Annotated in this window: 49 protein-coding genes (2 of these 49 only partly in view); 23 read left to right on the forward strand and 26 right to left on the reverse strand. The window is 62.5% G+C overall.

Annotated elements, in window-relative coordinates; all coding sequences use genetic code 11:
* Positions 1 to 174 carry the 3' end of an Hsp60 family chaperonin gene (locus QMG80_RS06925; protein WP_085772146.1) on the forward strand. Its footprint begins 1,506 nt before the window's first position, so the window shows 174 of its 1,680 coding nt (coding positions 1,507-1,680); the start codon falls outside the window, past its left edge; it ends in the stop codon at positions 172 to 174.
* 214 nt (positions 175 to 388) lie between these two features.
* Here QMG80_RS06925 and mmoC read toward each other — a convergent pair whose 3' ends face one another.
* The 7 genes from mmoC to QMG80_RS06960 all read right to left on the reverse strand — a co-directional run bounded on the left by mmoC (position 389) and on the right by QMG80_RS06960 (position 7,722).
* The gene (mmoC, locus tag QMG80_RS06930) at positions 389 to 1,423 is read right to left on the reverse strand and encodes an aromatic/alkene monooxygenase hydroxylase FAD-binding subunit MmoC (RefSeq protein WP_085772147.1); all 1,035 of its coding nucleotides are present in this window, start codon (positions 1,421 to 1,423) and stop codon (positions 389 to 391) included.
* A gap of 21 nt (positions 1,424 to 1,444) precedes the next feature.
* Positions 1,445 to 1,792: a soluble methane monooxygenase-binding protein MmoD gene (gene mmoD / locus QMG80_RS06935; protein WP_085773728.1), complete on the reverse strand. Its 348-nt coding sequence runs from the start codon at positions 1,790 to 1,792 to the stop codon at positions 1,445 to 1,447.
* Positions 1,793 to 1,860: 68 nt separating this feature from the next.
* On the reverse strand, positions 1,861 to 2,376 hold the full coding sequence (mmoZ, locus tag QMG80_RS06940) for an aromatic/alkene monooxygenase hydroxylase subunit gamma (RefSeq protein WP_085772148.1): 516 nt from the start codon (positions 2,374 to 2,376) through the stop codon (positions 1,861 to 1,863).
* 28 nt (positions 2,377 to 2,404) lie between these two features.
* Positions 2,405 to 2,821: a methane monooxygenase regulator MmoB gene (gene mmoB, locus QMG80_RS06945; protein ID WP_085772149.1), complete on the reverse strand. Its 417-nt coding sequence runs from the start codon at positions 2,819 to 2,821 to the stop codon at positions 2,405 to 2,407.
* A gap of 12 nt (positions 2,822 to 2,833) precedes the next feature.
* Entirely contained in the window at positions 2,834 to 4,018 is a 1,185-nt protein-coding gene (gene mmoY / locus QMG80_RS06950) for an aromatic/alkene monooxygenase hydroxylase subunit beta (protein WP_085773729.1), read from the reverse strand.
* Positions 4,019 to 4,158: 140 nt separating this feature from the next.
* Positions 4,159 to 5,742 (reverse strand): aromatic/alkene monooxygenase hydroxylase subunit alpha, encoded by a 1,584-nt coding sequence (gene mmoX / locus QMG80_RS06955; protein ID WP_085772150.1) that lies wholly within the window; start codon positions 5,740 to 5,742, stop codon positions 4,159 to 4,161.
* Positions 5,743 to 6,378: 636 nt separating this feature from the next.
* The gene (locus tag QMG80_RS06960; protein WP_085772151.1) at positions 6,379 to 7,722 is read right to left on the reverse strand and encodes an FAD-binding oxidoreductase; all 1,344 of its coding nucleotides are present in this window, start codon (positions 7,720 to 7,722) and stop codon (positions 6,379 to 6,381) included.
* 361 nt (positions 7,723 to 8,083) lie between these two features.
* On the opposite strand from QMG80_RS06960, the gene QMG80_RS06965 reads away from it, so the two are divergent.
* A complete protein-coding gene (locus tag QMG80_RS06965) occupies positions 8,084 to 9,712 on the forward strand; it encodes an arylsulfotransferase family protein (protein ID WP_102938103.1) in 1,629 nt (542 codons plus the stop codon).
* A 255-nt stretch (positions 9,713 to 9,967) separates the two neighbouring features.
* A complete protein-coding gene (locus QMG80_RS06970) occupies positions 9,968 to 10,957 on the forward strand; it encodes an outer membrane protein (RefSeq protein WP_085773730.1) in 990 nt (329 codons plus the stop codon).
* 176 nt (positions 10,958 to 11,133) lie between these two features.
* Here the strand turns inward: QMG80_RS06970 and QMG80_RS06975 are convergent, their stop codons facing one another.
* Genes QMG80_RS06975 through QMG80_RS06990 form a run of 4 tightly spaced genes read right to left on the reverse strand, consistent with a single transcriptional unit; the run spans position 11,134 to position 14,835 of the window.
* A complete protein-coding gene (locus tag QMG80_RS06975) occupies positions 11,134 to 11,859 on the reverse strand; it encodes an Imm52 family immunity protein (protein WP_158658773.1) in 726 nt (241 codons plus the stop codon).
* Positions 11,860 to 11,893: 34 nt separating this feature from the next.
* Positions 11,894 to 12,616, reverse strand: a complete 723-nt coding sequence (locus tag QMG80_RS06980; RefSeq protein ID WP_158658774.1) for an Imm52 family immunity protein — start codon at positions 12,614 to 12,616, stop codon at positions 11,894 to 11,896.
* Between the two features lie 10 nt (positions 12,617 to 12,626).
* On the reverse strand, positions 12,627 to 13,373 hold the full coding sequence (locus tag QMG80_RS06985; protein ID WP_158658775.1) for an Imm52 family immunity protein: 747 nt from the start codon (positions 13,371 to 13,373) through the stop codon (positions 12,627 to 12,629).
* Between the two features lie 10 nt (positions 13,374 to 13,383).
* Complete coding sequence (locus QMG80_RS06990; RefSeq protein ID WP_158658776.1) at positions 13,384 to 14,835, reverse strand: hypothetical protein; 1,452 nt, start codon at positions 14,833 to 14,835, stop codon at positions 13,384 to 13,386.
* Between the two features lie 134 nt (positions 14,836 to 14,969).
* Between QMG80_RS06990 and QMG80_RS06995 the strand changes: the two genes are divergently transcribed.
* Positions 14,970 to 15,908 (forward strand): DUF3800 domain-containing protein, encoded by a 939-nt coding sequence (locus QMG80_RS06995; protein ID WP_085772156.1) that lies wholly within the window; start codon positions 14,970 to 14,972, stop codon positions 15,906 to 15,908.
* 193 nt (positions 15,909 to 16,101) lie between these two features.
* Here QMG80_RS06995 and QMG80_RS07000 read toward each other — a convergent pair whose 3' ends face one another.
* Complete coding sequence (locus tag QMG80_RS07000; protein WP_085772157.1) at positions 16,102 to 17,049, reverse strand: IS1595 family transposase; 948 nt, start codon at positions 17,047 to 17,049, stop codon at positions 16,102 to 16,104.
* Between the two features lie 180 nt (positions 17,050 to 17,229).
* On the reverse strand, positions 17,230 to 17,967 hold the full coding sequence (locus QMG80_RS07005; RefSeq protein ID WP_085772158.1) for a type 1 glutamine amidotransferase: 738 nt from the start codon (positions 17,965 to 17,967) through the stop codon (positions 17,230 to 17,232).
* Positions 17,968 to 18,998: 1,031 nt separating this feature from the next.
* Here QMG80_RS07005 and QMG80_RS07010 point away from each other — a divergent pair.
* Positions 18,999 to 19,337, forward strand: a complete 339-nt coding sequence (locus QMG80_RS07010) for a Rieske 2Fe-2S domain-containing protein (protein WP_085773731.1) — start codon at positions 18,999 to 19,001, stop codon at positions 19,335 to 19,337.
* Here the strand turns inward: QMG80_RS07010 and QMG80_RS07015 are convergent.
* The 3 genes from QMG80_RS07015 to QMG80_RS07025 all read right to left on the reverse strand — a co-directional run bounded on the left by QMG80_RS07015 (position 19,334) and on the right by QMG80_RS07025 (position 24,873).
* Positions 19,334 to 20,023, reverse strand: coding sequence for an arylesterase (locus QMG80_RS07015; protein ID WP_085772161.1), 690 nt, complete (start codon positions 20,021 to 20,023; stop codon positions 19,334 to 19,336). The genes QMG80_RS07010 and QMG80_RS07015 overlap by 4 nt on opposite strands.
* 151 nt (positions 20,024 to 20,174) lie before the next feature.
* A complete protein-coding gene (locus tag QMG80_RS07020; RefSeq protein ID WP_085772162.1) occupies positions 20,175 to 24,224 on the reverse strand; it encodes a Pls/PosA family non-ribosomal peptide synthetase in 4,050 nt (1,349 codons plus the stop codon).
* Positions 24,225 to 24,336: 112 nt separating this feature from the next.
* The gene (locus QMG80_RS07025; protein WP_085772163.1) at positions 24,337 to 24,873 is read right to left on the reverse strand and encodes a SixA phosphatase family protein; all 537 of its coding nucleotides are present in this window, start codon (positions 24,871 to 24,873) and stop codon (positions 24,337 to 24,339) included.
* Between the two features lie 110 nt (positions 24,874 to 24,983).
* Here QMG80_RS07025 and QMG80_RS07030 point away from each other — a divergent pair, with 110 nt between their 5' ends.
* From QMG80_RS07030 to QMG80_RS07040, 3 genes are all read left to right on the forward strand, one after another.
* On the forward strand, positions 24,984 to 26,639 hold the full coding sequence (locus QMG80_RS07030; protein ID WP_085772164.1) for an aq_1923 C-terminal domain: 1,656 nt from the start codon (positions 24,984 to 24,986) through the stop codon (positions 26,637 to 26,639).
* Positions 26,640 to 26,858: 219 nt separating this feature from the next.
* Positions 26,859 to 27,977, forward strand: a complete 1,119-nt coding sequence (gene dnaN / locus QMG80_RS07035; protein WP_085772166.1) for a DNA polymerase III subunit beta — start codon at positions 26,859 to 26,861, stop codon at positions 27,975 to 27,977.
* Between the two features lie 176 nt (positions 27,978 to 28,153).
* Positions 28,154 to 28,414, forward strand: coding sequence for a SemiSWEET family sugar transporter (locus tag QMG80_RS07040; RefSeq protein ID WP_085772167.1), 261 nt, complete (start codon positions 28,154 to 28,156; stop codon positions 28,412 to 28,414).
* A gap of 41 nt (positions 28,415 to 28,455) precedes the next feature.
* On the opposite strand, the gene QMG80_RS07045 is transcribed toward QMG80_RS07040, so the two are convergent.
* Entirely contained in the window at positions 28,456 to 29,154 is a 699-nt protein-coding gene (locus QMG80_RS07045) for a hypothetical protein (RefSeq protein WP_085772168.1), read from the reverse strand.
* 259 nt (positions 29,155 to 29,413) lie between these two features.
* Here QMG80_RS07045 and QMG80_RS07050 point away from each other — a divergent pair, with 259 nt between their 5' ends.
* From QMG80_RS07050 to QMG80_RS07060, 3 genes are all read left to right on the forward strand, one after another.
* Positions 29,414 to 30,448 (forward strand): OmpA family protein, encoded by a 1,035-nt coding sequence (locus QMG80_RS07050; RefSeq protein WP_085772169.1) that lies wholly within the window; start codon positions 29,414 to 29,416, stop codon positions 30,446 to 30,448.
* Positions 30,449 to 30,546: 98 nt separating this feature from the next.
* Positions 30,547 to 31,695 (forward strand): DNA cytosine methyltransferase, encoded by a 1,149-nt coding sequence (locus QMG80_RS07055; RefSeq protein ID WP_245299925.1) that lies wholly within the window; start codon positions 30,547 to 30,549, stop codon positions 31,693 to 31,695.
* Positions 31,692 to 32,099, forward strand: coding sequence for a very short patch repair endonuclease (locus tag QMG80_RS07060; RefSeq protein WP_085772171.1), 408 nt, complete (start codon positions 31,692 to 31,694; stop codon positions 32,097 to 32,099). The genes QMG80_RS07055 and QMG80_RS07060 overlap by 4 nt, the downstream gene beginning before the upstream one ends.
* A gap of 897 nt (positions 32,100 to 32,996) precedes the next feature.
* Here QMG80_RS07060 and QMG80_RS07065 read toward each other — a convergent pair.
* Both QMG80_RS07065 and QMG80_RS07070 read right to left on the reverse strand, forming a co-directional pair.
* A complete protein-coding gene (locus QMG80_RS07065; protein WP_085772172.1) occupies positions 32,997 to 33,329 on the reverse strand; it encodes a hypothetical protein in 333 nt (110 codons plus the stop codon).
* Between the two features lie 134 nt (positions 33,330 to 33,463).
* Positions 33,464 to 34,339 carry an NAD(P)-dependent oxidoreductase gene (locus tag QMG80_RS07070; RefSeq protein ID WP_085772173.1) on the reverse strand — a complete coding sequence of 292 codons (876 nt, stop codon included), beginning with the start codon at positions 34,337 to 34,339 and terminating at the stop codon, positions 33,464 to 33,466.
* Positions 34,340 to 34,719: 380 nt separating this feature from the next.
* On the opposite strand from QMG80_RS07070, the gene QMG80_RS07075 reads away from it, so the two are divergent.
* Positions 34,720 to 36,234 (forward strand): Do family serine endopeptidase, encoded by a 1,515-nt coding sequence (locus QMG80_RS07075; protein WP_085772174.1) that lies wholly within the window; start codon positions 34,720 to 34,722, stop codon positions 36,232 to 36,234.
* Between the two features lie 343 nt (positions 36,235 to 36,577).
* Entirely contained in the window at positions 36,578 to 38,767 is a 2,190-nt protein-coding gene (locus tag QMG80_RS07080) for a multicopper oxidase domain-containing protein (RefSeq protein WP_085772175.1), read from the forward strand.
* 242 nt (positions 38,768 to 39,009) lie between these two features.
* Here the strand turns inward: QMG80_RS07080 and irrA are convergent, their stop codons facing one another.
* Positions 39,010 to 39,477, reverse strand: a complete 468-nt coding sequence (irrA, locus tag QMG80_RS07085) for an iron response transcriptional regulator IrrA (protein WP_085773732.1) — start codon at positions 39,475 to 39,477, stop codon at positions 39,010 to 39,012.
* Positions 39,478 to 39,648: 171 nt separating this feature from the next.
* Between irrA and QMG80_RS07090 the strand changes: the two genes are divergently transcribed.
* From QMG80_RS07090 to QMG80_RS07105, 4 genes are all read left to right on the forward strand, one after another.
* Positions 39,649 to 40,851, forward strand: coding sequence for a lytic murein transglycosylase (locus QMG80_RS07090; protein WP_085772176.1), 1,203 nt, complete (start codon positions 39,649 to 39,651; stop codon positions 40,849 to 40,851).
* A gap of 222 nt (positions 40,852 to 41,073) precedes the next feature.
* Entirely contained in the window at positions 41,074 to 41,589 is a 516-nt protein-coding gene (locus QMG80_RS07095; RefSeq protein WP_085772177.1) for a hypothetical protein, read from the forward strand.
* A gap of 565 nt (positions 41,590 to 42,154) precedes the next feature.
* Entirely contained in the window at positions 42,155 to 42,739 is a 585-nt protein-coding gene (locus QMG80_RS07100) for a methylated-DNA--[protein]-cysteine S-methyltransferase (RefSeq protein WP_425351433.1), read from the forward strand.
* A gap of 137 nt (positions 42,740 to 42,876) precedes the next feature.
* Complete coding sequence (locus QMG80_RS07105) at positions 42,877 to 43,107, forward strand: hypothetical protein (RefSeq protein ID WP_085772179.1); 231 nt, start codon at positions 42,877 to 42,879, stop codon at positions 43,105 to 43,107.
* Between the two features lie 294 nt (positions 43,108 to 43,401).
* Here the strand turns inward: QMG80_RS07105 and QMG80_RS07110 are convergent, their stop codons facing one another.
* Positions 43,402 to 43,590 (reverse strand): hypothetical protein, encoded by a 189-nt coding sequence (locus QMG80_RS07110; protein ID WP_085772181.1) that lies wholly within the window; start codon positions 43,588 to 43,590, stop codon positions 43,402 to 43,404.
* A gap of 537 nt (positions 43,591 to 44,127) precedes the next feature.
* On the opposite strand from QMG80_RS07110, the gene QMG80_RS07115 reads away from it, so the two are divergent.
* The 3 genes from QMG80_RS07115 to hpnA all read left to right on the forward strand — a co-directional run bounded on the left by QMG80_RS07115 (position 44,128) and on the right by hpnA (position 47,033).
* The gene (locus QMG80_RS07115; RefSeq protein ID WP_085772182.1) at positions 44,128 to 45,123 is read left to right on the forward strand and encodes an MlaA family lipoprotein; all 996 of its coding nucleotides are present in this window, start codon (positions 44,128 to 44,130) and stop codon (positions 45,121 to 45,123) included.
* A 90-nt stretch (positions 45,124 to 45,213) separates the two neighbouring features.
* A complete protein-coding gene (locus QMG80_RS07120; protein WP_085772183.1) occupies positions 45,214 to 45,843 on the forward strand; it encodes an ABC transporter substrate-binding protein in 630 nt (209 codons plus the stop codon).
* Positions 45,844 to 45,923: 80 nt separating this feature from the next.
* Positions 45,924 to 47,033: a hopanoid-associated sugar epimerase gene (gene hpnA / locus QMG80_RS07125; RefSeq protein WP_085772184.1), complete on the forward strand. Its 1,110-nt coding sequence runs from the start codon at positions 45,924 to 45,926 to the stop codon at positions 47,031 to 47,033.
* Between the two features lie 71 nt (positions 47,034 to 47,104).
* Here hpnA and QMG80_RS07130 read toward each other — a convergent pair whose 3' ends face one another.
* The 5 genes from QMG80_RS07130 to hpnN all read right to left on the reverse strand — a co-directional run bounded on the left by QMG80_RS07130 (position 47,105) and on the right by hpnN (position 54,562).
* Positions 47,105 to 48,112: a lysylphosphatidylglycerol synthase domain-containing protein gene (locus tag QMG80_RS07130; protein ID WP_085772185.1), complete on the reverse strand. Its 1,008-nt coding sequence runs from the start codon at positions 48,110 to 48,112 to the stop codon at positions 47,105 to 47,107.
* Entirely contained in the window at positions 48,109 to 48,945 is an 837-nt protein-coding gene (gene hpnK, locus QMG80_RS07135; protein WP_085772186.1) for a hopanoid biosynthesis-associated protein HpnK, read from the reverse strand. Before hpnK ends, QMG80_RS07130 begins: the two co-directional genes overlap by 4 nt.
* Before the next feature lie 16 nt (positions 48,946 to 48,961).
* A complete protein-coding gene (gene hpnJ, locus QMG80_RS07140) occupies positions 48,962 to 50,383 on the reverse strand; it encodes a hopanoid biosynthesis associated radical SAM protein HpnJ (RefSeq protein WP_085773733.1) in 1,422 nt (473 codons plus the stop codon).
* Between the two features lie 10 nt (positions 50,384 to 50,393).
* On the reverse strand, positions 50,394 to 51,542 hold the full coding sequence (gene hpnI, locus QMG80_RS07145) for a bacteriohopanetetrol glucosamine biosynthesis glycosyltransferase HpnI (RefSeq protein WP_085773734.1): 1,149 nt from the start codon (positions 51,540 to 51,542) through the stop codon (positions 50,394 to 50,396).
* Between the two features lie 368 nt (positions 51,543 to 51,910).
* Positions 51,911 to 54,562 carry a hopanoid transporter HpnN gene (gene hpnN / locus QMG80_RS07150; RefSeq protein ID WP_085772187.1) on the reverse strand — a complete coding sequence of 884 codons (2,652 nt, stop codon included), beginning with the start codon at positions 54,560 to 54,562 and terminating at the stop codon, positions 51,911 to 51,913.
* A 199-nt stretch (positions 54,563 to 54,761) separates the two neighbouring features.
* On the opposite strand from hpnN, the gene QMG80_RS07155 reads away from it, so the two are divergent.
* From QMG80_RS07155 to mtoX, 3 genes are all read left to right on the forward strand, one after another.
* Entirely contained in the window at positions 54,762 to 55,238 is a 477-nt protein-coding gene (locus QMG80_RS07155; protein ID WP_158658777.1) for a hypothetical protein, read from the forward strand.
* Positions 55,239 to 55,585: 347 nt separating this feature from the next.
* Positions 55,586 to 56,179 (forward strand): TetR/AcrR family transcriptional regulator, encoded by a 594-nt coding sequence (locus QMG80_RS07160; protein ID WP_085772189.1) that lies wholly within the window; start codon positions 55,586 to 55,588, stop codon positions 56,177 to 56,179.
* 80 nt (positions 56,180 to 56,259) lie between these two features.
* Positions 56,260 to 57,069: the 5' portion of a methanethiol oxidase gene (mtoX, locus tag QMG80_RS07165; RefSeq protein ID WP_085772190.1), read on the forward strand. Its footprint extends 495 nt past the window's final position; 810 of the gene's 1,305 nt are visible here — the first part of the coding sequence; its start codon is at positions 56,260 to 56,262; the stop codon falls past the right edge of the window.

Here is a 57,069-nt window from a genome sequence, read left to right on the forward strand (position 1 = left end):
GCGGGTGTGATCGACCCGGTGCGCGTCACCCGTCTCGCCCTGCAAAACGCGGTTGGAACCGCGTCGTCGCTGATGACGGTGGAATGCGCGGTGATGGGTCTCGCGCCGGCAGATCCGAGCTTCGGCTTCAATCCGCACGAGGCTGCGGCGACGAGAGAAGATCCACGCGCTTGAAACCCTGCCCCCGACGCCGTCAGCGTGGCGTCGGGGGCAGGAGCTCCGCCCAAGCGGCAAAAAGTCCGCCCTTGGGGGAGAACCAGGGCGGACAGTTCGCGCGCACCGGGGGAGAGGCCGGGACGTGCAAAAGGCGAGACGCGACGCCGTCGCGTTTCAGAAGTGACCCCTCAGGAGCGCGTCCCGATCGCATGGAATCACGCGATCTCTTGATCTAGCCGCTGGCGAGGAACTTCTCCTGATAGACTTGCTCCCTTGGCACGCCGGCTTCAGCCGCCGCGGCGAATGCGGCGTCGATCATGCCGGGCGGCCCGCACAGATAGATGTCCGGTTCGTCCTCATGGGACTTGAGCTCCTCGCGTAGCAAATCGATGACGGTTCCCCGAGCGACGCCGTTGCGCTCGGCGCCTTCGACGACTGCGATACGCACGTCGAGGTTGGGCATCTGTCCGCGCAGCGACTCGAGCTCTTCGAGATAGAAGAGTTCCTCCGCGCGGTTCACGCCGAAGAACAGCTTCGCTGGACGCATGTCGCCCTCATTCTTCATGTGGCGGATCATCGACAGCACCGGCGACAGGCCCGTGCCGCCGCCCACGAAGAATCGCGAGCGCGGGCCGTTCTCATGCAAGCCGAATGAGCCTGCCGGCCCACGAAGGTTCAAACGCATTCCTACTCTGGCCTCGTTGGTCAGGAACTTCGAGAAGGTCCCGTCGGGAAGAATGCGGATGAAGAATTCCAACACGCCGTCGCCCGAGACCGAAGCCATCGAATAGGATCGCTTGATATGCGTGCCCGGAATCTCGATGTCGACGAATTGTCCCGGAGCAAAGCTCAGCGAGATTGGCGCGCTGCCGTCGGCGGTCAACACCTGGATGAGGAGCCGCGCTACATTGGAGGAAACCTTCTCGCAGGCCTTGATCTCGCCGATCCAATTGGTTTGGACCGCCTCGAAGGAGATGCGATCATAGGTGTAGGGAACGACAATGTGCAGATCGCTGCGCGGAAAGCAGCGGCACAGCAGGACATAACCGTCCTCCTCCTCGTCGGGAGGCAGCGCCTGGACGCTCGCATTGATAAGCTCATAATCGCCGTCAGTGCACTCGCCCTTGCACGTCGCGCAGCCGCCTGCGCGGCATGACGCCAAGAGAATGACGCTCTGTCTCAGCCCTGCCGAGATGACGTCCTCGCTGGGGCCGCATTCGAACGAGCAGGTTTCTCCGTCTTCGGTTTCGATCGTAACCTGGTACATTTGCGGATAGCCTCACTTCCTTCAGCAGTCGCCGGCGCCCGCGCCCCTGGCAAGCGGAGCGCCGAGACCCGATTCACGCAGCAACTGGCGGATTTCTTCGGTTTTGTCGCCGGGAGCGAAGCTCGTGCTGTCCTGCTGGCGGAAGTAGGACAGAACATGGGCGACTGCCTCGCGCGCCGAGCTTTCAGACAGGGAGCAGCCCTCCTGCGCGAATTCGCCGTCGCGATGGATTTCCCAATGCCACATGTATTCCAGGTCTTTGCCATAGGCGAGATAACGCGCGTCCTCATGCAAGAGGACCGCTTCAGTCTCGCGCGCTGGCTCAGGGTTCCTGGCGGCTGCGCCGCCGTTTATCGATGTCCCATGCATGAAATCCTCCCGGATCAAGAGAGAGCCCGGGCGTTTCCGCCCGGGCGCCGTCAGCGGTCAGGGAGCTTTCAGCTCGCGACCTGCAGGTGGAGAACCTTGACGCCGCGCTCCCTGCGCAATCCCTCGAGCGGGGTGGCGTAGTAGTCGGTGTTTCGCAGCTCCATCAGAACGGTGCCGAGCGCCGCGTCCGTCCGCAGGAAGACGTTCACCGGCAGGACCGGCGGCTTATAGAGCTGCCGGAACTCGGCGTGGATCCGTTCGGCTTCGTACTTTGTCCTCGCGGCCTTGATCTTGGCGATCCAGGTCGCTGACACGGTGGCGGCGTCCTCGCCGGTCGTCGCCTTGGTGACGAGATCGGCGGGCTTGAGTTGAGCGACCTTCAGCTGAGAGAGCTTCTCCTCGATCTTGCGCTCGATGAACTGATAGTCGACGTCGAGGGCGTAGCTCTTGCGCCAAGGAGAGGTGTAATTGATGCGAAATTCCTGGATGAATTTCGTCGCCTGATCCACGGTCGTCAGCTTGGCGATCCTCGCCTCCCATTCCGAGCGCGTGGCGTTGTCGTGGATTCTTTCACCTTTTGCCATTTGTGGCGTTCCTTTCTTCAGGCCGACATCAAATGTCGGTCAGGGCGCGATCGAGGCCCATGAGTTCGGAGGTGATGGTGAACTTCGTCCCCAGCGTGTAGGCGCGGCCCACCGTGGACGATACGTTCACCAGCAGATCGTAAACCGAGAAGGGCTTGCCGAGCAGATCGGAGGCCTCGGCGGCGTCGATCTCGATCGCGCCATCGGCTTTGATCCACCAGAAGCCGACCTTGTCCTCGACGACGATCGAGGGATTCTTCTTTTTGCCGTCGCCGAGGATGAGATCCTCGACGATGGCGTCGATCTCGTCCGACTTCATCAAAACGAGCACGACGGCGTTGGACTCGTGAACGACCTGGTTCTCTTCCGCGAAGAACTCGTCGGCGAAGGCTTTGCCGGTCTTCTGCATGATCCCGGCGTTATAGGCGTTAGCTGATTCTGACATGTGCTGAACCCTTCAGTTCTTGTAGCCGGCGAGCACTGCGTCGACCTTTTGGTCAACGTCGACCTTGTAGCCAATCTTATCGGCGTAATCGGTCTTCCAATCGCCGAAGACGCGATGCAGCGCCTCGCTGACGCCCGCGCGATCGGTGGCGCCGGAGACCTTCTCGACCTTGGCGTAGAGCCCAACGAAATCCTTGAGCGCGGTAACCGACTTCGCCAGATAATGGTCGGTCCACAGGGTGAGAAACGCGCGGTTGTGCGCGCCGAACTCGGGATCGTTGGCGAGCGAATAGACGAACAGGTCGTCGATGGCGCCGCGCGTGATTTGGTAGTAGGTTTGCGACTGTGCGGTGAAGAAAGGCGTCAACGTGTCGCCATAGACGGTCGCCAGACGCTGGAAGAATTCACGCCGAGCGAATTGGCCGAAGGTCGCGTCATAGACCGCATGCGCCGACCAAAGGATTTCGTTCCAGTCCTGGATGCCCTGCCAGATCTCCTCCACCGCTGAGCGCGCGCCGGCGTAGATCGGATCGGTTGTCCAAATCTTCTTGGGAATGTCGGTGGACGCGTCGAAGCCCGGAACGAGCTTGGCGATGAACAGACGTTCCATCTGGATCATCTGCGCATTGTCCACCTTGTCGAGACCGGCGAAAGTCGCCGACTGACGGATCACGTCGGACAGGCAGTCGCGTCCGACCGATGAATGCGCGTTGAAGAGCCCATATTCGTTATAGAGGAGCGCGCCGAAATATTTATTGAGGATTTCATCGCGCCAGTAGGGCGAGATCGTGCGGATCGAGCCCTCTGCGGCATAGGCCTCGAGGAAACGCTGCGTGTAGCGCGCCTCTTCCGACTTGTCCTTCACATAGGGCGCGTGCCAGCGACGAGCCGGGTCGCGATGACGGAACCAGTCGGTCGTGCGCAGCTCGGTCGACTCATTGCCCCAGGACGGACGGCCGCCGTGGAATTTTTGCGTCCAGTCGCCCCAGTCGAGCCCGCCCGCAATCCAGTCGGGATTGGGCTGAGCATAGACGGAAAGCTGTTCATATTCAGAGAGACGCTTCCAGCGCGGCTGAATGAAGTAATGATACTTGCGCTGCGTGTCGAGAGGATGATCGGGAATGGCCTTGGCGATGATCGCGGCGCGTTCCGGATCGGTGAGACCCCGCTTGGTGACGGGGGCCGTCTGAACAGTCATGTTTTCCTCCTTCGAGGCTTTCGTGCTTCGTGATTGACCCGCCGCATGCGGGCTATTGCGCTTTTGCGCATGCGCCGAGGCGCAGAACGCCGGGCGCGAGCGCCCGACGAACACTTTCGTTCTGCTTCAATCGAAACTGGTCAGCTGAACTTGGCGAGTGGATTGTGGAAGACGCAGCCGATGCGCTTGATGTCGTCGAGCGTCCACAGATTATCGCCGCGCGTGTGCGGTTGAGCGATCAGCGTCTTGCCGTCCGAGCGCACGCCGTGGCCTTCCGCGATCACGTCGGAGAGCTCGCGGCCCTCATACTGTTCGAACAGGCTGTGGCACTCATAGCGCTCCGGCTCAGAGAGCCACATACGCTCGCCCCAGTCGTCCGTCAGCGAGTGCTTCTGGCCGTTGTGCTCGTGCACGCGCAGCGAGCCCGAGCCCTTGGCAAGCGTCGGAATGAACGGCACCTGCGATACGCGGTCGACATAGACCTCGTGGCCGTTCTGGATCAGCCAGGCGTAAGGCATGAAGCCAGACTTCGGATCCTCGTAGCCGAGCCTCTTCCACTCGTTGTAGATCTTGCCGTAGTGATCCGCCCATCCCGGATAGTTCGCCTCGAACCACTCCTGGTCCTGCTCGTCGGGCAGAGCCAAACGTGCGAAGCCGAGCGGCCAAAGCGCATAGGCGGCGAGCGCCAGATCGTGATGCGCCCAATAGGCGTCGCGTTTGGCGTCCTTGAGCGAACGCGGGCTTTCCACGCCGTACTTGCCGAGACGGCCGATCCAGATTCCACCCCAATCCTCGTAGACCCAACGGTTCCAGGTCTTCACCCATGGCTCGACCTTGAACTTGGAGCCGTATTCGAACAGATAGCCGAGCGCCGGCGTGAAGTATTTCTGTTGCGTCCAGAAGGCGTTGTTCAAGTCGGTGTTCAGATACTTCGCCGAAGCCGGGTCATGCGCGATCGAGACGATCGTCTGATAGCCATTGGCCATGTGACGCAGCTCGTCCGTCTCGACGGAGAGGAACACGGTCGGCGTGATCTCGTCGCCGTTGGCCGCGGCCCATTCCGTCACCGCCACGATGAGCGGATTGGTGAAGCAGGCCTCGCCCACGAGCTGCAGATTGATCGAGCACTCGACAGCGTCGCCGGAGATGAAGCCGTCTGCAAAGACGCGCTTCATGCCCTTCCACAGCGGGCCGATCGCGCGGGTGCGGCGGGCGTCGTTATGGCCGGCCGGATCGTGATAATGCTTGGAGTAGTAGTGGTTAATGAAGGCGCATTGATGCGTGTGTCGGATCTCGTCCAGCACCTGCGCCAGATAGCCGTTCTTCTGCTCGGCGGCGGTCGCCGAATCCCACAGCATCGCGGAGGCCGCAATGGCGTTGTATTCGCCGACCTCGAGGAAGTTCGAGATGATCTTCATCGTCTCGCCCCAGCGCGGATGCACCTTATTGCCGGCGCCGAGACGGGTTAGACCATCGAGCAGCGTGCCGAACTGCCGCTCGTCCTTGGCGGCCTCCATGCGCGCATATTCCTTGGCGATGACCTTGAATTGCTCCTTGGTCTCATTCGCCATGTGATATTTCGTGGCGTATTTGGTGCGATTGTTTTTGAAGTCCCAATTGAAGCTCTGAAGCCACTTGTGGACCTCTTGGGGCTCGACGCCAACCGGCGCCCGGTTGACTTTCAGAGAGTCAGTCGCCGCGTTTGTGGCGAGGCTGATGGCCATCTCGTTTCCTCCTGCTGCAATGTTCGATGTGCAAGGCGTGGCGCGCGCCGCGTCAAAGCGACGGCGAGCACGCCATTGTTTTCTTGCGCTCTCGAGAGACGTTTCGTTTTTTGTTGTCGTTGGAACGGAACAGTCGCTGCAGTGCGCGAGCATGTAGTCAGCAAGGCCGGCGCCAGAGATAAAAGGTTCTGAAAAAGGAATTAAACCTAGATAGACTCTGAGAAGGAGTGAAGGCTCCGATAGGTGGGCGCGTTCATTCTTTATACAGGCGTATAATTACTGTACAGACACCTGCGCTTGCGGCCGCCCGGGTCGGCGCGGGGCGAGAAACGCCAGGCCTCGCACGCCGCGACCATCATGGTGGCGCAGAGCGGTCGCGCTCTTTGGCCGAGTGCGGGTCTATGCCGGCTGACGAGCTGAATTTGTAAATCGGCCGGGGGCGCCGCTGTCGTCGCTCGTCTTGAGCGGCGCGAGGGCGATCGGCGGCGCCCTGGGCCTTTGATCTGGATCAACGCGCTGTCGCAGACCACAGCGGACGGCGCTGCGCCCACCGGCGAAGCCCGCCTTAGTCTGCCTCGGAAGAGCACCGGACCAATCCAGCCGCCTGCGGCTTCAAGGCCCCTTCAGAGGATATCCCTACGGCCGACCAAGCCAGGAAACGAATATTCCTTGGGGATCGTACCTTGTCCGGAGCGCATCGAGACGGCGAAGGTTCTCGTCCGACACGAACCGAACCGGCCTATTGATAAGGTTTTCATCGGCGAGCTGCGTCCCCGTAGACAAAGGCTCTAGCTGGCGCAGGCGCTCAGTCGTCCAGCCCACGAATTTCGCGTCGTCGGCCGGATTATCCCATGCGGTGTAAAGGGAGAAATGAAAGTCGTCCTCCAACGAATAGGCCATATTCGCCTGCCGCGGGGGCTCGTGGTCATAGCCCCAATTCATCCACTCCATGAACGTGGGCGCAGGAGGGAAGGAGCCTACAATCTGTTGCAGCCCCGGCAGCAGGTCGTCAAAGGTAGCGTGGGTCCATATGTTGTCGGCAACATAGCGTTTGGTCGCATCGAAGTGACGATCGGTGCCGAGAGCGGTGAGTTCTACCGTCGTTGTCGGGCGATTGACTTCTGCGACAACGGCCCGCTTCCGAGCCGGACAAGCCTCGAACAGAGACAGTGTTGCGCGGGCTTCTTCCTCGCCTCCCGCAAAGGCTGTGGCGGACAGGATAGTGATCGGTCCAGCCGTGCTTGCCGAGTCGTCGCGCAATAGCATCATATGGATTTCGGCTGGGGTGGCGCGGCCGATCTCATGCGCCCAGCGATAAAGCTCCTCGAACACCTCGGCAGGATAGACGTAGGTGTTGTTCATGGTCACTAAAGAACGAGGATACACTTTAATATGGAAGCGAGTGACGACGGCGAAGAAACCAGGCCCTGCGCCGCGCGCAGCCCAGAAAAGATCGGCGTTTTGCTTTTCGTCGGCGTAGCAGACCTCGCCCTCGGCGGTCACTAGCTCGACGCCGATCACACTCATACAAGCGGGCCCGTATTCACGTCCGTTCCAGCCAAAGCCGCCCTGAAGCAGATAGCCGCCGAGGCAAACATTTGTGCAGTGACCCGTCGGAAACCAAAGGCCTTGCGCCATCAGGATCTTGTCGAGCTCTGATCCCTTCAGGCCAGGTTGGGCGCTCCCCGTCATCGCCTCGCGGTCGATCGAGAAGTCACGCAATCGAGAAATATCCAGCAAAACGACATTGTCGCGCAAAAATGTGCCAGCCCAGCTGTGGCCGCCCGAGCGAACAGACAGCTGCAAGCCTCGATCTCGAGCCAAGTGTATTGCCGCAACTACATCATTTACATCTATAGCCTGCACGATGACCGCAGGAAATCGATTGGGTAGTCCCGCATGCCACAGTGTCTCTCGGCGGGTCTGCTCGTACCGTTCGTCGCCGCGCCAGACTAGCCGTGTCGGAAAGCTGATCGACATGCGCCTTCTTTCTCGAGAGAGCCGCTTCGCCAATGCACGCAACGGCGGTGCAGCTCACGCGCTTCATCGCCAAATCTCAGTCGACTTCCCGCGCGGTTGCGGGACATTGATCGTGTGGATGGCAGTTTTCCGTAGAAAATGGCTTAGCTCTAGTCAAGCGCGCGACGCCGCCGCAGCGCGGCGGGCCGCTGCAATCATGGCCTTGCTTCCGTCGATGGCGAAGGGCGCTCGGGACGGCTGCGCCTTGTCAAATGCGGCAAAAATGCGTACGTACCGCACAGATTCGGGCCGGGCTTGGCGGGGCGAGGATCGGCGGCCGGCTCGTCCCGGTCCACAAACGCTCCGATTATAGGGGGAGCAGATGATTCGAAGCCGGCTTTCTCGGGGAATAGGCCTTCTTTTTTTCTTAACGCTTGTCCTTGCAATTCCTTTCAGCTCCCTGGCCGTAGCCGCCACTTGCGGAACGACGCCCTATCCCACAACGTTTCAAACGCCAGCTCCAATTACGCAATCGCCGCAGGTTTGGAGCTTTCAAAGTGCGCCGCAACTGCATCCCATGAAAGTGCAGGTCAACAAAAATGATCCTAGCACGTATTCTGGGCTAATCTTTCTTGGTCCCTACGCCTATTCTGACAATGCCGAATATGGACAGCCAGGATCGCTCATTTTGGATAATAGCGGGAATCCGGTTTGGTTTCGTCCGTTGAGCAGCCCAAATCTGATGAATACAGATTTTCGAGTGCAGCAATTCAACGGCAGGCCTGTGTTGACGTTTTGGCAGGGCACCCTCGCGACCCCGCCGGCTTACACCAATGTTCCGGCAGGCTCCTCCGAGCCGGGCTCCTGTTATTATATCCTGGATAACACTTACAATGTCATTAGGACAGTAACCGCTCAGAAAGGTTACACATCCGATGTCCATGAATTCCTGCTCACTCCAAACAATACGGCGTTGCTTCTCTCGACCCTGGCCGTCCCCATGGATCTCACCGCTTACGGGGGGCCAAAAAATGGATATGTGCAGGATTTCGCCATTCAGGAGATTGATCCCAGCACGAATCAGCTCCTGTTTTTTTGGAGCGCCCTTCAACATATTCCGCTGAGCGATTCCTATGAGCCGGCTTCTAGCGCGACCTCCAGCGGCAATATCTGGGATGCCTATCATCTGAACTCTGTTGGGCTCACGGACAGCGCCAACGACATTTTGGTGTCCGGACGCAATACTTTTACAATCTATAGGGTTAACAAGCCAACTGGAAATATACTTTGGCGGCTGGGCGGCAAGCAAAACAATTTCGTGATCGTCGGCGCCGATGCGCAATTCTCTTGGCAACACGACGCGCGTTTCCACCTAGGCTCGGGCGGCCAAAACAATGTCGTCAGCATGTTCGACGATAATTGTTGTGAATCCCAAACAGTCCCGCCGGGAACCCCCGCTTCCCACGGGTTGTTCCTAAATATCAATTCCTCGACCATGACCGCAAGCTTGCAGCGCCAATTTTATCTCAGCTCCAGCTTGCATGTGGCCTCACAAGGGAGTGTGCAGACGTTGCCTAACAGCAATGTGTTTATAGGCTGGGGACAGTCCGCATACTACAGCGAGTTTGCGCCCCTCGGAAACACAGCGGACAATCCTTCCGTGAATCTCCTTTATTATGCGCAAATGCCTGATGATAATTACAGTTATCGCGCCTATCATGACAATTGGGTCGGAACTCCTTCCTATCCGCCAAGCGCCGTCGCCATATCGAGCAGCGGACAGACGACGGTCTACGCGTCTTGGAACGGCTCGACCGAAACCCGCACTTGGCAAGTGTTTAATTTTGTTGGCTTGCTGGTCCCTCCGGTGCTTATCAAAACTGCAACCAAAACCGGATTTGAAACCGCCATTCCCGTGACCGCCACCACCCCCTATTTTCAAGTAAAAGCCTTGAACGGCCAGGGTCAGGTCATTGGAACATCCAGCGTGATCACGCTGATCCGTAGGTGAGCTTTCAACGGCCCCATGTCTCCCGATCCCATGAGAGGGTAATCTTCGATGATGTTGCGGCTGCCCGGACACCGTCCCGGCAACCGCGACGCCCTCATGGGATCTGGCTATGGCGCCTGTTGCCGGAAAGACACGTTCACCAAAAAAGCGCAGTTTTGAGCCCCTAAACGGTTGATTAATGGCGCAGAAGCGTTGACGCCGGGCCGCGCAGCCAGTGTATGGTTAACAAGGCGGCCGTCCCTTAAGGACATGCAAATGAAGAAGTTGTCTCTTTCTGTCGCAACGCTCTATTGCGCGCTGGAGGTGTCGGCCTTCGCGGCCGACCTCCCTTACAAGAAGGAAGCGCCAATCGTCCCGCCGCTTCCCCCGACGTGGACGGGCTTCTATGCCGGTCTGAACGCCGGCGGCGCATGGGGCGCCAGCAACAGCGTCACGGTGAATGCGGGTCCGATTATTCCCAATCCGATCGCCGCGAATGTTTACACCGTAAACGGCGTTACGCTTCCGTTGGGCGTAGATCTTCTGACGAGTTCCGCCGCCGCCCTCAGCGCCAACGGAGTATTGCCCGGCGCCTCCAAGGGTGGGTTCCTCGGCGGTGGGCAATTCGGCTATAATTACCAATTTTACAACAGCTTCGTTGTCGGTGTTGAGGCGGATATTCAAGGGCTTGCGTCAAGTCGCTCTACGCTTAACGGGGTTGGCATGGGAGCCGACCCAACGCCGGATCTCGGCCCGTTTCTTTCGCCTTTCGTGACGACCACTCAAGTGCGCGCGTCTCTTGATTACCTCGGCACGGTGCGTGGTCGAATCGGCTATCTCTTCACACCGACGTTGCTTGCTTATGCAACGGGTGGTTTGGGTTACGGTGGAGCAAACCTGGGCGCCAGCTTTTTCACGGCGAATACTGGCCCGGGCGTGGATCTTGTGTTCCCCACCGCTTCCAGTTTTGCGGGGCCGGGCTTCGGCTCGAGCCATGTTTCCAACACGCTTGTGGGTTGGACGGTGGGCGGCGGCGTCGAATGGATGTTCCTGCCGAACTGGAGCGCCAAGATCGAATATCTCTATTATGATCTCGGGACGGTTACGACGCCTGTTACTGTCGTCGCGGGCTTCACCGACGGCGGGAATCTGAGCTGGGCCTATGGGGCGAATGCGAGGGCGCGCTTCAACGGCAACATCATCCGCGCGGGCGTGAACTATCACGTCAACTGGGGCGTTCCGGCCCCGGTGCTCGCCAAATATTGATCGGAAACGATCAAAGGACCTCTGCTCATCTCTCGTGCAGGGCTCGGCGGCGCGGAAATCGGGGAGGGTTTTGGCGAGAGCGACGGTCAGCTTGCGCTTGACCGTGGCGAACGAGTTGCCGACGTGACGTTCGGAACTCCAGCAAGGCTCGCCGTAACCGCTGGCCGCACGGCCTGTCACGAGCGCGACGGCCAAGGAAGGCGGTCGAGCGGCGCCATGGCGGCGGCGATATCGCGGGCGACCGACATATGCTTCGGGTTGTCGACATCGAAGGTTTCGGTCGTGGCCGACATCAGCAGCCCGCCGTCGGGCAAAGGCTCGACGAGCGCGCTGGCCGGCGGCTCGATCTGGCGGGCCAGCCAGGGGCAGAGATATTGGATCCACGGCGCTCGAAAATGCGTGTCGCGATCTTTTTCCAGCCGCATGAGCGCGCGGGAATAGGCGCCCGCCTTGACCGGCTCCCAGGCGTCGACGATCGCGAGCATGGCCGCGCGGAAGATCCTATGGGTGACTATGTCCGGATCCGGTGTCGCGCCTCCGAAGCTGGAGGTATCAAACATCGCATCATTCGGGAAAGCGGTTCTGACCGAGGATCCGGCATGGCACCACAGCCTGAGGGTGCGGGACGGGGGCAGGTCGCGCGTGTAGCCTCCGCAACAGTAGCCCCATCCCGGCTCCGGCTCTCCCCAGTCGTCGCGACTGACGCCCGTCTCGACAATTTCCGCGTAGCGGTCACGAACCGTTTCGAGGTCAATCGGGCCTGTCCTCCCGCAGGTCCAAAGCGCGAAGAGTGGATCGAAGGCCGTGAGGGTGTCGAATGTTCGCAGACATCGTGCGGCGATGGCCTCGGGGGTCTCAGGACGCGCTTCCCACACCGCACGGATGTAAAAACCCTCGCTCATGACCGAGTCCTCACGCTGTTGCAGTATGACCGCGTCACGAGCGCGACGGCCAAGGGAGGCGGTCGAGCGGCGCCATGGCGGCGGCGATATCGCGGGCGACCGACATATGCTTCGGGTTGTCGACATCGAAGGTTTCGGTCGTGGCCGACATCAGCAGCCCGCCGTCGGGCAAAGGCTCGACGAGCGCGCTGGCCGGCGGCTCGATCTGGCGGGCCAGCCAGGGGCAGAGATATTGGATCCATGGCATTGGAAAAAACGTGTCGCGTTCATCCTGGTCCCTGAGCGCGGAGGAATAGGCGCCCGCCTTGACCGGCTCCCAGGCGTCGACGATCGCGAGCATGGCCGCGCGGAAGATCCTGTGGCTGACCACGTCCGGGTCTGGGGTCGCGCCTCCGAAGCTCGAGGTCTTAAACATCGCGTCATTCGGGAAAGCGGCTCTGATCGAGGATCCGGCATGGCACCACAGCCTGAGGGTGCGGGACGGGGGCAGGTCGCGCGTATAGCCTCCGCACCAATAGCCCCATTCTGGCTCCGGCTCCCCCCAGTCGTCGCGCCACACGCCCGCCTTGACAATCTCTGCATAGCGGTCACGAACCGTTTCGAGGTCAATCGGGCCTGTCCTCCCGCAGGTCCAGAGCGCGAAGAGTGGATCGAAGGCCGTGAGGGTGTCGAATGTTCGCAGACATCGCGCGGCGAGGGCCTCGGGGGTCTCAGGACGCGCTTCCCACACTGCGCGGATGTAAAATCCCTCGCTCATGACCGAGTCCTCACGCTGTTGCAGTAGGACCGCGTCGGGGGAGCGACGGCCAAGGGAGGCGGTCGAGCGGCGCCATGGCGGCGGCGATATCGCGGGCGACCGACATATGCTTCGGGTTGTCGACATCGAAGGTTTCGGTCGTGGCCGACATCAGCAGCCCGCCGTCGGGCAAAGGCTCGACGAGCGCGCTGGCCGGCGGCTCGATCTGGCGGGCCAGCCAGGGGCAGAGATATTGGATCCATGGCATTGGAAAAAACGTGTCGCGTTCATCCTGGTCCCTGAGCGCGGAGGAATAGGCGCCCGCCTTGACCGGCTCCCAGGCGTCGACGATCGCGAGCATGGCCGCGCGGAAGATCCTGTGGCTGACCACGTCCGGGTCTGGGGTCGCGCCTCCGAAGCTCGAGGTCTTAAACATCGCGTCATTCGGGAAAGCGGCTCTGATCGAGGATCCGGCATGGCACCACAGCCTGAGGGTGCGGGACGGGGGCAGGTCGCGCGTGTAGCCTCCGCACCAATAGCCCCATTCTGGCTCCGGCTCCCCCCAGTCGTCGCGCCACACGCCCGCCTTGACAATCTCTGCATAGCGGTCACGAACCGTTTCGAGGTCAATCGGGCCTGTCGTCCCGCAGGTCCAAAGCGCGAAGAGCGGATCGAAGGCCGTGAGGGTGTCGAATGTTCGCAGACATCGCGCGGCGAGGGCCTCGGGGGTCTCAGGACGCGCTTCCCACACTGCGCGGATGTAAAAACCCTGTCTCATGACTGGACCCTCACGGCTCCTTGGCAGAAACGTGATGTGTCGTGATCTTCCGGAGCTCTTTGACGGAGTCAAATGTCTCCTTCGCCAATTTCTCAGCTTCAGACTCGGCGAAATACCATTCGAGTGCATGCTGGCCGGCGGCCCGCACTTGCTTCTCAGCTTGCCTCTTCCACTCTTTTGGAAAAATCTCCGCCTCCTCGAAGAAGCGCTTGTGCAGCTTTTCGGCGATGCCTGGGCCTTTGATCTCGATCAACGCGCCGTCGCTTCGGCGGCAATCGTCGAAGAAGACTGGCTTGCTCGTATCTGAATCAGGGTCAGGGAGATTGACGCCCCACCCCCGCGGCGTCGGGTCCTCGGGATTTATGCGCTTCTTGATCAGATCCTCATAGGCCCGAGCCGCCTCCTTCGCTCCGTGCGGCGTATCGGGCTCAGGCTTTGGGCAAAGCTTCGGATCGTCGGGTTCCGTCCCTTCGCGCGGCGCGCCGGTCGCGTCGACGAGCCGGTCGGCGTCGAAGACGAGGCTGCCGCGAAGGGTGCGCGCGATGGGCTCGCCGCTCGCGGTGTTGACGAAAACGCCGTTGCGCCCCTGCTTGGCGCGGACGACGATCTCGCGTCCGGCAGTCCCATTCCGAAAGAGGCGCAACGCTCCCGTCGGAGCGTCGAGATGATAGAAGAGCCCTGGCGCGCCGGGAACCGCGCCTTCCGTAACGGCTTTGTTCGGGCTTGGAACGAAAATCGCCCCGAAGACGATTCCGGCGCCGACGGTCTCCCCGAGCACCGCTAACTCCGCGAGCAAGGCCGAGCCGCTCGCCTCACCGAACAAAGCCTGCGCCAGAGTCCGCGCCCCGCCAGCGGCCACAAATCCCAAAGACGGAGCCTGCGGGCTCGACGGCGGCGGCGCGGCATTGTCCGGGACGCGCCGCGTCTCTGCGGATGGGGACGCGCCTGTATCATCTCGGCTCCAACGCCCGCTGGTCGGGCCGCTGCCCGCAGGGACGCGCGGCTGGCTCGGATCGTATTTTACGAGCGGCCGACGCGTGGGCTCCAAGCCCAGAGCCTTCGTCAGCTCCCGCGGCGCCATGCCGTCGTCGAGCAGGGCCTCGGCGAGAAAGAGCCTGTAGGCGTCGGCGCGATCCTCGATGCGGGGTATGCCCGCGTAGGCCAGCCGGATGTTGGCGAGCGCCTTCTCGCCGCGTCGCCAGAAAGCGGAGGCGCCTTCGACATGCCTCAGCAATTCCGACGAGGCGGGTCGCCAGGAAGCGACGCCGAGCAGGGCGAGCAGTCGCTCACGGTCCTCATTCAACGCAAGGACCGGGGCGCCAAAGGCGTCGCGCTTCATATGCGCGAGCACGGTCCGCGCGCCGAGAACGAGCCCCTCGTCGCCGATCTCGGCGGCGCGGCAGATCGGTTTGGCCCAGACGTGTTTTTCAAATCGCTCGTTGAGCGCCTCATGGCGATTCACGCGTCGCTCCTGACCATTAGAAAGGCGATGTAAAAACTACAGCAAAGCTTCTCGGCAGGGGCATGTTACACTTTGCATACCGAGCCCAAAATGATGTGTCCTCGCTGGGTCGACTCTCGCGAGGAGGGTGAACTATGATTTTTCACCACCACCGGCCTAAAGCGCTTGGCGGCGGACTTCTCGTTGGAGATTCCGCAGTGAGATACATTTTCGTTGACGAGGCGGGTAAGTCGGAAAAGGAGCCGCTGACAGTGGTGACCGGCGTCATTGCTCATGCGGACGCTCATGTCATCGACGCCGAAACTATGGTCAACGAAGTATGCGGCGCCGTCCCGCCGCAATATGCCGAAGATTTCGTATTTCATGCGACAGACATATGGAACAATAGAAAATATAAGGAGGATTGGAGCCAAACCGACAGATTGGCGCTCATGGTAGAGATGATGCGCATTCCGAGACGTCTAAGAATGGCTTTATCTTTTTCCATTGTCCGGAGAGAGATGGAAATACCTAAAGAATTTCTTGATCTAGGAATGAAGACAAAGGAGGAATATCATCATTTCTATGCTTTTTTGCATTGTTTGCAGCGCGCCGACAAATACATAAGAGAATACGCGGCCCCAAAGGAGGTAGCAACTGTTGTTGCTGAAGATGTCCCAGAGATGAGAAAATGGTTAGACCCTGTGACGAAAATTCCTGGCTATCGTAGATCACACGGCATCAACTCTAGGAAAGATGCATTAGAGCCTACACTTGCTGATAAGACGCCGAGACAGATCGGCAACAAATCAGTAACTTTTGTTGCCCAAGAAGGAGACATGCGGCTCAGCCGAATAAGGCAGAGCATTCACTTCGTGAAGAAAAATGAGGAGCCATTGACTCAATTGGCTGATGCCTGTGCATTTGGATTGCGCCGATATTTTTGTGGCGCTGATCACGGAGATAAAATGGCGTATGCAATACTCGGGCATTATCCGAGGTTGGAAGATTACGCTGGGGAAACATCAACGGCAGTTGTTTTCTGGCACCCAAACAAACATCAAGCATTGCAGCCGTTTAGTACGGTGCCGTAAAGATGTCACCTGTTTTTTGGCAGCGTGACCGTGGCAAACGCCCTATAGCAAGATTCTTGGCTCTCTTCGGCTCCGATTTCTCGCGCCATAGCAACGAATCTCTTATGGCGCTCTGTGTCCGTGAGTTTCGGCTTGGCCTCAGACTTTGGTTTTGCCTTTGGCTTTTCGGTGCCGGCTTTTGCCATAGGGCCTCTCAGTTACGAGCCGTTTGATAGGTGAGCCTCTTGCCGACAACGCCCAGCAACGCGAGATCGGCCGCCGCCTTGTCATCTATGCCGAGTTTCGCCCGGTTCGAGTAGCGGAAATCGAATTCCGCAAGATAGCGATGCAAATGCCGCTCGCCGCAGTGCTGATAGACGCCTTTCATGCCGCGTTTAAACACGCCGTAGAACCCCTCAACGGTGTTGGTTGAGATCACGCGCTCGCCTTCGTAGCGAGCATATTCCTTGACGGCGTGGTTCACAGCGTCATGGCTGGCGACGCTCACGTTCACCTTGAGGTTGCGATACCAAGAGGCTTCGTCGGTGATGACGGCGGTTTCCTTCGCAATGTTGGCGCGGATGATCGGCATAAGGGTGCCCATGGTGCATCCGTCCACGTGCCAGCTACGAGCGGCGCCGCCGCGCTCAACCAAGGTCAAGACGATGTTGCGGAAATTGGAGCCCTTGAAGCTGGCGTCTTTCGGAGCGCCCTCGACCTTGCCGATGATTGTCTCGTCAATCTCGACCGTCTTTCCCGCGCCTCCAAGCGGGGAAAGCTCGCCAGAGCGCATCGCCTCGCGAATTCGGTGGGTAAGCTGCCAAGCGGTTTTCATGCTGCAAGAAAGCATACGCTGAATTTGGCGGGTCGAAATGCCTTTCTTGCTGGCGCACATCAAGTGGATGACTTGAAGCCACAGATGCAACGGCAGATGCGAGGACTCGAAGATGGTCCCCATACGCACAGTGAACGGCTTCCCGCACGCATAGCACTTGATGAGGCCCTTACGGGTGGTCTTCCCGGCCATGCGACGCAGGCGCTTCGGGTCGGCGTTGTCGCAGTGATGGCAAACCGGCCCGTTCGGCCAAAGACGGCTCTCGACATAGGCGAAAGCAGCGTCTTCGCACTGGAAGTGAGGGGCGTTGAGAACCGAGGCGGCCATGACTGTATCTGCTGATGATTCAATCTAGGCCTAGGGGCTCGGTATTTCAAGTGTAACATCGCCCTCGGCAGTCAAGAACAAATAGAGAACATACAGCTCGCGCCACGCCGGCCCTTACCCGAGCGACGCCCAAAGCATGGCCTTGTCGACGTCGCTTCGACGCACGTCAGCGGCGCGCCCCTACGCCGCGCGAGACTTGGCCGCTTCGACAGCAATGCAAAAGCGATTGCCGATCTCATCGACCAGCGCGGCGAGCTCGGGGGCCGCCTCGGCGATCTCGCTCAGCATCGCCGCGAGCCCTTCCTCGCCGCGGGCAGACAGGAGCGATCCGGCATATTCCGGCAGCTCCGCCCAATCTTTGATGTTCTCCGCTTCGACCTCGACGTGGAACTGAAAACCCCAGGCATGTCGACCGTACCGGAAGGCCTGCGCCTCGCAGTCCGGGGAACGCGCAAGCAGGGTCGCTCCCTCGGGAAGCCTAGCCACCTCGGCGCCATGCCATTGGAAGACTCTCAGCGGCTCCCTGCATCCGCCGAGAAGCGCGTCCGATTGCGCGGCCGGCGTGAGCTCCACGCCGTGCACGCCGACTTCCGAGACGGCGCCCGGCCGCACGCCGCCGCCGAGCGTTTCAGCGAGCAATTGGTGCCCCAGGCAGACGCCGAGAAAAGGGCGGTTCAGCTCAACCACGAAATGTCGAATCGCGTCCATCTCCTGGCGGAGCCAGGGAAACCGATCAAGCTGCCAGACATCCATCGGGCCGCCCATCACAATCATGGCGTCGTACGGCGTCAAATCGGCTGGAACTGTGTCGCCGCGACTGAAGTCCACGATTGTCCAGTCGGCGGACGCCGCCCGGAAACGTTTCGCCAGAGCGGCGAGACCTTCGACGGCGACGTGCTGAATTACGAGAAAATGCATGGACCTCCCCTAAGGCTATCGGTCGTTGTTCAGCCTAGAGCATGTCACTGGCCAGGCTAAGCTCCAATTTTTTGAGGTGGAGCTTAGTCCTTTTCGATCGCGTAATTCCACGCGACGGGGACGCGCTCGAGAATCGCCGCCGTGCAAGCGCCACCCGGCGCAGATTCCAGGCCGCAGGGTTCGTGGCGGCGGGACCGCCGAAGCTCATTCCCTTCGGCGCCCTTTCAAAAAAGAAGTCAGCAGAGTCGCGGCGCCAAGCGTTGGCCACATTACGAGTCTATTGCTCCTTATATTTTCTTGTGCCCGTGGCGTTCGAGCCGGGGAGGTTACAATGAAGCATGCGAACGAGAGCTTGGCGGAAAAGCGTCAGCGTTTATTACTGCGAGAACTCGAGGTGGTGCAAGCCGCGATAGAGCGGGCGGCAAGCGCCCCCGACGGAGCGTCGGGCGTTCCAAGCGACTGGTCGGCTAAGCTTTACAAATGGAGGGAAGATATCAGAAACTCCCTACGGCCATTGGTCGATCGCGCCGCCTGAAGGGCTCGCGGCGCCGAGGCTGTTTTTGATTTGATCACGCTGTCCGCGTTCAGCCGATTCTTCTGAGCGTGACCCAGCGGGCGGAGCGTCGGCATTGACGCCGAGCGCTATATTATGGAGGCAAAGATTGGATGGATGGCAATTTTGGGTTCGAGACCGCGGACGCCTACGGACCTTCATTGTAGCTTTCAGTGATTTTGCGGAGGCGCAAGCAAAGGCTGTCGCCCAAACCACGGGCGGAAGCGTCGTTTCCTACCGGCGAACACCGAAGAGCTTGATCCCCTATCTCCAGCTACCCCGGGAAGAAGTCGCGGAGCTCGTCTCCGTCGATCCGGCTCGCGAGCCTATCCCCGTCGCCGCCCTGGGCAACGGAGCTGCAAACGAGCAAATGAAAGAAAAAAGCGGCGCGCCGTGAAGGCGTCGCCGGAGTGGGACGGCAACGCGTTGGTCTGCAACTTGCTTGATGGCGGACGTTCCTTCCCGCTGGGCAATCGCCATGACATACACCGCTATCTGCAATACCGAGGCCGTCAGCGAAGGCGGCATGGGACTGTTTCAGGCCGGCCGCAAGAGCGTGCTCCTCGTCTGGCCGAAGGGCGGCGAGCTCAAGGCCTATCGCGGGCGCTGCCCGCATGCGGACATGCCCTTGAGCGAGGCGACGTTCGACGGCAAGACGGTCACCTGCCCGCATCATCAATGGGGATTCGACAGCGACAGCGGCAAATGCGTCACGCATCTCGTCCGCAACGTCCTTCACGCCTATCCGCTGCGCGTCGAAGGCGATGAGATCCAAGTCGATGTCGGGCCGGTCAAGCCGGCGCGCGCCTCGGCCTAACCTGCTGTTTCGCTGCCCCCTGCGTCGAGCGCCTTTTCGACAATCGGCGCGATGCGGTCGACGATGCGGCGCACGCCTTCGCGGTTGGGATGCAGTCCCCCCCAGAGAACGAGCTTCGGATCCCCAAGCACGCCGTCCAGGATGAAGGGATAGAAGGGCAGGGAGTGCTTCGCCGCGAGGGCGGGGAAGAGCTTGTCGAAATGGCGACCATCGACTTCGCTGAGCGATCCGGGAGTGGCGCGCATGCCCGCGAGCAGCACGCGCGCTCCGCTCGAGCGTAGCTGAACGATGATCCTGTCCAGATTGGTCTTGGTGAGCTTTGGATCGACGCCGTTCAACATGTCATTGCCGCCGAGCTCCAGGATCACGAGATCGGGCTTGAGCGCCTCGACGCCCCGGAGCCTGGACAGCCCCTTTTGCGTGGTGTCGCCGCTGACGCCGGCGTTGAGAACGGTCGCGTCATAGCCGTCCTCGCGCAGCCTGCGACGTAGGACGACCGGCAGCGCCTCGCGAGGCCGCAGGCCGTAGCCGGCGGTCAGGCTGTCGCCGAAGGCGACGACGGTCTTTGGACGAGGCGGCGTTGGGTTGAAGGCCGAGAAAACGAGCACGGTCGCAAGAGCGACGCGCAGGGGCCTTTGCGCCGATAATCGCCAATCGCCTTGAGCGCGCGGCGACGAGAGGTGCATCTGCGGCACGGCGACGGTCCTCGCTCAAACGATCCTCGATCGCGTCGCTGCGTTTGAGCGGAATCGCTTAGACGCAGAAGAGCGTTCAGCAGAAGATATGGCGCCAGAGCGAAAAGCCGAATCGGCGAAGGCCTGGAAAGGGCGCCGCGGCTCAACGCGCCCGCGCCGGCTCCGCTGGCGCCCCGATCCATTCTGAATGGGCCGGAATGCTCTCGCCTTTCATAACCACGGTCAGGGGGCCGAGCCGCGCGAAATCGCCGACCTGCGTGTCATAGAGCACGGTCGAGGCCGCGTCGACGCTGACGCCTCGGCCCAGGTGCACGCGCCCGACCTTCATGACCCGATCTTCGTAAAGATGGGTTTGCAGCGCGCTCACCGCGTTGATCGCGCAGAAATCGCCGATCGTGACGCAGTCGAATTCGGTGATGTCCGTCGTGTCCATGAAGACGCCCTTGCCGATCTTCACGCCGAAAAGGCGCAGCATCATCGGCAGGAAGGGCGTGCCGCGCAGATGATCGAGCAGCACCTTGCCGGCCAGGCCCCAATAGAGCACGGCGCAAGCCTCGGTGCGCATCGCCCAGAAGGACCACATGGGCTTCACCTGCGGCTCATATCTGCCCATCGAGAGCCATTTGACGATGACGACGACCAGCGTCATGCCCACCGAGATCAACACGGAGCAGAGGACGAACAGCCTGGCGACGGTCGCATATTCGCCGTCGATGAGCGCCTGGCCGAAGCTCTCCACAGACCAGGTGCCGAAGGTTATGAACAGCATCGTCGGCATGGAGACGTTGACCGCCTCATAGGCCGCGCGCATCACCTTGCGCCAATAGGGAGGCTCATAGGTCCAGGCGGCGCCGCCGCCGTCGAATTTTTGGCGCACCGGAAGCTTGATCGGCGGGGAGCCGAACCATGTGTCGCCTTGCGCGACCGGCTCTCCCGTGGGCGGGCGCGACTTAATGCCGATCAGCGCGCCGGTCGGGATTTCGGCGCCCGGCGGAATTACGGCGTCATTGCCGATGAACACCCGATCGCCGGTCTTCACGCGCTTGAGATACATCCAGCCGCGGCGGACGTCTTCGTCGCCAAACACGACCTCGTCGGCGATGAAGTTTTTCTCGCCGATGTCGACAATGTCGTAACGGCCCGAGAGATTGGTGGAGATCTCCGAGTCCTTGCCGATGCGGGCGCCCATCAGCTGGTACCAGCCGCGCATATAAAGCGTCGCGTAGAGGGAGGAGAGCGTCTCGAGCGTGACCTCCGCGGCGAGGGCCACCATCCATTTCCGTAGATAGAAGCCCGACCACACGGAATAGGCGCCCTCTCGCACGCGCGTCGGCATCACGATCCAGCGAAAGGCGACGATGAAGGCGACGCTGACGATGACGAGCGTGAAGGCGGTCGGCCAAGCGAAGAGCGGAATTGCGGCGAGATAAAAGAGATGGTTCGAATCGGCGATCCCCATCCAGGCGTCGAGCTTGTCGAAGACGTAAAAGGCGGGGAAGATCGGCAGCAGCCCGATCGGCGGGATCAGCAGCGCGAAGAGCGCGAAGAGAGCGGTCATGACGGCGCGCCGGGCCGGGCCGGGCTCGACCTGCGGATCGAGCTTGGCCTCGTCGACTTCCCCAATGTGTCTCCCCGGCGAGCCCGCCCAGATTTGGCGGGCGCCGACCAGCGTTCCGCTTGGCAGCGAAGTCAGATCCTCGAGCGCCGCGCCCTCGCCGATGACGACGTCTTCCCCGATCGCGCAGGAAGAGCCGACATAGGCGTCGGCCCCGATCTCGATCGTCCCGATCACGAGCTCATTGCCCTCGACCCGCGCATTGGCGAGCTTCAGCTTGCCGCCCAAAGCGGCGCCCGCGCCGATCGTCACGAGATCGATCGCGCCCGCGTCGAACTCGCTGACGAGCGCGTCCTTTCCGATCTTCGCGCCGAGCGCCCTAAGATAGAAGTTCATCAGCGGCGAGACTTGGAACCACTTGGCGTGGGTCAGGCTGATGAGCCGCTGCGAGAGCCACCATCGGTAATAATAGACGCCCCAAAGCGGATAGCGTCCGGGCTTGGTGCGGCCAATCACGAGCCATTTGCCCGCGATCGAAATGCCGATGGTCGCGAGATTGACGCAGGCATAGACGGCGAGGAGCGTGAGCGTTTCCGTCAGGAACGTCGCGTCGACGCTGGTGATGAGCTGATAGGAGATGAAGACGCCGAGCCATTGCGCGGTGATGACCGCAAGCAGAAAGGGCAGGGCGACCGCCTGAGCGAGTCCGCAGAGCAGGCGGCGCAGCAGCGGGGGCGGCTCGAATGAAAGATCGCGCGGGGCGACATCAATCTCGGGACCGCCCGACAGATGATGGGCCAGAGCCCGAAGCGTGCGATGCGTATAAAGATCTTGCAGCGTGATGCGCGCGAGCGCGGGCGTCTCGCGCGCGGCGCCGACGAAACGAGCGGCGAGCAGCGAGTGACCGCCGAGCTCGGTGAAGAAATCCGCGTCGAAGGGAATGGGCGCGTCCGCGAAGACGCGCTTCGCCGCTTCCAGGAGCTTCGCCTCCATCGCGTTGCGCGGCGTCTCTTGTTCTTCGCTGAGGCCCGGCGGAGCCGACAGCTCGAGGCGTGCGAGCGCCTTGCGGTCGACCTTGCCGGAGGGAAGCGTCGGCAAGCTCTCGACAAATTCATAACGCGAGGGAACCATATAGACGGGCAGGGTCTCGCGGAGCGCCGCGCGCAGCTCGCGCGGGTCAGGCTTATCGCCTTGCGTGGTGAGGAAGGCGACGAGCTCGTCCAGGCCCTTTTCCTGGCGTAGCACGACAGCGGCGTGGCGCAGGCCCGGGAGCTTGGAGAGGGTCGCCTCGATCTCGCCGAGCTCGACGCGAAAGCCTCGGATCTTGATCTGATCGTCGATGCGCCCGCGATAGACGATGTCGCCGTGCTCATCGACGAAAGCCGCGTCGCCGGAGCGATAGAGAATGGGATCGGCGCCGTTTGAGGAAAAGGGATTCCCGATGAACTTCTCGGCCGTCAGCGCCTCGCGCTTGAGATAGCCCTTCGTGACCCCGGGGCCGCCGATCAGCAATTCCCCTTCAACGCCGCATTCGAGGAGGTTGAGCTGCTCGTCGACGACATAGCAGGTGTAATTGGGGATGGGCTTGCCGATCGTGATCGGCTCGCCCCAGCGCACCTGTGCGATCGTCGCAACGACGGTGATCTCGGTCGGGCCGTAGCCGTTGAATATCGTGCGGTCGGGCCGCGCCCAGCGCTCGGCGACAGAGGGCGGACAGGCTTCGCCGCCAAGGATGATCTTTTTTAGGCTTCGCACGTCGCGCGGCAGCACGGAGAGAAGCGTCGGCACCGTGTCGATCACGGTCACCCCGGCTTCCTCCAGAATGTCCGGCAATTGCTCGGTCTCGGCGATGATCTCCGGCGTCGCGACGAAAAGCGAGGCGCCCACGAGATAAGGGATCCAGATCTCCTCCATGGAGAGGTCGAAGGCGACGGAGGCCCCCTGGAAAACCACGTCGGAGGTGTTGAGCCGGTAGATTTCGTTGGCGGAGCGCAGATAGTGGCAGATGTTGCGCCCGGCGACGACGATGCCCTTGGGCGTTCCCGTCGAGCCCGAGGTGAAGATCATGTAGGCGGGGTGATCGGGCGTGGCGCCGAGGCTTCTCGCATCGGGGGGCGAGTCGCAGGGCTCGGCGATCGTCTCGTCGACCCAGAGCGGCGCCCCGACGCCCTTCGCAGCCTTCGCGGCGAAGACGGCAGATGTCAGCAGACCCTTGGCCTCGGCGTCCTGGAGGCAGATCGCGATGCGCTCGACCGGCGCGCCAGCGTCGAACGGCAGAAAGGCCGCGCCGGTGAAGGTGATCGCAAGCTGCGCGATCAGGAGCTCGGGCCCGCGCGCCATCCAGAGGCCGACCACGTCGCCCGGGCCCACGCCGCGGGAGACGAGCCCCTGCGCGATCGCGCCGGCCATCGTCTCGACCTCGCGATAGGTCAAGCGACGCTCGAGCGTCGCCAAGGCGATCGCGTGCGGACGCGCGCTCGCGGAGGCCCGGAATACCTCGCACAGCAGCTCGTCTCGCAGAAGATCCGGCGCGGCCGGTCCCCGCAGCGCGGCGAGCGGCCGGCTCGTCTCGTTCCGCCGCTCCTCGGCGTCTAGACGCGACACAGAGCGCGCCAAATCTCGATCGAGTTCGTTCATGGCTCGGATTTTTGCGAGGTTTCGGACTGTGACGAAAGCTCTAGCACGGCGCGACGGACGCGCCTATTTCAGCCGGGCGCAATCGTTAAGCTTGCGCCAACCCGCCCGGGACTCATTCGTGGTCTTCATCGCTCTCGCCGCGCAGGTCCGTCGGCGTCACGAAAGAAGCGAGCTTTGCTGCGCCGAAGGCGGCCGGCGCCCAGCTCTCGATCGGGAATTCGAGCACGGCGAGAGCCGCCGTGGGATATTTCAGCCGCATGCGCTGCAGCGCTTCCGCCTCGCCGCTTCCCGCGAGGGCGATGGCGAGCTCGGAAAATCCGGGATTATGCCCGACCACGAGCAGCGTCTCGACCCGATCGGGCGACTGGCGCAAGATCTCTAGCAGGTGATCGGCCGTGGCGTTGTAGATCGTGTTTTCGATCAGATGCGCGACATGCTCGGGGAAGGCTTCGAGCGCCTGTTCCAAAGTTTGCTTGGCTCGCCTGGCGTTGGAGGCGACAGCAAGCTGGGGGGTGAGGCCCTCACGGGCGAGATGCTCGCCGACGCGACGCGAGTCCTCGAGGCCACGGCGCGTCAAAGGACGTTCGCGGTCGCCGCCGGCGGAGTGTCGGTCCGCCTTTCCGTGTCGCAGGAGCAGAAGTCTTCGCATAGGCTGCCTTTTAGCATGCGATTCGCGAAGGGCGCGAGACGCCGAGGACGCGCGAGAATGTCGCGGGGGCGGCGGCGGCCGCTACGCCCGGGCAGCCGCGGGAGGAGCTCATGAGGCTGTATGCTATAGCTTTTCTCATCGTCCTCGGCCTCGTCGGAGGGGCCGCCATCGCCCTTGAAAAATTTACCAGCGCAGAGAACTTGCTGCTGCGGCTCGGCTCCTTCGAGCTGCGCATTCCGCGCCTCGCCCTGGAGGAGACGCCGCTGACGCAACAGGAGCTCGCGGCGCTCTTCGCCAAGGAGACGCCGCTCTCGCTCGCGGAGCGGCTGGCGCGTTTCACCGCCGAGCGCGCGCGGCTCCCGGAAGCGCAGGGCCAAAGCGCCGTCGACGGGAAGATGAAGGAGTTTATTTTCAAAGATATCCTGCTCGAACACGTCCTTGCCGGGCGCGTCGGCGCGCTCCGCGCCTCAAGGCTCGACGAGACCCTGGGCGACGACAAGGCGCAATCCGTCGCGGCGCGCTACGAGAATCTGACGGCGAGCGGCCTGACGCTGACCGGGCTGGCGCGGCTCCTTGAAGACCCGCACGGCGGGGATGAGTCCGTGTCCATCGCCGACGCCGCCGCGCTCGAAAAGCTCACCGTCACTGCAAATGACGGCGCGCTCTCGCTTGCCGCGGCGCGGCTTTCCACCCGACGGCCGCGGCTTGCCGCGTTCTCTGACCCGGCGTTGCGGCGGGCGACGGGCGAGGCGCAGGACCGCATCGCGCTCGTGAAGGAGGTCGTGGCGGCGGTCAGCTTCGAGACGCTGGAGGCGCAGGATCTCTCGCTCTCGGGCGCTCCTGCGCCGGCCGACCCCGCTTTTTCGCTCGGCGCCCGCGACCTCGCTTTCGAGGGACTTGAAAAAGGCGTCGCGCGCAAGGCGCGTCTCGCCCACTTCGATTTGAAGAGCGCCGACGGCGGCCGCATTGCGCTCGAGGGCGCCACTTTCGAGGGGCTCGACATTGGGGCGGCGCTCACGCATTCGGGTTTGAGGGCGCTGCATTTCGACAAAGCGAGGTTGGAAAAGCTCGCAGGCGACGCCCCGGCCCCGGACGGCCGAGGCCGAAGCAAATTTGCGCTCGAATCCGCGACGCTCGATCTCGGTCATTTTCGCGACGGGGCGCCGACCAAGGCCGCGGCGCGGTTCCAGAGTCTCAGTGTCGATCTTGCCGCCCGCGGCGAGGAGACGAACGCCGAATTCCTGCGCAGCCTCGGTTATTCAACGCTCGAGTTCTCGGGCGCAGGCGCCGCCGAATGGCGCGAGGCGAGCCGGCAATTCGACCTCTCGAGGCTTTCGCTCGACGCCAAGGGCATGTTTTCGCTTTCCCTCGGCGCAAAGCTCTCTGGCGTCGACGGGGCGATCTTCACCGCCAGTCCGCTCATGGCCGCTCCGCTGCTCCTGGCGTCGCGCCTCGACAGGCTGGAGGCGACGCTCGCCGACCCGAAGCTCATCGACCGGCTGATCGAGCGGTCGGCGCGCCAGAGCGGCGTCGATCCGGCGCGGCTGCGCACCGATTATGCGCGCGACATGGGCCGTGCAATTTCAGTCGCGCTGGGCGGGAGCGAGAAGGCGAAACGCATCGCCGCGGCCGTCGAGCGCTTCATCCTGCGTCGCAGTCGCCTGCGCCTCTCGCTGACCGCCCCGCAGGGCCTCGGCGTGATGGATCTCCTCAAGAGCCCGCCCGAAATCTTGCAGTCGCTGGAGGTGGAGGCTTCGGCGGAGTAGGGTTGTGGTTAATAAAGTGGAAGCCGGTTTCTCGCGGGAAGCGGTCACCTTTCTGCGCTCGGCGCCGCCGCCTGGCGGCGCTGGCGGAAAAGGCTTCTCACAGCAATTTCCGCGAGAATGCCGCGGCGCCTCTTGCGCTTGGCGCGGCGCCGCGGCAAAGTCGCGCCCCTTCCGGCTCCTGGGAGCCTTCCATTCCAGCGAAAATCGGATATTTCCTCCATGAAGGTCACGATCGAGAGAGCGACTCTGCTGCGGGCGCTCGGCCATGTCCATCGCGTTGTCGAGCGACGCACGACCATCCCGATCCTGGCCAATGTGCTCCTCGAGGCGAGCGAAAACTCCCTGCTGCTGAAGGCCACCGACCTTGACCTGGAGATCACCGAACGGGTCGCGGCCGAGGTCTCGCGCCCCAGCGCGACGACGCTGCCCGCCCACACGCTCTATGACATCGTGCGCAAGCTGCCGGAGGGCGCGCAGGCCTCGCTCGAGACGAGCGGCGAATCGGGCCAGCTCACGCTCCTTTCCGGGCGCTCGCGCTTCTCGCTGCAGACGCTGCCCCAGAGCGACTTTCCCGAGGTGACCTCGGGGGATTTCGGCCACAAGTTCGAGCTGCCGCCGGATGAGCTGAAACGCCTGATCGAAAAGACCCAATTCGCGATCTCCACCGAGGAGACGCGTTATTATCTCAATGGCATCTTCATGCATGTCGTCGAGCTTGACGGCCGCTCGCTGCTGCGCGCCGTGGCCACCGACGGCCACCGCCTGGCGCGCTTCGAGGTCCCGGCGCCCGCCGGCGCCATCGGCATGCCGGGCGTGATCCTGCCGCGCAAGGCGGTTGGAGAGATCCAGCGTCTGATCGAGGACGCCGAGGGAGAGGCGACGATCGAGGTTTCGGCGAACAAAATGCGCTTCTCCTTCGGAGACGCGCTTTTGACGACGAAGCTCATCGACGGCACCTTCCCCGATTACGGACGGGTGATCCCCGCCGGCAACGACAAGCGGCTCACTGTCGAGCGCGACAGCTTCCGCAATGCGGTCGATCGCGTCTCGACCATCTCCTCCGAGCGAGGCCGGGCTGTGAAGCTCGCGCTTTCTCCCGGCAAGCTCGTGCTCTCGGTCACCAATCCGGATCAAGGCTCGGCCGTCGAGGAGCTCGAGGCCGATTACGACGGAGCGCCGCTCGATATTGGCTTCAGCTCCCGCTATCTCCTCGACATTCTGAACCAGCTCGAAAGCGACACCACTCTGTTCCTGCTGGCTGATCCCGGCTCGCCGACGCTGATTCAGGATCGTGACGGCGCAAGCGTGCTCTATGTTCTGATGCCGATGCGCGTCTGAGACGGAGCCTGTTGCGAGCGCCTAGAGCATGTCACGGAAAAGTGCGAAGCGGTTTTCCGGTCATGACATGCTCCAACTTTTTGACTTGGCGCGATACCTTATCGCTCGAACGATTCCGTTCGAGCGGGAAACGCGCTAGCGCTCGTCGCCGCCCCGCCGAGACGATAGGAGAAAACATGCCTTCACTCCTTGTCGAAACTGTCGGCATGACGGCGGCGGCTCTGACCACCTTGTGCTGGGCGCCGCAAACCGTTCGGATCATCCGAACCCGCGACACACGGGCCATTTCTCTGGTGACCCAAGCTACTCTCGCCAGCGGCGTCCTGCTCTGGATCGCCTATGGCTGCTTGCTCGGAAGCATTCCTCTCATTGCCGCCAACGCCGTAACGCTGGCTCTCGTGACGGCGATTCTCATTATGAAGCTGCGCTTCGGCTGAGGGATCGAGAAACGACTATTGCCCGCCGGACCTGAGAATTATCAAAGCTCTCCCAGCGGCTTCGGGGCGCCGGGCGCGTTCGGGTGGCGCGTCGGATCGAAAGCGTCGTTGGGCCGAGGGGTTTGGCTTTGCCGGGATCTTTCACCGGGGACCGCCGCTCTGCTCGCGATCCTGGCAGTCTTGCGCTTTTGCGCCGCAAGCGTTGCGTTGACCTCGGCGAGCTTTGTATTCGTTTCCTGTTGAAGCTGGGCGACTCGGCTAGACAGAGCGCCAATCTCGCCTTTCGCTTCGGATTTCGCATCCTCGATACGATGGCTCATCTCATCGAGCGACGCCAAGGATTTCGCGGTCGCGATGCGGGCCTTTTCCAGCGCCGCCACCTTTGTTCGCAGCGCCTGGATCTCCGCTTCCATTTTCTGCGTCACGGGAACGAGATCGACCGGCGGCGCGGTGATCTGTGCGAATTTGGCGGTGACGAGACCTGTCCAGCCAGCGTAATGCGGGGCGACAAGGCCGTAGAGACCCCAAGCGCCCAGGCTCACAAGCGAGCAGGCGGCGACCGCCGCGCCGAGTTTTCTGCCGCGCCGCCAGAACGGCGCTCGCGTCTTGACATGATTGGAGGCCTCAGGCCCTTCCCCACGCCGCCCTCCGGGCGGCCGGTCGGCTGCGCTAATTCTAATCTCGGAAATATCCCCTCCGGCCGCTGAGACGCCGAAGGGCGGATCGAGATCGTTCGACATGCGCGCACCTCGTGGATGCAAGCGATAGCTGACAAGACTCAATCCAAACACATTAAAATCTTCCTAACGCGTTACGGTGAGTGTTGAACGAGCCCTTTCGAGCAGAGGAAGCGTTCTCGCTCGTGACGTGATGGCGACCTTCCCGCTTGTGACCTCAGAAAAGACGCCGTCGTCAGAATAAGTCCGCGGAATTCCCCTTGCGAATCGCGACGCGATTAACGAAGGGGGAAGGGCGGGCGCGTGAAGGGAGCGCGGGGCCATGGACTTGCTGCTTTCGCATTTCGGGCTCTGGCTCGCCGTCATTTTCGCGATCGGCGCCTTGACGGCGCTCATGCGCCGCAGCGCGGAAGCGGACGGAGGGCTCTCCTCCTGGCTCGCCTGGGGCCTTCTCGCCTTCCTGATCGGACTCGTCGTCGCCGCGATCCCGGCCCTGGATGGGCTTGCGGGTCTGTGGCTCGACTCGGGGCTCGCCGCCTACGCGGCCTTCCTGCTGGGCGCCGCCATTGGCGCGCTGGCGCGCGGCGGACGCTTGTCCGAGCATCGAGAGTGGGCGCTGGGGCTCTTGCCTGCGACGCTTCTTTGGATCGGCGCCAATGTGGTCGAGGCTCCAAAGATCGAGGCCGCGCTGGCAACCTCCCTCGACAGCGCTCGCGAGGAGGCGATCGGCAAGCACCCGGGCTCGACCGGCCGGGTCGAGACGCCAACCCTGCAGCAGCACGACGCCGAGCGCCGGGCGGAGTTCCTCGAAAACGCGCGGCGCCAAGCTGAAAAGCTTGGGCTCTTGCGGGGCAAGGTCTATCGACCGGCCGAGGCCGCAAACGCCATCGGCGATGAGACGGCTTCGATTGGGTCCGCCGCCGCAAGCCACGGGCCGCGACAGCGCGAGGCCGCGCGCGCCTATCTCGCCAATCTCCCCGCCGGCGCGCTCGAGCCTTCGGCCTGCTCGGAGGCGCTAGGGGCGGCGCAGACGGTGAACAAGGTGGTTTTCCCGACCGCCAGCGCCGACATCACGCGCGTGGCCGCCGTCGCGCTCGACAGTCTCACACAGATTCTCCGACGCTGCCCTGACGCCAAAATCGAAATCGCCGGCCATACCGACAATGTCGGTGACGAGCCGAGCAATCAGGCGCTGTCGCAGCGACGCGCCGAGGCGATCCGACGCTATCTCACGTTGCAGGGCGTTCCCGCCGCGCGCCTCTCGGCGATCGGCTATGGCTCGACGCGGCCGATCGCTGCGAACGATGACGACTCTGGGCGCGCCGACAATCGCCGCATCGAGTTTGTTCTGAAGTGATGGTCGGCTGATCGCCGAAGAAAGCGCTTGAGAACTCGAACAGCGGCGCTTCCGCGGGGGGTTCACCATCGGCTATGCTCCTCTGCCAGGAGCGATTCGTGCCAAGCAAGCCGACCTATTACGAATTCTTCGCCGGCGGCGGCATGGCGCGCGCGGGGCTCGGCGACGGCTGGCGATGCCTCTTCGCCAACGACTTCGACGCAAAGAAAGCCGAGACCTATCGCGCCAATTGGGGCGGCGACGAATTCTTCCTCGGCGATGTGCGCAAGATCGAGACGTCGCAATTGCCAGGGATCGCCGATCTCGTCTGGGCGTCTTTTCCTTGCCAGGATCTCTCGCTCGCCGGCGCGCGCGCGGGCCTTGCGGGCGAGCGCAGCGGGACCTTCTGGCCCTTTTTCGATCTCGTGCGCGGCTTGCGCCGGGAAGACCGGGCGCCGCGATTGCTCGCTTTCGAGAATGTCTGCGGAACGCTCACCTCGCATGGCGGCAAGGATTTCGAGGCCATTTGCGAAGCCCTGGCGGACGAAGGCTATCGCTATGGCGCGCTCGTCGTCGACGCAGCGCTTTTCGTGCCGCAGTCACGGCCGCGGCTCTTCATCGTCGCGGCGGATGCGACGCTCGCGAGTCCCCAAGCTTTGACGGCGCAAAGTCCCGCCGAAGCTTTTCATCCGCCAAGGCTCCAGAACGCGACGGAGCGCCTCTCGGACGCCGCGCGGCGGGGCTGGGTCTGGTGGCGCTTGCCGTCGCCGCCCAGGCGCAATGTCTCGCTTGCCGAACTGCTCGAAACCAACCCGCCCGACGTGGCGTGGCGCTCGCACGAGGAGACGCTGGCGCTCGTCTCGCTGATGAATAAGACCAATCGCGATCGGCTCACCGCAGCGCAAGCCCTCGGCCGCCCTGCGATCGGCGCCGTTTATCGGCGCACGCGCTCCTCGGCGTCGGGCGTGCGGAGCCAGCGCGCCGAGGCGCGCTTCGACGGACTCTCGGGCTGCCTGCGCACGCCGGCGGGCGGCTCCAGCCGGCAATTCCTGCTTTTCGTGGAGGGCGCGGGGCTGCGCTCGCGGCTTATCTCGGCGCGGGAGACCGCGCGGCTGATGGGCCTTCCTGACGATTACCTTCTACCGCGAGTCTACAATGACGCCTATCACTTGACCGGCGATGGAGTGGTCGCGCCGGTCGTGCGGCATCTGAGCCATTATCTCCTTGAGCCTCTGCTTCACGCCGCTGCACAGCGGCAGGCCGCGTGAAGGCGGAAGATCCGGTCCGCCGCTCCGCCACGATGCGCGCGGTCAAATCGCGGGACACGACGCCGGAGCTCATCGTCCGGGCGCTGCTGCGGCGCTTTGCGCCCTTCTACCGTCTGCATCGCAAGGACCTCATCGGCAACCCCGACATCGCTTATGTGGGCAGGAAGCGCGCGATCTTCGTGCATGGCTGCTTCTGGCACGGCCATGAGTGCGCGCGCGGCGCGCGCATGCCGAAAGCCAATGCCGACTATTGGCGCGCCAAGATCGAAAGAAACCGCGCGCGCGACGCGGCAAACGCCGAAAAGCTTCGGACCGCCGGCTGGCGCGCGCTGACGGTCTGGGAATGCGAGCTGAAGGACCTTGAGGCGCTGGAGGCGAGGCTCAGAGAGTTTTTGCAATCTTGAGGAAAACCGAGTGCTCCAAGAGAAAACCGAGCGCCAAGAGCTTGCGAAGAAACATCAAACCGAATTCGCGGTTGGCCGCATCGTCGGGAGGCGCGGTTCTCCGCCCTCGCGGCGGCGCTTGTCAGAGAGAAGCGCCGCCTCTGAATTCGAATCAGCTGCAGCTCGGTATTTGGGAGCTGCACTGGCATGAGCAATCATTGCCTTTCGCGCCCTGCCGGTTACACGATCCATTGTTTTGGGTGATCGTGCCCGTGATCGTGCAGGGGCTGCCCGCAGCTTTCCCCTGGCACTGAGGGTCGGTGTTCGTGCCGTTGTTACACCTTACATTTGCCTGGGCTAAGGCGAACTCCACCGTGCCCACGCAGCAAAAAGCCGTCAGGAACGCAACCCCTGCAATCTTGCGTAGCGTCTTCAGCATATCCGCCCTCTCACCACCAGGGCGATTCATAGATCGCCTTGACTTGACCTTGAGCGGAAACTCATTACGACGAAACCGGTGTCGCCGGGGCGGCAGGTCAGGGCGCTTGTGAAAACTTCGCCCCTCATGCCGCCTTGATGGCGGAAATCTTGTTCGACGTACGGCTGAGAATCCGCGTCCGACTCCCCGGTCCGCGCAAAGCTGCGCTCCGGCTTGTCGGCTTGGTCGCACGCGAGCGTGCCCCTGTAAAGCCCAAGCTCGCAGATTGCCTATTTTCTGGAGAGACGCGTGGCTTTGGGACCCCGCCTGGAGCCCCATCTCTCGGAGCTCTACCGCCGCGCTCGGCAGGGCGAGGAGCAGAAAAGAAGAAGGCGGAAGCGGTCCTCTTGTAGGATCGCTTCCGCCTCCAACCGATACGCGTCCCTACCTCCGCCTCTGGCGGCAGTTCGGGCACGCGCGGGGCGCGTTCCCGCCGCGGGTCAGTTGACGCAGGTCACGCTGCGTTTGACATGGACGCCGCCGCCGTCCACGACCTTGGTCGTGGCGAACGTGCAGTCTTCGTCCTCCGCGTCGAATGCGCGGCCGACCCGGATGGTCGGCCCGCTGCCCAATGGCCTCATTCCTTTCGGGGACTCGCCCGGCGTCACGCCCGCCCCCGTCCGGGTCTTGGCGGTTGTCGCGACGCTGTTTTCTTTGCCGATCGACGCCGAAGGCGTAGCCGCGATTGCTGCGCAAAGTCCCGCGGCCGCAGTTATGGCGAAGACAGCTCGCGATGTGCGGCTGGCGAAAGGATTGTCCCTCGAAACGACCATTAGACGCCCCTTCCTCGGTTGGGGAAGACACCTTCAAGAAGCGTTTCCGCTCCTTGCGGCGCCCCCGTACGGGATTTCAACGCGGTCGGGCGGCCTTGGTTGCACAACTGGGAAAAAATTTACCATAGGCTTCGTCAGCGCCTCAAAGCAGCGATGAGGCTGGAGGTGTCCCAGCGCGCGCCGCCCATCTGCTCGACTCGCGCGTAGAACTGATCGACGAGCGCTGCGACCGGCAGCTCCGCGCCATTCCGCCGCGCCTCCTCGAGGCAGATGGCGAGGTCCTTGCGCATCCACTCCACCGCGAAGCCGTGGTCGAACTCGCCCCGCAACATGGTCGCGGCGCGATTCTCCATCTGCCACGATTGCGCCGCGCCATTCTTGATGAGATCGACGACGGCCGCGGCGTCGAGCCCGGCGCGGGTCGCAAAGTTCAAGGCTTCCGAAAGGCTTTGGATCAGGCCGGCGATCGCGATCTGATTGACCATCTTGGTGAGCTGTCCGGCGCCCGTCGGTCCCATGAGCCTGCAGGCCTTGGCGTAGGCGGCGATGACCGGCTGGGCCTTGGCGAAATCGTGGCTGTCGCCGCCGCACATGACCGTGAGCTGACCCTTTTCGGCCCCGGCTTGACCGCCGGAAATGGGCGCGTCGAGGAAGCCCAAGCCCTGCTCGCGCGCCGCGGTGAAAAGCTCCCGGGCGACCTCGGCCGAGGCGGTGGTGTGGTCGGTGAAAATCGCGCCCTTGCCCATGCCGGCGAAGGCGCCCTTGTCGCCCTGCGTCACCGCGCGCAAGTCGTCGTCATTGCCGACGCAGGAGAAGACGAAATCCGCGCCTTCGGCCGCTTCACGCGGCGAAGCGGCGGCGCGTGCGGCGAATTCGCTGGCGAAGCGCTGGGCCTTCGCCGCGCTTCGATTGAAGACGGCTAGTCGATGACCGGCGCGCGCGAGGTGGCCGGCCATGGGATAGCCCATGACGCCGAGGCCGATGAATGCGACATTGCAGTTTTGGGTCATGCGCGCTCCGTTCGAATGGCGCCTGCGCTTTAGCGCGCTTTCCGCTCTAGATCACGCTGTGTTCCGGCGGAATCGCCTGAACACAGAAAACGTGATCGATTCTAAAAGTTTAGAGCGCGATTTGCGCGAAAAACCGGTCTCCACTTTTTCGCATCGCGCTCTAGCGAAATCGCTCGCGCGGCTTGCGGAGTTCGCACGAGCCGAGAGCCTTACGAAAGATTCATCCCTTCTCCACTGGCGCGCAAGGGGAGATCGCCCATCTTCCAACCATAGGTCGCGCGTCGACCTTCGCCGCGCGGCCCCTCCCCCGCGGCGAAACTAGGGCGCCGTCGGCGAAGCCGGCGGCGCCCTTTCCTGGAAATTCCTGGAGACCAGTTCCCATGTCCAACCCCGCTTTTCGGGTTTCGTCTAAAACAATCCGCGGCCGTCTGCTTTGCGCCGCGGCGGCCCTGGCGTTTGTCGCCGCTGGGTCGACCGTCGCTCTGCCGCCCGCCGCGCAGGCCGAAGCGCTCGCGCCGCAGGCCGCCTCGGGTCCCGCCTCTTTCGCTGACGTCGTCGAGCGCGTGAAGGGCGCGGTCGTCGCAATCAAGGTCAAAGCCGTCGAGACGCAGGGCTTCCCCAGCATGGGCGAAGGCGAGGAAGGCCAAGGCCCCGAGCTCTCGCCGGACGATCCGCTTTACTACTTTTTCAAACGCTTCGGCGAAGGCCGCGGCGGCGGCGGCATGCCGCACAAGCATCTCACGCAGTCGCAAGGCTCGGGCTTCATCATCAGCGCCGACGGCTATGTCGTGACGAACAACCACGTCGTCGAGCACGCCAATGAAGTCGAGGTCACGCTCGACAACGGCAAGACGCTGCCCGCGAAAATCATCGGCACGGACAAGCGCACCGATCTCGCTTTGCTGAAGGTCAGCGACGGCGGGAACTTGCCCTATGTCGAGTGGTCGAACGCCGCGCCGCGCGTCGGCGATTGGGTCATCGCGGTCGGCAACCCCTTCGGCCTCGGCGGCACGGTCACGGCGGGCATTGTTTCGGCGCGCGGCCGCGACATCCAGGCCGGCCCCTACGACGACTTCCTGCAGATCGACGCGCCGGTGAACCGCGGCAATTCCGGCGGCCCGACCTTCGATGAGCGCGGCGGCGTCGTCGGCGTCAACACGGCGATCTATTCGCCCTCGGGCGGCTCGGTCGGCATCGGCTTCGCGATTCCCACCGAAGTCGCCAAGGACGTGGTTGCTGCGCTCAAAGAGAAGGGCGCGGTCACGCGCGGATGGATCGGCGTGCAGATTCAGCCTGTGACGCAGGATATCGCCGACAGCATGGGGCTCAAGGCCACCAAGGGCGCGCTCGTCGCCTCGCCCGCCAAGGGCGGCCCCGCCGAAGCCGCCGGCCTCAAATCGGGCGACGTGATCGTCGCCGTCAACGGCGACAAGGTCGAAGGACCGCGCGAGCTCTCGCGCAAGATCGCCGCGCTCGGCCCCGGCAAGTCGGTCGACCTGACCTATCTGCGCGGCGGCTCGGAGAAATCCGTGAACCTGAAGCTCGGCACGCTGCCGGCCGAAAAAGACATTCGGGCGGACCTCGGCGGCGGCGGCGAGGAGAAGGGCGCAACGCTCACCGCGCTGGGGATTGATGTCGTCCCTGCGTCGCAGGTGCGCGGCGGAGCCGGCGGCGAGGGCCTCTATGTCACGAACGTGGACCCGGAAGGCCCGGCGGCGCAGAAAGGTCTGCGGCGTGGCGACATGATCCTCGAAGCGAGCGGCAAGTCGGTCGACGCGCGCGCCGATCTCGTGCAGGCCTTCGACACCGCGCGCAAGGAGGGCCGCAAGGCCGTGCTGCTGCGCGTGAAATCGGGGGAAGGCACACGCTTCGTGGCGCTGCCGGCCGGCAGCTGACGCGTTGCGTAGGGTTGCGTAAGCTTAGTGCGCGATGCGAAGTTGCTTCCGCGTCAGGATGCGTGATCGGGCCCCTCCCTGCCGGGAGGGGCCTTTTTTGTGTTCCTCCAAAGCCTCACCTGCGGCACATTAGAAAATTTCCAGTTTTCTATAGTTGAGAATCATTCTCAACTTGAAAATAGGCTACGCTGGAAGTTAGAAGAATTCCGATTCAACAGTTCATTTATTGACAGAAGCTGTTCACAATTAGACAAAAGGCTAGCTTAAGCCGCTCAGATCCTGCATGGCGCTCTTGTCATCGCTACTGGCTGGCGCGCATCCACGAGATGAGGAGCGATACGCCATGGCGCGTCGACGGCTGCTTGCTGCGGCATTGGGATTCCTAACGGCGGCGCGCGTTCTTGGCGGCGGCGTCGCCTGGGCGGATGATTTCGGCGAGCCTGCCGTGTTCGCGAGCCGCCGGGGCGTTCTCGATCTGACGATGATCGCGAGGGCTAAACCCATTCCCGGCATTGTTTACACGGCGCCCAGCGGCGTCGCGCTCAACCCCGCTGGGTGGGTGTACGAAGTTTGCGAACGCGCTTTTGCGCAGGGAGACGTTTGCCCGGCCGGATCGGCCACTGTCGCCGACTATGGCGGCGTCCGACTGGCGCTGCAGAAAGGCGACGTGCTGAAGATTCGTTTCGTCAATCATCTGCCCAAGCTCGATCCGGTCAAGGTCACCCATTCCGCCGACATGGGTGGCGCGAATCTGCCGCTCAATCCGACCAATCTTCATACCCATGGCCTGATTGTCGAACCGCGCGCGCCGACGCCGCAGGACCCGACCTTCGGCGATTTCGTCTTCGTGACGGCCTTCAACCCGGCGAACGGTCAGCCGGTCTCGCAAGGCCTCCATGATCACGGACAAATGATCTCCGGCGCGATCGATTACCGCATCGAAATTCCGAACAACCATCCCTCGGGCCTATTCTGGTTTCATCCGCATGTGCATGGGCTTGCGCTCAATCAGGTTTCGAGCGGGCTCGCGGGAATCATCACTATCGGCGACGTCGGTGATTATGCGCGGTCCGACGGCGTCGGCGCCGGCTTTCCGGGCGGACATGTCCGACACCTGATCTTGAAGGATCTGCAAGTTCTGGCCGCAGGAAAGATCGCCTTCGAGAACGGCTCCGCGAATGTCGCGGATGGGGAGGTTCTCAATCAGCAAGATCCCGATTTTTGCGCGCAGGCCCCGAGTCCCAACGAGCTACGTCAGGGGTCTTGCCCCGGCGTCGACCTCACGGCCGACGACGGCAATAATTACAGCGGCGGGAAATGGTACTTCACGATCAACGGCGTGCAATATCCGAAAATCCGGACCGCTTCTCCGGACGGCGAGATCTGGCGCCTCACCAACGCCTCTGGCAGCCTGTCCTACAGGCTTCAGCTCGTCGACGACGCAACGAAACAGCCGCTCATCATGCAACTGGCGGCGATCGACGGCGTCAGCGTGTTTCTCCCGCAGGACACGTCGATGGAATCGGTGGTCCATCTGGCGGGCGCCAAGTTCAAGGTCGTACGCTGTCCGACAAATCCGCCGGCCATCGCCTCGCAGCCCGTTTGCGTGACGGAACTCGTGATGATGCCGAGCTCTCGCGCGGAGCTGTGGGTGACCTATCGCAACGCCTTGGGTCAGATCGTTCGCCCACCTAAGGGAGCGTCGGCGACGCTGAAAATGCTCGGCTTGACGATGGGCAGCGGAGATATGTGGCCCGCCGTCGATCTCGCCAAAGTGTTGTTCGAAGACAGTCACAATCTGTTTGAGGCCCATGCTGCGATCAACGTCGCGGGCGACGCCTATAGAGCGGCGCAGCCGGGAGGCGTGTTTGCAAGCCCCACGCCTTATGCTCGGCCGGCCCCGTTGCCGGCGGGTTGCAAGGCGCTGCCGCCGGGACACCGCCGCAGAATCTTCTTCGGCATCGAGGACCTGAACAATGGCGACTCTTTCGGGCTGGGCTATGAAGAAGTCGATGAACGCGGCGCGCCCGTCCCCGGCACGCAGCTGCCGGTCACACGATTCGATCCGATGAAGCCGACGATTTGCCTCCCTCTCGGTCCGGGTCAGACGCCCGTCCACGAGACCTGGGAGCTCGTGCAGCTTTCGACGGAAAACCACAATTTCCATATTCATCAAACGAAATTCCGTTCGATCCTGATGTCCGCGCCCGCGAGCTCGCCCGCGTCCAATAAGCCCGACCCTCATGTTGGCTTCGGCCTTCTCGAGGATAATCTGCCGCTCGGCGTCGCTGCGCCCAACGCAAGCATCAACGATCAAGTCATGAACGATCAGAATGGCGTATGTAGCGTCGATCAGTGGCGGAACGGCTCATGCGCCTCGCCGACGGTCACGCTCGACATTCCCTTCTCGCAGGTCGGCGAGTTCGTCTACCACTGCCACATCCTCGAACATGAGGATGGGGGCATGATGGCTAAGATCAAGGTCGTCCCATCTCCGGATGCAGGCGGGCCGAAGTTCGCTGGGCCGAAATAGGCCCTTCGCGCATCGCCAACCAATGAGCCCGAGCGCGGCGCTCTCTGTTTCGCAGATCAGGCGAGCGGCGTCAGACGGGTCGAACGCAATTTCGTTTTGCGGAAGCCTGTCGACATCAGGTGTTCACCTTTCGCCAGACCATCGCCTCACGACCCGCTGCGAAAGAGGGTTTCAGACCCATCGGGGGGCTCGATTAGCCCGAGGCTGCAACCGAGCGGCGTCCCAGGCGAGCGAATCGCGATTCACCCGCGCTTGCGCTTGAGCCGGATGATCACGTCGCAGCCGACGATCTCCATGCCTTCCGGCGGCGCGGGCAGCCGCGCGAATTCGATCGAGTCGTCGGCCGCGTCGAACATTCGGCCCGTCGCCTCGTCGATGAAGTGGTTATGCGGAGAGGTGCGCGTGTGGAAATAGGTGCGCGGGCCCTGCACGGCGATCTGGCGCAGCAGACCGGCGGCGGCGAATTGATTGAGCGCGTTGTAGACGGTCGAGAGCGACATGCGCAGCCCCGCCTCGCGCGCCTCGGCATGCAACGCTTCTGCGCTGACGTGACGGTCGCCGCTCTGGCTGTAAAGCAGCTTGCACAAGGAGAGGCGCTGCACGGTGGGACGAAGCCCCGCAGTCCGCAGCTTCGCTTTCAGCGAGGCCTCGGGAAGCGGTGTCCGGCGCAGGGCCTCTGTTATTCGGCTGCTGGAAGGAACATGTGTCACGTCGATCGCGCGGATTTTCCGCGCTCCCCCTTTGTCTAGCTCGATGTTAGCCACTAGAAGTCACCCTCGCGCCCCTGTCAAACAAATACCCCGAAAGTGTAATCTTTCCAGAAAACACAATCGGCTGCGCCTTGTGGGGCGTGGGCTTTTCCCCAACGGCAGGAGACTGCGATGCAATTCTTGGGCAACGCCCTTCAGCTCGACCGGCGCGCGCTTCTCGCCAGCTTCTTGTACTTTGGCGCGGCCGGCCGGCCGGCGCTGGCGCAGGCCGAGGATTTCCAGGCCTTTTTGCGGAGCCTTTGGCCGCAGGCCGAGGCTGCAGGCGTTTCGCGCGAGACCTTCGACGGCGCGACAGCGGCGCTCACGCCCGACCCCGGCGTCGTCGTCAAGCCCAAGGTCCAGTCCGAGTTCACGGTCTCCATTCCGACCTATGTCGCCGGCGCCGTGACGAAGGCGCGGGTCGAGCGCGGACGCACGCTCGCGAAAGAGCTTTCGCCCGTCCTTCATGAGGTCGAGACGCGCTTCGAGGTTCCGGGCGAGGTTCCGCTTGCGATACTCGCGATCGAGAGCAATTTCGGGACGGCCACCGGCGGCTCGGACGTGCTGCGGGTCTTGGCGACGCTCGCCTGGAAAGGGCATCTGACCGAGAAGCTGAGAGAGGAATTCGTCGCGGCGCTGCTGATGCTGCAGGATGGATTTCCGCGCGCCAAGCTGCGCGGCTCTTGGGCCGGCGCGATGGGCATGCCGCAGTTCCTGCCCTCGACCTACCGCAAATTCGCCGTGCGCTATACTGGCGAAGGACCCGCGGACATCTGGAGCTCGCGTCAGGACGCGATCGCCTCGATCGCAAGCTTCCTGCACGGTTCCGGCTGGGTCGCGGGCCTCTCCTGGGGCTATGAGACGCGCGTGCCCGAGAATTTCGACTATGCGAATTTTGATTTGGATTTCGCGAAGTTTCGCAGCCTGGGCTTTGCGCGCCCCGACGGCGGCGCGCTGCCGGCGAGCGGCGCCGCGAGCCTCTATCTGCCGACGGGCGCCGCGGGTCCGGCTTTTCTCCTGACCGACAATTGGGAGGTCGTGCGCCTCTACAACACCTCCGACGCCTATGCGTTGGCGGTCGGAATACTCGGCGATCGGATTGGCGGCCGCGACACGCCCTCGAAGCCCTGGCCGAAGGTCACGCCGCTCGCCACGGCCGATATCGTCAAGATGCAACAGGCGCTGGCGCAGAAGGGCTTTTATCAGGGCGCGAAGGACGGCAAGCTCGGCCGCGGGATGCGCAACGCCATTCACGCCTGGCAGCTCAGCGCCGGCGTCGCGCCGGCGGACGGATTTGCGACGCATGCGGTGCTGGAGCGGCTCGTCGGAGGATGAAGTCTTTTCGGTTACGCCGGGAAACTGGCCGTTGCTGACGCGGGGCCGAAGTCCTAGCGCAAGCGCTGAAGCATTGAAAACAATCTGCTTCGAACGCTCGACGTGGCCACGCGCGAAGGTGGCTGGCGCCTCGAGTGTTGGGTCTAGGCCATATGAGACCGTCGGAACTTTTATATGCGTCTACGCGTTGTTTGTGCGCGTGCAGTGCTGAGGCCTGAACAAATGACCACTGGTGATGTCTTGCAAATGGCCAATGATTGGTGGGCTGATTTTGTTCGGCAACAGCCTGAGCAGACCAATACAATGCCGCAGATTCCGCAAGAGTCTCAGCAGCAAGAAACAGTCAAAGCCCAAGGAATAGAAGCAAGGTATTTGAGTGAGTTTGCTGCTTGTTACAAGCAAATGTGCGATAACTTGCGCTGCAAGGTCGCCATGCCGCCAACGTTGGAGCAAATAACAGGTGCAATACACTACATTCAAGACTGTGAGAATTGGTGCCGTGGTTATGAGCCGATAGCCGGCTATTTGCGAAATCTTGGTTTCCCGGCCCTCTCTGAGTTGGTCGAAAAGACGGCGACCGAAATGCGCAATGCAGAGAGGATATATCGAGATATGCTACAGGGGACTGTCAATGCGCAAATCAGACGAAATGAGATATGGAAAGATGTCCACGACCATTGGATGAAGACTGTGCAGGGCGTTGCGGAAAGACGTAGGGCGGCTCTTAAGCATTACTGAGTAGCGCATGATAATCTTATCGAGAGACGAGGAGCGCCTGCCCGCATTGACGAGAGATAATCGCCAGCGATTGGCTTCGAGACTAGGAGAGGGGGATATGCAGTACCGTCATGACGCCACATCGTTTGAACAGATTAACATTATCTTTCGCTCCTTCAAGAATCAGCGCCACTTAGATGAAAGGCCTGAGGGCCGATCTCGCTTATTCTCGTCGAGTACTTGGGGTTGTAATGAGATTTGTTTTGTTTGTAAAAAATATTGCATGTACGATCTTGGCCATCCCGGTTCGCACCGCTGTCCCGATCAACATACGTGGTGAAGATCGACTCGATCCTGGAGCCTCTCCTGCTGAAAGCCTTACCAACGGATGTGTGAATACGTAGCCATATCTCTTCATCTCTGGGTCTAACCGGATGGTTCAGGTCTAGCGTATGCTATAGAACTTGCTCTGCGATGGCATATTCTTGAAGAGGCCAGGATCATGATCTTGTATCAATTCGGTCTGTCTTGCCTTGCCCTTGAAAAGGTTACGCAGGCGGAGGAAATGAAGGGCAAGGAAAGAGCCATGACCTCAGCGATCTCTGATCCCGGCTTACCCATGCGCGGCCGATCCGTCGCAGGCTCGGCCTCGGGCGGCGCAACTTCGAAAATCAGATTCGCGATCCGAGACTGCTCGCTCGGCAAGATCCTCGTCGCCGCGAGCGACAAAGGCGCCTGCTTCGTCGCTTTGGGGGACGAGCCCGAGCCCCTCCTGGCCGATCTCGAATCAAGATTCCCGAACGCGCGATTCGCCAAAGGCGACGCCGATTTCGAGACGCTGCTCGCCGAGGTCGTGCGATTGGTCGAAGCGCCGGCGAGCGGCTTCGACTTTCCGCTCGACATTCAAGGGACCGCTTTCCAGCGCCGCGTCTGGGCCGCGCTCCAAGCCATTCCAGCGGGCGCCACCGCCAGCTATGCGGAGATCGCTCAACGAATCGGCGAGCCCAAGTCGGTTCGAGCCGTCGCGGGCGCCATCGCCGCGAACAAGCTCGCCGTGATGATTCCCTGTCATCGCGTCCTGCACAAGGACGGCTCGCTCTCGGGCTTTCGCTGGGGAGTCGGACGCAAACGCGCCGTCCTCGAGCGGGAGGCGGGATCTGGCGGCGCATAGATCACGCTGCGCCGAGGCGGCGGCCTTTGGAATCGATCACGTTTTCTGAGTTTAGGCGATTCCGTCGGAGGCCAGCGTGATCTGGCCGACCCGTTTGTGATAGAATGTCCAACGATGCGGCCTCGGGAGACAGCGCAATGATTTGGAACGATCGCACGAAATTGGGGACGGTTCTCGTGATTTCGGTTCTCGCCGGAATGATGTTTTTCTGGCTGGCGATTCTGCTGCTCGCCGTCGGCGCCTTTCTTATCGTCTGGGGGCAAGAGCCGAGACGCACTGAAGAGTTCCTCGCGGGCCTGCCGGGAGGCGCTCATCTCGTGAAGGCCTTGGCGCAGGTGCAATCGGCGATCCCGTCGCGAGAACCCTGAGCTCGCGGTCGAGAAACTGCGAGAGCGCGACAGGAAATGACTTTCGCGTAAAGCGTGCTCAAGCATGCTGGCGGTCGATCGGGTTACCTTCGTTCAGGCGATCACGCCTGAACGCAGCGCGATCTCGAGCGCGTCCCGATCGCGAACCACGCGATCGAAAAGGACTGAGCTCCAAATCAAGAACTCAGAGCTCGTCGCGCGCCTCCTCGCGCTGACGCCCGCAACAACAAAACGCCCCGCGCTGCCGCGGGGCGCTATCAACATGCAGTGATCCCGCGCCGAGCTTGGCTCTGCTCAGCGACGTTCTCCCGGCAGGAGCCGGGGCGTCGCGTAGATCGGCCAGTAGGCGACGCCGGGGCGGGAAAGCGCCAGCCAACCGGATGAGGCGGAGGACTGCGGCTCCTCGCAGAAAGGGCGAAGCTCGAAGTTCAGGAGAAGCTCACGCACGGCGCTCCTCCGGCGCAAGGACTTTTTCATCTTCATGACCCGCTCTCCTCTGCTCGCGTCAATTCCGATGCGCCTCCTTGGCGACTCTAGATGGAAAGGTCCGCCGAAAAGCGGACTTCGGCAAGTCTATTCTCGGATTCTCGCGGGCTTTGACTGCAGATTTCCGGGGACTGTTGCAAAATTGTCGCACCTGCTCGGGCCGAAGCGCGAAATGTGGCGAGACTCTGCAACGGGCCGCTGATCTGAAAACTCGAAATTCCGATCAATGTTCCTTGTCTACGACTTCGTGAAGCGTAGTACGCAATTCGTGCAGCTGAAGCGCTGAAGTTCGCGATCCCCGCGTGAGCGCGCTTACTGCTCAACGGATTCTTTCGACTTTTACGCCACAAATGGGAAAGAATTTTACCCGCCGTGACGGAAAATCGCCAAATTTTGCCGCCACCAGCGGTAGCGTCAAGGGCGGTACGCTCAGGATAAGCTGGCCTTGTTAAGCGAAAACGAAGTTGGACGCTATTTGTCTGGCGGCCGGCGCCAAGCTATAACAAGGCCTCGGTTCAGCGTGGTGGAGGTGAGATGAGGAAGGTGACGTTCCGTGTTCGATGCCGGATTGCGGCGGTCGGGCTTGCGAGCGTCCTTGCAAGCTGCGCCTCGAGCGACGGCGGCCTCCCGTCCCCGCTCACCCTGACCTCGCAGACCGGCCCGGTGGAGCGAACGGTGGTGGGGGCTGATGCGCCCGCCAAGGATTTCGTCGCCCTCGCGGACGATAGCGCAGGCGCGACGCGAGACCCCTCCGAGGCGCGCAATCGCGCTACGCTCGAATTCAACCAAGAGCTGAACCGCTCCGTCCTTTATCCTGTCGCAAAAGCCTATCGCGAGGGGGTTCCGGAGCCCGTGCGCGACTCGATCGAATCCTTCGCCAACAATCTCGGCGAGCCTCTGATTTTCGCCAATGACGTACTGCAACTGCGCGCCGAGGCCGCAGGGACGACTCTCGCGCGCTTCGCGATGAATTCGACTTTTGGTCTTGGAGGCCTCGTCGACGTGGCGAGCCGGGAAAAGCTGCCGCGTCAGACCGGCGATTTCGGGCAGACGCTTTATGTCTGGGGGGTTCGGGATAGCGAATATCTTGTCCTGCCGGTCTTCGGGCCGACCAATACGCGCGACCTGATCGGATCGACGATTGAATTCGTGGCTTTGACGCCGATCGACCTGCTGGCGCCCGCAGGCATTGCTGCGGGGGCGCGCGAAATCGGCGTAGCGGGATCGACGGCGACGACCCTTACGACAGGGGTCAACATCTCGGGATCGACGGCGGGCGCGCTGGCCAAGGTCGAGAAGGTCGGCGATCTGGAAACGCTGGAGGCCAGCTCGATTGACTTTTACGTCATGCTGGAAAGCGTCGTGACCCAAAAGAGGGAAGCGGAGCTCAAGGAAGCGGTGGCGCAAAGCGGCTGGTCGACGTTCTCCAATAAGAAGCCGATGGAAACCGCTTCCTGGAATAAGTTTCACGCGCCCGAGCCCCAGGCCGCCGCCGCAAATGCGGAGCCGACGAGGAGCGCCCTGCAATGAAGAAAAGCGGGCTCAAGCGCTTTGGAGCGCCGCAGCTAGCCTTTGAATTGCCGACGTCTCTGTAATCTTCAACACGAGTGAAGGAAAATCATGTCGCGAACGTCAGCCATTACGCCACTGATCGCCGCCATTGTCGCATTACTTATTTCGGCCCCCGCTTTCGGCGAGAGCGTGGACCCGGCCGCGTCGCGCGTGAACGGCTTTTACGATGTCCTCCTGAGCACGATGCAACAGGGGAAGGAGCTCGGCCTCAAAGGCCGTTACGAAAAGCTGGCTCCCGTGCTTTCGAAAACCTATGATCTGTCGTCCATGACCAAGACGGCCGTGGGCTCGAGCTGGAGCGAGTTCACGCCCGAGCAGCAGCGCGAGCTCGTCAAGGCTTTCACGCGGATGACGATCGCGACCTATGCGAGCCGGTTTGACGATTTTTCCGGAGAGCAGTTCGACGTTGGGCAAGCGGTCGACCAGCCGAACGGGAACAGAATCGTCAAGACTCACATCGTTCAATCCAACGGAAAGACGGTGGCGCTGAATTATTTGATGCATAAGAGCGGCGCCGAGTGGAAGATCATGGACGTCTATCTGGACGGCGCGATCAGCGAATTGGCGACCCGCCGGTCGGAGTTCGGGGCGATTTTGAAATCCGGCGGCCCCGATGCGCTGATCAGCTCGCTTACGCGGCAGGGCGACAAGCTCCTCGGCGGAGGTTCGCAGAACTAAAGCCATCGGCGCCTGGGCTTCACGCGAGGGGGAGGGGAAGCGGCCCCCGCCCGAGAAGCCCAAAAGGCTGAGGATAACAAATGAAAGTTGTTTTGACCGGCGCGACGGGGTTTATCGGTTCGGCTGTCGCCCGGCGGCTCCTGGCGGAGGGTGTCGCTCTTCGCGCGCTCGTGCGTCCCAACTCCGATCGCCGAAACATCGAGGGCTTGGACCTCGAAGTCGTCGAAGGCGATTTGCGCGACGAGGCGTCCTTGGCGCGCCTGTGCCAGGGCTGCGACGCTCTGTTTCACATCGCCGCTGACTATCGGCTGTGGGCGCGACGGCCGAGCGAGATCTACCAGACGAATGTCGAAGGCACGCGCGCCATCTTGACGGCGGCCGCGGAGGCCGGCGTCAGCCGCGTCGTCTACACCAGCAGCGTGGCGACCCTCGATCCGCCCAGCGTTGGCGTTCCCGGCGACGAGTCCGGGCGAGCGAAACTTCCCGAGATCATCGGCCACTACAAGCGCTCGAAGTTTATGGCAGAGGAAGTCGTCCGCGACTTCGCGCGCAAAGGGCTGGCGGTGGTCACCGTCAACCCCTCGGCGCCGGTCGGCCCGCGCGACGTGAAGCCGACGCCGACAGGACGCACGATCCTCGAAGCCGCCGCCGGTCGCATGCCGGCCTATGTCGAGACCGGCCTCAACATCGTCCATGTCGACGATGTCGCCGAAGGACATTGGCTCGCGTTCGAGCGCGGCCGCGTCGGCGAAACCTATGTGCTCGGCGGCGCCAATATGACGCTTCTCGAGATTTTGACCTGCATCGCGGAGCTGGTCGGCAGAGAGCCGCCCAGGATAAGGCTGCCCTATAATCTCGTCTTGTCCATCGCCCACATCTCTGAATCTGCCGCGCGCCTCACCGGCAAGTCTCCCGTCGCCACCGTCGAAGGCGTCAAGCTTTCAAAGAAGATGATGTTCTTCTCCAGCGAAAAGGCCCGCAGGGAGCTCGGCTATGCGGCGAGACCGCCGCTGCTCGCGCTGCAAGACGCGATCTGCTGGTTTCACGACAATGGCTATTTGAGACAGCCGTCCGCGTCCAGGCGAGACATCATGAAGTCTTGCGATAATTTTGCCCGATCGACGCGCCGCGAGAACGCGTCCTCCAAAAACGCGAAGCGATTTGTTGAGAAGAAGATATTCGATCGTTAGAGCATGTCCCGGAAAAGTGCGAAGCGGTTTTCCGGTCAGGACATGCTCCAAACTTTTGATTTTGCGCGTTTCTAAACGTCTTTGAGCTTGCGCTGGATGCGGCCGATCTCCACCCACTGCCAGGAGGCGAGAGCGGGCAGACCGACAAGGATTTCTCGAAAGCGTTTGGCGAGCGACAAGGCGATGGCGACGTCGGACGGCAGACCGATCAGGGCGCCGATCAGGATGAGCCCCGTCTCCTGCACGCCCAGCGCGCCCGGCACGAAGAACACCAGATTGCGAATGGCGGAACAAAGGCTCTCCAGCGCGATCGCGTTCCAGGGCGTCGTGGGATGACCGAATAATTCGAGCACGAGCCAGGTTTCGAAGGAGCCGGCGATCATGCCGGCGAGCTGCCAGGCCAGCGCCGCCCAGAGTCGCCCGTAGCGCCGGCAGAGCTGAAGCACCTCGTCGTCGAGCGCCGCCGCGCCGCCAGTCAGCGCCGCCAGCCCGTAGCGTTCTCCGAGCGTGCGCTCGACCAGAAGCGCGAGACGCGTGAAGGGCGAACCGTAGCGCAACAGCAGGGCGAGCGCGACGGGCGCGAGAGCGCTCGCCGCGAGGCCCCAGAGCAATGTGTCCACGAGCGGCGTCTTCTTCACGATCATGAGCAGCAGCGCGAGGCCGAGAGCGGTGAACAGGATCTGATTGACGAGCGTCAGCAGGACCTCGACGATGACGCTGGCGGCGACAGCGGCGCCGTTGAGCCGTCGCAGCAGCACGAGTCGAATGCCGACGATTTCGCCGCCGATGCTGGCGACCGGCATCAGGCGGCTCACCGCCTCGCGCACGGCCGCGACCCAGAGCAGGAAGGGCCTTGTCGCGAAACCCTCGGGATCGCGAGGACGAAGCAGCGCGCGCCAGCCTTCCGCGTCGAGCGTCAAGGGCAGGGCGTGGAAGGGGACGATCCACAAAAGTCCCCAGCCGGCGCGTCCGAGCGTCTCGACAATCGTCTCATAGCCCTCATGCGCCACCAGGGCGGCGAGCGCGGCGAGTCCGAGAGCTCCGGCGGCAAGGGTGAAGGCCTGGGCCGGAAGCTTCATGCGGCGTCCTTGGCGGGCCAGAAGTCCGAGAAGCCGCCGCGTTTGACGCCGAGACCGTCCATAACCGCGCGAACGCGTGGAGATAAGAGCGCGGCGAATTCATCCTGAGGCCGATAGGACGCCATGGAACGCGTGATTCCCCCTTCAGTGGCGGGATGCGAGTAGATTTCTGTCACGCCGGGCGGCAGGCGGCTCAACGCGGCGAGGAGCGCGTTCTCGTCCATGCCGCCGCTCTGCTCGATACCGCAGATCCGGTCATTATGCGCGATGTCGGCGCGGTCCAGCCGGCGTCGCATCAGGGCGAGCCACGGGCGCAGAAACATCGGCGGATTGACGGGGTAGGGAAGCCGCATGGCGTGAAAGGGGAAGCGTCGACGCGCGTCCAGAAGGAGCGAGAGCACCGTCGGATGGATGTGGAAATGCTTGTGGGCGTTGACGTGATCGAGCGTCAGGCCGCTCGCCTGAAAGAGCGTAAATTGCGCCTCGATTTCGAGCGCGAGCTGTCGGCGCGCCTGCGGCAAGAAGAAGAAGCGAAAGCCGTCGCGCGCCATGGCGTCGCCGAAGCGGCCCGTCTCGTCGACCAGATCGGGAATCTGCGCGCGCGGCAAGACAGCTTGTCCGTCGGCCAGAACGATATGCAGCCCGACGCGAAGGCGCGGCATGCGCCGGGCGCGGACAATCGCGTCGCTGGCGGCCGGCGCGCCGACCATCAGGCTTGCGGCGGTCAGCACGCCGTCCCGATGCGCTCGTTCGACGGCCTCATTGACGGCTTCGTGCAGTCCAAAATCGTCGGCCGTCACGATGAGCCCGCGCGGCGCGGACGGCTGCGGCATGGCGAGAACCGGCCGCTCAGCTTTGGTGAGCGTTGAGGAAGCGGAAGAACTCGACTCCTTCGCGCAGGCGGCGCTTCGTCATCTCCCAACTGCCGAGCATCTCCGCAACGATCTCCCAGATCTTGCTCGGGCGGAAATAGAAGCGCCTGTAGAAGCGCTCGACGCCATGAAAAATCTCTTCCTTCGAGAGATGCGGATAGCTCAGCGCCGCGAGCTGCACGCCCTCGCTGTTCACGAGATTGACGGCTTCGTTTTCTTCGAGCCAGCCGTTGGCGATGGCGTCCGCATAGAGCTTTGTTCCCGGATAGGGCGCGGCGAGCGAGACCTGAATCGTGTGCGGATTGATCTCTTTGGCGAATTCGATCGTCTTCTCGATCGTCTCGCGCGTCTCGCTCGGCAGGCCGAGGATGAAGGTTCCGTGGATCTTGATGCCGAGCTTGCGGCAGTCCTCGGTGAAGCGGCGCGCGATGTCGGTGCGCAGACCTTTCTTGATCACGTGCAGGATCTCGTCGTCGCCGGACTCATAGCCGACGAGAAGCAGGCGCAGCCCGTTCTCCTGCATGATTTTCAGCGTCTCGTAAGGCACATTCGCCTTGGCGTTGCAGGACCAGGTGACGCCGAGCTTGCCCAGGCCGCGCGCGATCTCTTCCACGCGCGGCTTGAAGTCGGTGAAGGTGTCGTCGTCGAACATGATTTCCCGGACCTCGGGCATGTTCTCTTTGATCCACTTGACTTCTTCCAGCACGTTTTCCGGCGAGCGGACGCGATAGCGGTGACCGCCCACGGTCTGCGGCCAAAGGCAGAAGGTGCATTTCGAGCGGCAGCCGCGCCCCGTGTAGATCGAGACGTAAGGGTGCTCCAGATAGCCGATGAAGTAATTCTCGATCTTGAGGTCGCGCTTGTAGACCGGGCTCACGAACGGCAGCTCGTCCATGTTCTCGATCATGGGACGAGGCGGGTTGTGAGCGAGAGATCCGTCCGCATTGCGGTAGCTCAAGCCGAGGATATCGGCAAAGGGCTTTCCTTCTGCGAGCTCGAGGCAGGTGTAATCGAACTCCTCCCGGGCGACCCAGTCGATCGCATGCGTCGCATTGAGGGCGCCGGTGGGATCCACCGCCACTTTCGCGCCGACCATGCCGATGAGCGCATCGGGTTTGCGCGCTTTCAGCAGCTCGGCGAATTTTGCGTCGGTCGGAAAGGAGGGCGTGCTCGTGTGGATGACGACGAGGTCGTAATCTTGCGCGATCGCCAGCGTTTCCTCGACGCTAAGCTCATCGGCGGGAGCGTCGAGCAGACGGCTGCCGGGCACGAGAGCGGCGGGTTGGGCAAGCCAGGTCGGATACCAGAAGGACTTGATCTCGCGCTTCGCCTGATAGCGGGAGCCGGCTCCGCCGTCGAAACCATCGAAGGACGGGGCTTGGAGGAATAAGGTTTTCAGCATCGGGTCCTCATATCAGCGTCGAGCCCTCGGTCTCGATCTCGTAAAGAGCGCCCTTTTCTTCCGCTTGGAAGCGCTGCCGGCCCCAGCGAACGCGCCAGCTCGCAAAGCTCGCGCACCAAAGAACGAGATTCAGGCAATCACGCGGCGCGATCAAGCCGATCTCCGCGAACGGCGGCTGTTCCGCGCGGCGGCGCTGGACGACATGCAGCGCCAGCCGCGCCGCAGCCGTAATCCCCAGGGCGCTCTGCGCGGCAAGCGAGTCGATTGCGAGCAGGAAGCCAATCAAGGCGACGGGCAGGCTGAAGGTGACGAAGCAAAACATGAAGCCGAAGGGCTGAAGCGAGCGGATGGTGCGCAACCAGCGCAACTCGTGTTCGATCAGGGATTTCGGATCCGCCTCGGCGACGTCCGTCGTCACAATATGTTGCGACAGAACCGTGCGCATGCCCCGCTTCCGGGTCAGTTCCCCGAGCCGATAATCGTCTGCAAGCTGGTCGGCGATGGCTTCAAATCCCCCGACGGCGGTCAGGGTTTCCCGCTTGAGCGCGATCGTGGCGCCGAAGGCGAAATCCCGCGAGCCAAGGAGATGCGCGACCCATACGGAGGACGCAAACCAATCGTCGATGAAGAGCGCGCCGAGCCTCGACCAGAGACCAGCGGCGGGCCGCCCTCGGTACAGACAGGTGACGATGCCGACCGAGGGATCGTGCAAAGGCGCGACGACCTCGGCGAGATAATTCCGCGTGACGCGAATGTCGCTGTCGGCGAGAACGAGGAGGTCATGACGGCAGCGACCGAAGATGTTGATGAGGTTGCTGACCTTGTAATTCGCGCCATGCAGGCGCGGATCGGCCACGAGCTCGAGGTCGAGCGCCGGAAACTCCTGCTGCAGGCGCCGGACCGACTCCACCGCAGGGTCGTTTAAGTCCCTGACGCCGCAGACGATCTGATAGTGCGGATAGTCTTGCAGGCAGAAGGAGCGCAGGTTTTCATAGAGCCTTGGCTCGGCCCCGCAGAGCGGCTTCAAGATGCTCGCGGGCGGCGGGTCCTGCGGTTGCTGCGAAGCCTGCGAGCGGCGCAGGCCTAAGAGCATTGCGGTCAGCGCGAGGCAGGCATAGGCCGCGGCGAGGGCCGCCAAGGATGAGCCGAACAGCATTTGCTCTCCCGCAAACTTCTTGAGCGGCGCCGCCTTGCAGGCAAGCCACGCTCTTTCCAGAACGCCCATTGAAGTTGCAAATCAGGCCTTTCGATGGACAGCGCCCCGCCGCCTAGAGCGCGATGCGAAAAAGCGGAAACCGGTTTTTCGCGCAATCGCGTTATAAAACTTTGAAATCGATCGCGTTTTCTGTGTTTGAGCGGTTCCGCCTGAACGCAGCGTGATCTGAGGCGAATTTGCGCAAAAGTCGACAGACTTATGCGATGAGAATTCGCTCCGGCTCTTGATTTTGCGCCATTCCCGCTTCGATCATGTTCTCTGCGTCCAGGCGATTCTCCGGCTGAACGCAGCGTGATCGAGGCCCGCCGCTAGGAATCCGCCGGCTCCTTCACCCCCGCGGCGCTCGGCGTTCGGGAAGCCGGCGCGCGCGCCGTAGCTTGGCGCGGCGGCCCCATCAGTATGGGCTGGAACAGCACGGCGGCCACGAGCGTCGTCAGCAATGAGAGGCTCAATAGCTTGCCCATGCTCGAGGTCCCAGGGTGGTCCGACACCCACAGACTCGCGAAAGCCGTCGCCGTGGTCATGGCGCTAAAGAGCGCGGCGCGGGTCAGCGAGGAGGCGAGAAAGCTCGTTTCTCCCTGTCTCCAGGCCAAGACGTAATAGATCTTGAATGCGACGCCCACGCCGAGCAGCAGGGGCAGCGCGATGATGTTGGCAAAGTTGAGCTTGAGCCCGAAGAGCACCATCAGCTCCAGCGTGAGGACCGCGGCGAGCAGCAGAGGGACGATCGTGACCGCCATGTCGACGACCCTCCGCAGCGCGACGAGAAGGATCAGGCATATCGAGACGAGCGCAAGCGTCGCCCCCTGAATGAAGGCGCGCACGATGGTCCTCGCGGATTCCTGTATGAGGATCGGCCCGCCCGTGGCCTCGGGCGCAACGGAGAGCACGGCCGCCGTGAAGCGATCCAGCGTTTCATTGTCCTGCTTTTCGCCCTTGGGCCTGACCTCGACGCGCGCCTTGCCATCCTGCGTTGTCCACTCCCGGGCGAGGGTCGGCGGCAGCGTTCCGAGCGTGACACGCTGCGCCTGAAGGCTGGCGCGGATCTGATCGAGCCGGAGCTCTAGCCCGCCGAGCAGCGCCCTCTCGACCGCGATCCGGCGCGCCGGATCGGCCTCGGCGAGCGCGTTGAGGGACTTGGCGACTTGTGACGCCAGGGCTTCGCCCCGCGCTTGTCCGGACAGGGAAAGAAAATCTTCCGCGGCCTCCTTAAGCGCCTGGCGCGTCTCGTCCTCGCTCGGCGCGGGCTTGACGTCGGGCGCATTCAGCGTCGGCCCGAGCAGGGCTTGGGCATCCTCGATAATGGCGAGCTTTTTGTCCTGATCGTCCGGCACGAAGTCTTGCAGCGTCACCGTCTCCGCCACCTCGGGCAGCGCGCTCAGGCGGCGCGCCAGCGCATTCGCCTGGTCCAGCGAGGGAGCAAGAACATTGACCGCATTCGGCGTGGTCGCCGCGTCTTTCATCAGGTCCTTCAGCGTCGAGATCGACTCGGACGAGGTGTTGCGCAAGTTCAGGGGGTCGTAATCGAAATGCAGATTTAGGAAGAGCGGCGCTCCCGCAGCAACCGTCAGCGCGGCGAAAATCAGAATGGGTTTCCGATGACGCGCCATGAAGCGATCGACGGGGGCGAGCCAGTGAAATCCGATGGCTTTTGGTTCCGCTGGAGGCTTCAGCACCGTGAGGAGCGCGGGAAGCAGCGTGACGCTCGTCAGATAGGCGATGATCATGCCGGTTCCGGCGATGAGGCCAAGCTCCGAGACGCCGATGTACTGCGTCGGCAGAAAGGCGTAGAAGCCCGCGGCCGTCGCCGCCGCCGCGAGCAGGAGGGGCTTCGCTGTCGCCGCCGCCGTCGCATCGAGAGCGGCGTCGAGATCGTCGTTTTCATGCCGTTCTCGCCGATAGCGCACGGCGAATTGAATGCCGAAATCCACGCCGATGCCGACGAAGAGAACGGCGAAGGCGACCGAGATCAGATTGAGGGCGCCCACCATCGCGAGCCCCAGGGCCGAGGTGATGGCGAGCCCCACGAAGAGCGAGGTCATCACAGCGAAAATCATCCGGCCGGAGCGCAGGGCGAGCCAGAGAATGAGCAGCACGGCGGCCACGGTCAGCACGGAGTTGAGCGTCGCGCCCTCGGCGAGGCTGCCGAATTCCTCATCGGCTATGGCGACCGGGCCAGTCAGCCGGACGCTGACGCCGTTCTCCGGCGCGTAGCCCAGCTCGGTCGCGGTTTTGCGGATCGTTTCCGAAGCTGCGGCTCCCGGCTGCAGCGCATCGAAATCGAGCACGGGTCTCACGCGGATGAAGCGGCGCAGCTCCCGAGCCTGCGAGGGTGTCCCCGTCATCAGCTCGCTCCAGGAGAATGCGGCCGGACGGCCCGCGAGCAGCGTGTCGATCGCCGAAGACAGGCTGGAGACGGGCGTCGCGAAATCATCGAGCTGGATCATGTCGCGCCTCGCGCCCTCGGGCACGAAGCGTAGAGCGCCGGCGAGCCCCCGCAGGGTCGGGTCCGAGGCAAGCGCGCCCAAAAACGGCTGGGCGCGAATGATTTGATCGGTCAGACGCCGCAGCTCGTCCACTGTCAGGAAGAGCAGGCCATTTTGCTTGAAGAAGGAAGGCGCCCCGAGTTCCTCAACCTCCTGGAAGCGGCCCTGCGTCTTGGCGAGCGCAGCCGCCAACCGCCCCGCAGCGCTCTCGGCGAGCTCGGGCGTCGCGCCGTCGACCACGACCAACAGAGTTTTGTCCTGTTGGGGGAAGGCCGCATCGAAAGCGATCTCGTGCTGCCGCCAGGGCAATTTTGACGAGATGAGCTGATCGGTGTCGGTGTTGATCGCGATGTTTTGATAGGCGTAGCTTCCGGCGAGCAGAGCGACGAGCAGCGAAACGACGATCGTGAGATAGGGTCTGCGGCGGCAGGCGCCGACGAGCGCGACGATTGCGGATTCTGTAGACTGGAGCATGTCTCTCCGTTTCGCGTTTCGATGGCCGCTGCGGCGTCAGTCCTGCGTCGGCTTGGGTCCAGCAGCGCATTGTGGGCGCCATCGCGCCTTTTCTGCGGTGGCCAAGGCGAACAGTTAAGTTCTAGCTTTTCTTCATCCATCGCGCTGGCGCGGCCGTTTTGACCTCGGCGCGCTAGGGGGAATCGGGTAGCATCCGCTCGTGGAACCGGGACAGAAAATTATCGGCTCGTTCAAGCCAATGGGCGCCTTCGCCGCGACGCTCGGCAAAGAGTCCTTCGCGCCCGTCGTGCAGGTCAGCTTGGGCAATGATCCCCGATGGCGCGTTGGCGATCAATTCATGCCGGACGTGATTGAGCGCGGCTTGTCGGCGATCATAGACACCGGATCGGATGTGACGCGTATCGATATAAGATTGGCGAATAAGTTCCATTTAAAGAGCGTCGGAGATATTACGTCTAACTTTACGGGAATTCCAGCCTCAACTGCCGTTTATGCGGCGCAATTGATTTTCGAGGAGCAGAGGTTCGTCCTAGGAGGAGAGTTTTCGGCCGCGAATTTTAGGGATGGCGGTTACTATCATGATATAATCTTAGGATGGGACGTGCTTCATTATTTCGATATGCATCTAAATTCAAAGCTGGGCATTGTCGCGCTTACGTTCCTTGGCCCTTCGTAGCAGGCCAGCAAGTCTTCCACAGGTCCTTTTTTACCACGAGCTCGATCGAGGTGACACGGTCTTGGCGAGGCAGCGCCTTTCCCAGCGTCGCCAAGACAAAAGTCCCTAACGCGGAACGCAGCATCGTTCTTCGCTTCATGATCGACTTCGCTCCGGAACTGCATCCTGGCAGGTTTGTGGCGGCGCCCTGGCGGGTTGCGCTTCATGTAAGCTGCTCTCTCCTCTTTGCACGAACTGAATCCAAATCGGGCCTCGGGAAACACGCCGACGCAATAGGAGCCCGTCCCCCACTCGAGGCGCGCGAACATAGGCTTGCTAAAATAGACGACCGGTCATATTGTTTGAGCATGAGCCGACGCAACGCCAATGAGCTGAAGGGAAAGCTGCTGGACGAGGGGGTCGCCCTTCTGATGGGCCGCGGTTATCACGGCTCCGGCCTGCAGGAGCTGGTGCAGAAGGTCGGCGTGCCGAAAGGCTCCTTCTACAATTACTTCGACAGCAAGGACGCCTTTGGCGCCGAGGTTGTCGGGCATTATCTCGAGCCCTTCATCCGCCAGCTCGACGGCTATCTCCAACGCTCCGATCTGAGCGCGAAAGCCGCGTTGCGCGCCTATTTCGACGAGCTGATCGCGGAACTGGAGCGCCGCGATTTTCAGGGCGGCTGCCTTCTGGGCAATCTGATCGGCGAGATCGGCGAGCAGAGCGGCTTATGCCAGGACGCCTTGCGCGCCGCCGTGCATCGCTATCGCGACAAATTGCGCGAGGCGCTGGCGCGCGGCCAGCGGGAGGGAGATTTTCGCACCGACAGGGACGCCAGCGCGATGGCCGACTTTCTTCTCGACGCCTGGCAGGGCGTGCTGCTGCGCATGAAGATCGAGCGTTCGGTCCGCCCCCTGCTTCAATGTCGAGACATGCTGCTCGACGATCTCTTCAAAGGCTGATTTTCGGCCCAAAAATAAGACGACCGGTCATCTGATCTGACAAGAACACCAAACATGCGGCCTCAAAGGGAGAGAAAAATATGACCAGCAACATCATCCTCCAACGACGTGGGCGGGCCGCGCTCGCCGCGCTGCTGTGCGCAACGGCGCTTTCATTGTCCCCCTCGCGCGCGGACGAGACCTGCAACTCGCCCTTCATGACCGGCCTGATTAAGGGGCAGGAGCAATATCTCCACGTCTGGACGCTCGGCGAGAAAGGCGTCGGCGACGAGTCCGACAAGCTCGTCACGATCGACGTCATTCCGGACTCGAAGACCTACGGCAAGGTGATCCACGCGCTTTCGGTCGGCGGCCGGGGCGAGGCGCATCACATGGGCTTCACCGACGATCGCAAATATCTTTGGGCCGGTCGGCTCGACGACAACAAGATCTTCATCTTCGACGTCGGGACGGACCCTTCCACGCCGAAGCTCGTCAAGACGATCGACAATCTCGCGGAGAAGACCGGCTTCGTCGGTCCCCACACCTTCTATGCCCTCCCAGGCCGCGTGCTTGTGCAGGCGCTGTCGAACAAGCAGGATCACGGCGGCCGCACGGGGCTCATCACCTTCAACAACGCGGGCGAGATCATCGCGACGACGCCCATGCCGCTCGACAATGGCGGCGACGGCTATGGCTATGACATTGCGATCAATCCGGCCGAGAATCTCATGCTTACGTCGAGCTTCACCGGCTGGACCAATTACATGATGGACGTGGGCCAATTGCTTCAAGACAGCGCCGCGATGAAGAATTTCGGCGCGACCATGGTGCTGTGGGACCTGAAGGCGATGAAGCCCAAAGAGGTCTTCTCCGTGCCCGGCGCGCCGCTCGAGATCCGTTGGTCGCTC

This window comes from Methylocystis bryophila (genome assembly GCF_027925445.1).
Lineage (GTDB): Bacteria > Pseudomonadota > Alphaproteobacteria > Rhizobiales > Beijerinckiaceae > Methylocystis > Methylocystis bryophila.

Bases quoted from the DNA above. Each gene is read 5' to 3' on its own strand.
- mmoC (WP_085772147.1), bottom strand. From the start codon at position 1,423: ATGTACCAGGTTACGATCGAAACCGAAGACGGAGAAACCTGCTCGTTC.
- mmoD (WP_085773728.1), bottom strand. From the start codon at position 1,792: ATGCATGGGACATCGATAAACGGCGGCGCAGCCGCCAGGAACCCTGAG.
- mmoZ (WP_085772148.1), bottom strand. From the start codon at position 2,376: ATGGCAAAAGGTGAAAGAATCCACGACAACGCCACGCGCTCGGAATGG.
- mmoB (WP_085772149.1), bottom strand. From the start codon at position 2,821: ATGTCAGAATCAGCTAACGCCTATAACGCCGGGATCATGCAGAAGACC.
- mmoY (WP_085773729.1), bottom strand. From the start codon at position 4,018: ATGACTGTTCAGACGGCCCCCGTCACCAAGCGGGGTCTCACCGATCCG.
- mmoX (WP_085772150.1), bottom strand. From the start codon at position 5,742: ATGGCCATCAGCCTCGCCACAAACGCGGCGACTGACTCTCTGAAAGTC.
- QMG80_RS06960 (WP_085772151.1), bottom strand. From the start codon at position 7,722: ATGTCGATCAGCTTTCCGACACGGCTAGTCTGGCGCGGCGACGAACGG.
- QMG80_RS06965 (WP_102938103.1), top strand. From the start codon at position 8,084: ATGATTCGAAGCCGGCTTTCTCGGGGAATAGGCCTTCTTTTTTTCTTA.
- QMG80_RS06970 (WP_085773730.1), top strand. From the start codon at position 9,968: ATGAAGAAGTTGTCTCTTTCTGTCGCAACGCTCTATTGCGCGCTGGAG.
- QMG80_RS06975 (WP_158658773.1), bottom strand. From the start codon at position 11,859: ATGAGCGAGGGTTTTTACATCCGTGCGGTGTGGGAAGCGCGTCCTGAG.
- QMG80_RS06980 (WP_158658774.1), bottom strand. From the start codon at position 12,616: ATGAGCGAGGGATTTTACATCCGCGCAGTGTGGGAAGCGCGTCCTGAG.
- QMG80_RS06985 (WP_158658775.1), bottom strand. From the start codon at position 13,373: ATGAGACAGGGTTTTTACATCCGCGCAGTGTGGGAAGCGCGTCCTGAG.
- QMG80_RS06995 (WP_085772156.1), top strand. From the start codon at position 14,970: ATGATTTTTCACCACCACCGGCCTAAAGCGCTTGGCGGCGGACTTCTC.
- QMG80_RS07000 (WP_085772157.1), bottom strand. From the start codon at position 17,049: ATGGCCGCCTCGGTTCTCAACGCCCCTCACTTCCAGTGCGAAGACGCT.
- QMG80_RS07005 (WP_085772158.1), bottom strand. From the start codon at position 17,967: ATGCATTTTCTCGTAATTCAGCACGTCGCCGTCGAAGGTCTCGCCGCT.
- QMG80_RS07010 (WP_085773731.1), top strand. From the start codon at position 18,999: ATGACATACACCGCTATCTGCAATACCGAGGCCGTCAGCGAAGGCGGC.
- QMG80_RS07015 (WP_085772161.1), bottom strand. From the start codon at position 20,023: ATGCACCTCTCGTCGCCGCGCGCTCAAGGCGATTGGCGATTATCGGCG.
- QMG80_RS07020 (WP_085772162.1), bottom strand. From the start codon at position 24,224: ATGAACGAACTCGATCGAGATTTGGCGCGCTCTGTGTCGCGTCTAGAC.
- QMG80_RS07025 (WP_085772163.1), bottom strand. From the start codon at position 24,873: ATGCGAAGACTTCTGCTCCTGCGACACGGAAAGGCGGACCGACACTCC.
- QMG80_RS07030 (WP_085772164.1), top strand. From the start codon at position 24,984: ATGAGGCTGTATGCTATAGCTTTTCTCATCGTCCTCGGCCTCGTCGGA.
- dnaN (WP_085772166.1), top strand. From the start codon at position 26,859: ATGAAGGTCACGATCGAGAGAGCGACTCTGCTGCGGGCGCTCGGCCAT.
- QMG80_RS07040 (WP_085772167.1), top strand. From the start codon at position 28,154: ATGCCTTCACTCCTTGTCGAAACTGTCGGCATGACGGCGGCGGCTCTG.
- QMG80_RS07045 (WP_085772168.1), bottom strand. From the start codon at position 29,154: ATGTCGAACGATCTCGATCCGCCCTTCGGCGTCTCAGCGGCCGGAGGG.
- QMG80_RS07050 (WP_085772169.1), top strand. From the start codon at position 29,414: ATGGACTTGCTGCTTTCGCATTTCGGGCTCTGGCTCGCCGTCATTTTC.
- QMG80_RS07065 (WP_085772172.1), bottom strand. From the start codon at position 33,329: ATGGTCGTTTCGAGGGACAATCCTTTCGCCAGCCGCACATCGCGAGCT.
- QMG80_RS07070 (WP_085772173.1), bottom strand. From the start codon at position 34,339: ATGACCCAAAACTGCAATGTCGCATTCATCGGCCTCGGCGTCATGGGC.
- QMG80_RS07075 (WP_085772174.1), top strand. From the start codon at position 34,720: ATGTCCAACCCCGCTTTTCGGGTTTCGTCTAAAACAATCCGCGGCCGT.
- QMG80_RS07080 (WP_085772175.1), top strand. From the start codon at position 36,578: ATGGCGCGTCGACGGCTGCTTGCTGCGGCATTGGGATTCCTAACGGCG.
- QMG80_RS07090 (WP_085772176.1), top strand. From the start codon at position 39,649: ATGCAATTCTTGGGCAACGCCCTTCAGCTCGACCGGCGCGCGCTTCTC.
- QMG80_RS07095 (WP_085772177.1), top strand. From the start codon at position 41,074: ATGACCACTGGTGATGTCTTGCAAATGGCCAATGATTGGTGGGCTGAT.
- QMG80_RS07100 (WP_425351433.1), top strand. From the start codon at position 42,155: ATGACCTCAGCGATCTCTGATCCCGGCTTACCCATGCGCGGCCGATCC.
- QMG80_RS07105 (WP_085772179.1), top strand. From the start codon at position 42,877: ATGATTTGGAACGATCGCACGAAATTGGGGACGGTTCTCGTGATTTCG.
- QMG80_RS07110 (WP_085772181.1), bottom strand. From the start codon at position 43,590: ATGAAGATGAAAAAGTCCTTGCGCCGGAGGAGCGCCGTGCGTGAGCTT.
- QMG80_RS07115 (WP_085772182.1), top strand. From the start codon at position 44,128: ATGAGGAAGGTGACGTTCCGTGTTCGATGCCGGATTGCGGCGGTCGGG.
- QMG80_RS07120 (WP_085772183.1), top strand. From the start codon at position 45,214: ATGTCGCGAACGTCAGCCATTACGCCACTGATCGCCGCCATTGTCGCA.
- hpnA (WP_085772184.1), top strand. From the start codon at position 45,924: ATGAAAGTTGTTTTGACCGGCGCGACGGGGTTTATCGGTTCGGCTGTC.
- QMG80_RS07130 (WP_085772185.1), bottom strand. From the start codon at position 48,112: ATGAAGCTTCCGGCCCAGGCCTTCACCCTTGCCGCCGGAGCTCTCGGA.
- hpnK (WP_085772186.1), bottom strand. From the start codon at position 48,945: ATGCCGCAGCCGTCCGCGCCGCGCGGGCTCATCGTGACGGCCGACGAT.
- hpnI (WP_085773734.1), bottom strand. From the start codon at position 51,542: ATGCTGTTCGGCTCATCCTTGGCGGCCCTCGCCGCGGCCTATGCCTGC.
- hpnN (WP_085772187.1), bottom strand. From the start codon at position 54,562: ATGCTCCAGTCTACAGAATCCGCAATCGTCGCGCTCGTCGGCGCCTGC.
- QMG80_RS07160 (WP_085772189.1), top strand. From the start codon at position 55,586: ATGAGCCGACGCAACGCCAATGAGCTGAAGGGAAAGCTGCTGGACGAG.